This window comes from Sunxiuqinia sp. (assembly GCF_055140945.1).
Map to the genome: position 1 here is coordinate 57672 of NZ_JBSQYS010000012.1, position 57671 is coordinate 115342.

Annotated in this window: 52 protein-coding genes (2 of these 52 cut by a window edge); 27 read left to right on the forward strand and 25 right to left on the reverse strand. The window is 40.8% G+C overall.

What is annotated here, in order from left to right:
* The 4 genes from ACTB00_RS07690 to xseB all read left to right on the forward strand — a co-directional run.
* Nucleotides 1-343, forward strand: partial view of a toxin-antitoxin system YwqK family antitoxin gene (locus tag ACTB00_RS07690; RefSeq protein ID WP_463299330.1) — the 3' portion only. Its footprint begins 464 nt before the window's first position; only the last 343 of its 807 coding nucleotides appear in the window; its start codon lies beyond the left edge, outside the window; it ends in the stop codon at nucleotides 341-343.
* A gap of 97 nt (nucleotides 344-440) precedes the next feature.
* Nucleotides 441-2042, forward strand: a complete 1602-nt coding sequence (locus ACTB00_RS07695; protein ID WP_463299331.1) for a S8 family serine peptidase — start codon at nucleotides 441-443, stop codon at nucleotides 2040-2042.
* A gap of 3 nt (nucleotides 2043-2045) precedes the next feature.
* Nucleotides 2046-3485, forward strand: coding sequence for an exodeoxyribonuclease VII large subunit (gene xseA / locus ACTB00_RS07700; protein WP_463299332.1), 1440 nt, complete (start codon nucleotides 2046-2048; stop codon nucleotides 3483-3485).
* A gap of 5 nt (nucleotides 3486-3490) precedes the next feature.
* Nucleotides 3491-3691 carry an exodeoxyribonuclease VII small subunit gene (gene xseB / locus ACTB00_RS07705; RefSeq protein WP_159517686.1) on the forward strand — a complete coding sequence of 67 codons (201 nt, stop codon included), beginning with the start codon at nucleotides 3491-3493 and terminating at the stop codon, nucleotides 3689-3691.
* A 90-nt stretch (nucleotides 3692-3781) separates the two neighbouring features.
* Here xseB and ACTB00_RS07710 read toward each other — a convergent pair whose 3' ends face one another.
* From ACTB00_RS07710 to ACTB00_RS07720, 3 genes are read right to left on the reverse strand one after another with little or no spacing between them, the layout of a single operon-like run.
* Nucleotides 3782-3949, reverse strand: a complete 168-nt coding sequence (locus tag ACTB00_RS07710; protein ID WP_463299333.1) for a DUF1328 family protein — start codon at nucleotides 3947-3949, stop codon at nucleotides 3782-3784.
* Between the two features lie 21 nt (nucleotides 3950-3970).
* The gene (locus ACTB00_RS07715) at nucleotides 3971-4606 is read right to left on the reverse strand and encodes a porin family protein (protein WP_463299334.1); all 636 of its coding nucleotides are present in this window, start codon (nucleotides 4604-4606) and stop codon (nucleotides 3971-3973) included.
* 28 nt (nucleotides 4607-4634) lie between these two features.
* A complete protein-coding gene (locus ACTB00_RS07720; protein ID WP_463299335.1) occupies nucleotides 4635-5327 on the reverse strand; it encodes an OmpA family protein in 693 nt (230 codons plus the stop codon).
* 326 nt (nucleotides 5328-5653) lie between these two features.
* Between ACTB00_RS07720 and ACTB00_RS07725 the strand changes: the two genes are divergently transcribed.
* The gene (locus ACTB00_RS07725; protein WP_463299336.1) at nucleotides 5654-6148 is read left to right on the forward strand and encodes a hypothetical protein; all 495 of its coding nucleotides are present in this window, start codon (nucleotides 5654-5656) and stop codon (nucleotides 6146-6148) included.
* A gap of 161 nt (nucleotides 6149-6309) precedes the next feature.
* On the opposite strand, the gene ACTB00_RS07730 is transcribed toward ACTB00_RS07725, so the two are convergent.
* Nucleotides 6310-6972 (reverse strand): ATP-binding cassette domain-containing protein, encoded by a 663-nt coding sequence (locus ACTB00_RS07730; RefSeq protein WP_463299337.1) that lies wholly within the window; start codon nucleotides 6970-6972, stop codon nucleotides 6310-6312.
* A 545-nt stretch (nucleotides 6973-7517) separates the two neighbouring features.
* Here ACTB00_RS07730 and dapF point away from each other — a divergent pair.
* The 3 genes from dapF to ACTB00_RS07745 all read left to right on the forward strand — a co-directional run bounded on the left by dapF (nucleotide 7518) and on the right by ACTB00_RS07745 (nucleotide 10489).
* A complete protein-coding gene (dapF, locus tag ACTB00_RS07735) occupies nucleotides 7518-8378 on the forward strand; it encodes a diaminopimelate epimerase (RefSeq protein ID WP_463299338.1) in 861 nt (286 codons plus the stop codon).
* 168 nt (nucleotides 8379-8546) lie between these two features.
* Nucleotides 8547-9809 carry a diaminopimelate decarboxylase family protein gene (locus ACTB00_RS07740; RefSeq protein WP_463299339.1) on the forward strand — a complete coding sequence of 421 codons (1263 nt, stop codon included), beginning with the start codon at nucleotides 8547-8549 and terminating at the stop codon, nucleotides 9807-9809.
* Between the two features lie 116 nt (nucleotides 9810-9925).
* Nucleotides 9926-10489, forward strand: coding sequence for an L-threonylcarbamoyladenylate synthase (locus ACTB00_RS07745; RefSeq protein WP_463299341.1), 564 nt, complete (start codon nucleotides 9926-9928; stop codon nucleotides 10487-10489).
* Between the two features lie 55 nt (nucleotides 10490-10544).
* On the opposite strand, the gene ACTB00_RS07750 is transcribed toward ACTB00_RS07745, so the two are convergent.
* The 6 genes from ACTB00_RS07750 to ACTB00_RS07775 all read right to left on the reverse strand — a co-directional run bounded on the left by ACTB00_RS07750 (nucleotide 10545) and on the right by ACTB00_RS07775 (nucleotide 17215).
* The gene (locus ACTB00_RS07750) at nucleotides 10545-11126 is read right to left on the reverse strand and encodes a YdeI/OmpD-associated family protein (RefSeq protein WP_463299342.1); all 582 of its coding nucleotides are present in this window, start codon (nucleotides 11124-11126) and stop codon (nucleotides 10545-10547) included.
* A 353-nt stretch (nucleotides 11127-11479) separates the two neighbouring features.
* Complete coding sequence (locus ACTB00_RS07755) at nucleotides 11480-11851, reverse strand: hypothetical protein (protein ID WP_463299343.1); 372 nt, start codon at nucleotides 11849-11851, stop codon at nucleotides 11480-11482.
* Nucleotides 11852-12248: 397 nt separating this feature from the next.
* Nucleotides 12249-13640 (reverse strand): dihydrolipoyl dehydrogenase, encoded by a 1392-nt coding sequence (gene lpdA, locus ACTB00_RS07760; protein ID WP_463299344.1) that lies wholly within the window; start codon nucleotides 13638-13640, stop codon nucleotides 12249-12251.
* 158 nt (nucleotides 13641-13798) lie between these two features.
* Nucleotides 13799-14896 (reverse strand): redoxin domain-containing protein, encoded by a 1098-nt coding sequence (locus ACTB00_RS07765; protein ID WP_463299345.1) that lies wholly within the window; start codon nucleotides 14894-14896, stop codon nucleotides 13799-13801.
* Complete coding sequence (gene meaB / locus ACTB00_RS07770; RefSeq protein WP_463299346.1) at nucleotides 14893-16023, reverse strand: methylmalonyl Co-A mutase-associated GTPase MeaB; 1131 nt, start codon at nucleotides 16021-16023, stop codon at nucleotides 14893-14895. Before meaB ends, ACTB00_RS07765 begins: the two co-directional genes overlap by 4 nt.
* Nucleotides 16024-16123: 100 nt before the next feature.
* Complete coding sequence (locus tag ACTB00_RS07775; RefSeq protein WP_463299347.1) at nucleotides 16124-17215, reverse strand: DUF1573 domain-containing protein; 1092 nt, start codon at nucleotides 17213-17215, stop codon at nucleotides 16124-16126.
* A gap of 158 nt (nucleotides 17216-17373) precedes the next feature.
* On the opposite strand from ACTB00_RS07775, the gene ACTB00_RS07780 reads away from it, so the two are divergent.
* Both ACTB00_RS07780 and ACTB00_RS07785 read left to right on the forward strand, forming a co-directional pair.
* Nucleotides 17374-18795 carry a sensor histidine kinase gene (locus ACTB00_RS07780; RefSeq protein ID WP_463299348.1) on the forward strand — a complete coding sequence of 474 codons (1422 nt, stop codon included), beginning with the start codon at nucleotides 17374-17376 and terminating at the stop codon, nucleotides 18793-18795.
* Nucleotides 18796-18799: 4 nt separating this feature from the next.
* Nucleotides 18800-19510 carry a response regulator transcription factor gene (locus tag ACTB00_RS07785; RefSeq protein ID WP_463299349.1) on the forward strand — a complete coding sequence of 237 codons (711 nt, stop codon included), beginning with the start codon at nucleotides 18800-18802 and terminating at the stop codon, nucleotides 19508-19510.
* Nucleotides 19511-19572: 62 nt separating this feature from the next.
* On the opposite strand, the gene ACTB00_RS07790 is transcribed toward ACTB00_RS07785, so the two are convergent.
* From ACTB00_RS07790 to ACTB00_RS07820, 7 genes are all read right to left on the reverse strand, one after another.
* On the reverse strand, nucleotides 19573-19728 hold the full coding sequence (locus ACTB00_RS07790) for a hypothetical protein (protein ID WP_463299350.1): 156 nt from the start codon (nucleotides 19726-19728) through the stop codon (nucleotides 19573-19575).
* Between the two features lie 95 nt (nucleotides 19729-19823).
* Nucleotides 19824-20417 carry a hypothetical protein gene (locus tag ACTB00_RS07795; protein WP_463299351.1) on the reverse strand — a complete coding sequence of 198 codons (594 nt, stop codon included), beginning with the start codon at nucleotides 20415-20417 and terminating at the stop codon, nucleotides 19824-19826.
* A gap of 36 nt (nucleotides 20418-20453) precedes the next feature.
* Nucleotides 20454-22100 (reverse strand): peptidase domain-containing ABC transporter, encoded by a 1647-nt coding sequence (locus ACTB00_RS07800; RefSeq protein ID WP_463299352.1) that lies wholly within the window; start codon nucleotides 22098-22100, stop codon nucleotides 20454-20456.
* A 704-nt stretch (nucleotides 22101-22804) separates the two neighbouring features.
* The gene (locus tag ACTB00_RS07805) at nucleotides 22805-22999 is read right to left on the reverse strand and encodes a hypothetical protein (RefSeq protein WP_463299353.1); all 195 of its coding nucleotides are present in this window, start codon (nucleotides 22997-22999) and stop codon (nucleotides 22805-22807) included.
* 594 nt (nucleotides 23000-23593) lie between these two features.
* A complete protein-coding gene (locus ACTB00_RS07810; protein WP_463299354.1) occupies nucleotides 23594-23782 on the reverse strand; it encodes a hypothetical protein in 189 nt (62 codons plus the stop codon).
* 264 nt (nucleotides 23783-24046) lie between these two features.
* On the reverse strand, nucleotides 24047-24265 hold the full coding sequence (locus ACTB00_RS07815; RefSeq protein WP_463299355.1) for a hypothetical protein: 219 nt from the start codon (nucleotides 24263-24265) through the stop codon (nucleotides 24047-24049).
* Between the two features lie 837 nt (nucleotides 24266-25102).
* Entirely contained in the window at nucleotides 25103-26149 is a 1047-nt protein-coding gene (locus ACTB00_RS07820) for an ATP-dependent 6-phosphofructokinase (protein ID WP_463299356.1), read from the reverse strand.
* Nucleotides 26150-26559: 410 nt separating this feature from the next.
* On the opposite strand from ACTB00_RS07820, the gene ACTB00_RS07825 reads away from it, so the two are divergent.
* The 3 genes from ACTB00_RS07825 to yiaK all read left to right on the forward strand — a co-directional run bounded on the left by ACTB00_RS07825 (nucleotide 26560) and on the right by yiaK (nucleotide 29288).
* The gene (locus tag ACTB00_RS07825) at nucleotides 26560-27354 is read left to right on the forward strand and encodes a 3-keto-disaccharide hydrolase (protein WP_463299357.1); all 795 of its coding nucleotides are present in this window, start codon (nucleotides 26560-26562) and stop codon (nucleotides 27352-27354) included.
* 231 nt (nucleotides 27355-27585) lie between these two features.
* Entirely contained in the window at nucleotides 27586-28272 is a 687-nt protein-coding gene (locus tag ACTB00_RS07830) for an aspartate/glutamate racemase family protein (protein ID WP_463299358.1), read from the forward strand.
* 11 nt (nucleotides 28273-28283) lie between these two features.
* A complete protein-coding gene (gene yiaK, locus ACTB00_RS07835; RefSeq protein ID WP_463299359.1) occupies nucleotides 28284-29288 on the forward strand; it encodes a 3-dehydro-L-gulonate 2-dehydrogenase in 1005 nt (334 codons plus the stop codon).
* A 57-nt stretch (nucleotides 29289-29345) separates the two neighbouring features.
* Here yiaK and ACTB00_RS07840 read toward each other — a convergent pair whose 3' ends face one another.
* The 3 genes from ACTB00_RS07840 to ACTB00_RS07850 are packed head-to-tail and all read right to left on the reverse strand — an operon-like array spanning nucleotide 29346 to nucleotide 35031.
* Nucleotides 29346-30692 (reverse strand): TolC family protein, encoded by a 1347-nt coding sequence (locus ACTB00_RS07840; protein ID WP_463299360.1) that lies wholly within the window; start codon nucleotides 30690-30692, stop codon nucleotides 29346-29348.
* Nucleotides 30685-33879, reverse strand: a complete 3195-nt coding sequence (locus ACTB00_RS07845) for an efflux RND transporter permease subunit (protein WP_463299361.1) — start codon at nucleotides 33877-33879, stop codon at nucleotides 30685-30687. The genes ACTB00_RS07840 and ACTB00_RS07845 overlap by 8 nt, the downstream gene beginning before the upstream one ends.
* Before the next feature lie 3 nt (nucleotides 33880-33882).
* Entirely contained in the window at nucleotides 33883-35031 is a 1149-nt protein-coding gene (locus ACTB00_RS07850) for an efflux RND transporter periplasmic adaptor subunit (protein WP_463299362.1), read from the reverse strand.
* A gap of 372 nt (nucleotides 35032-35403) precedes the next feature.
* Between ACTB00_RS07850 and nadB the strand changes: the two genes are divergently transcribed.
* The 8 genes from nadB (at nucleotide 35404) to ACTB00_RS07890 (ending at nucleotide 45536) form a co-directional block, all read left to right on the forward strand.
* The gene (gene nadB / locus ACTB00_RS07855) at nucleotides 35404-36975 is read left to right on the forward strand and encodes an L-aspartate oxidase (RefSeq protein WP_463299363.1); all 1572 of its coding nucleotides are present in this window, start codon (nucleotides 35404-35406) and stop codon (nucleotides 36973-36975) included.
* Entirely contained in the window at nucleotides 36972-37817 is an 846-nt protein-coding gene (gene nadC / locus ACTB00_RS07860) for a carboxylating nicotinate-nucleotide diphosphorylase (RefSeq protein ID WP_463299364.1), read from the forward strand. Before nadB ends, nadC begins: the two co-directional genes overlap by 4 nt.
* Nucleotides 37814-38548, forward strand: coding sequence for a type III pantothenate kinase (locus ACTB00_RS07865; protein ID WP_463299365.1), 735 nt, complete (start codon nucleotides 37814-37816; stop codon nucleotides 38546-38548). The genes nadC and ACTB00_RS07865 overlap by 4 nt, the downstream gene beginning before the upstream one ends.
* A complete protein-coding gene (locus ACTB00_RS07870; RefSeq protein WP_463299366.1) occupies nucleotides 38532-39812 on the forward strand; it encodes an OmpP1/FadL family transporter in 1281 nt (426 codons plus the stop codon). The genes ACTB00_RS07865 and ACTB00_RS07870 overlap by 17 nt, the downstream gene beginning before the upstream one ends.
* 32 nt (nucleotides 39813-39844) lie before the next feature.
* Nucleotides 39845-41479 carry a tetratricopeptide repeat protein gene (locus tag ACTB00_RS07875; RefSeq protein WP_463299367.1) on the forward strand — a complete coding sequence of 545 codons (1635 nt, stop codon included), beginning with the start codon at nucleotides 39845-39847 and terminating at the stop codon, nucleotides 41477-41479.
* Nucleotides 41469-42050: an LPS export ABC transporter periplasmic protein LptC gene (gene lptC, locus ACTB00_RS07880; RefSeq protein ID WP_463299368.1), complete on the forward strand. Its 582-nt coding sequence runs from the start codon at nucleotides 41469-41471 to the stop codon at nucleotides 42048-42050. The genes ACTB00_RS07875 and lptC overlap by 11 nt, the downstream gene beginning before the upstream one ends.
* 6 nt (nucleotides 42051-42056) lie before the next feature.
* Nucleotides 42057-43328 (forward strand): hemolysin family protein, encoded by a 1272-nt coding sequence (locus ACTB00_RS07885; RefSeq protein WP_463299369.1) that lies wholly within the window; start codon nucleotides 42057-42059, stop codon nucleotides 43326-43328.
* 93 nt (nucleotides 43329-43421) lie between these two features.
* Nucleotides 43422-45536, forward strand: coding sequence for a peptidylprolyl isomerase (locus tag ACTB00_RS07890; RefSeq protein WP_463299370.1), 2115 nt, complete (start codon nucleotides 43422-43424; stop codon nucleotides 45534-45536).
* Nucleotides 45537-45663: 127 nt separating this feature from the next.
* On the opposite strand, the gene ACTB00_RS07895 is transcribed toward ACTB00_RS07890, so the two are convergent.
* Both ACTB00_RS07895 and ACTB00_RS07900 read right to left on the reverse strand, forming a co-directional pair.
* Entirely contained in the window at nucleotides 45664-46095 is a 432-nt protein-coding gene (locus ACTB00_RS07895) for a DUF1801 domain-containing protein (protein WP_463299371.1), read from the reverse strand.
* A gap of 79 nt (nucleotides 46096-46174) precedes the next feature.
* The gene (locus tag ACTB00_RS07900) at nucleotides 46175-46894 is read right to left on the reverse strand and encodes a 3-keto-disaccharide hydrolase (protein WP_159517657.1); all 720 of its coding nucleotides are present in this window, start codon (nucleotides 46892-46894) and stop codon (nucleotides 46175-46177) included.
* A gap of 207 nt (nucleotides 46895-47101) precedes the next feature.
* On the opposite strand from ACTB00_RS07900, the gene ACTB00_RS07905 reads away from it, so the two are divergent.
* Together ACTB00_RS07905 and ACTB00_RS07910 are read left to right on the forward strand one after the other, a co-directional pair.
* Complete coding sequence (locus ACTB00_RS07905) at nucleotides 47102-48106, forward strand: aldo/keto reductase (protein ID WP_463299372.1); 1005 nt, start codon at nucleotides 47102-47104, stop codon at nucleotides 48104-48106.
* 84 nt (nucleotides 48107-48190) lie between these two features.
* Nucleotides 48191-48670, forward strand: a complete 480-nt coding sequence (locus ACTB00_RS07910; RefSeq protein WP_463299373.1) for a putative molybdenum carrier protein — start codon at nucleotides 48191-48193, stop codon at nucleotides 48668-48670.
* A 13-nt stretch (nucleotides 48671-48683) separates the two neighbouring features.
* Here ACTB00_RS07910 and uxuA read toward each other — a convergent pair whose 3' ends face one another.
* The gene (uxuA, locus tag ACTB00_RS07915) at nucleotides 48684-49895 is read right to left on the reverse strand and encodes a mannonate dehydratase (RefSeq protein ID WP_463299374.1); all 1212 of its coding nucleotides are present in this window, start codon (nucleotides 49893-49895) and stop codon (nucleotides 48684-48686) included.
* 20 nt (nucleotides 49896-49915) lie between these two features.
* Complete coding sequence (locus tag ACTB00_RS07920) at nucleotides 49916-50725, reverse strand: SDR family oxidoreductase (protein ID WP_463299375.1); 810 nt, start codon at nucleotides 50723-50725, stop codon at nucleotides 49916-49918.
* A 126-nt stretch (nucleotides 50726-50851) separates the two neighbouring features.
* Here ACTB00_RS07920 and ACTB00_RS07925 point away from each other — a divergent pair, with 126 nt between their 5' ends.
* From ACTB00_RS07925 to ACTB00_RS07940, 4 genes are all read left to right on the forward strand, one after another.
* Nucleotides 50852-51733 (forward strand): AraC family transcriptional regulator, encoded by an 882-nt coding sequence (locus tag ACTB00_RS07925; protein ID WP_463299376.1) that lies wholly within the window; start codon nucleotides 50852-50854, stop codon nucleotides 51731-51733.
* Between the two features lie 136 nt (nucleotides 51734-51869).
* Nucleotides 51870-53414 (forward strand): acyl-CoA dehydrogenase family protein, encoded by a 1545-nt coding sequence (locus ACTB00_RS07930; protein ID WP_463299377.1) that lies wholly within the window; start codon nucleotides 51870-51872, stop codon nucleotides 53412-53414.
* Between the two features lie 174 nt (nucleotides 53415-53588).
* On the forward strand, nucleotides 53589-55751 hold the full coding sequence (gene yccS / locus ACTB00_RS07935; protein WP_463299378.1) for a YccS family putative transporter: 2163 nt from the start codon (nucleotides 53589-53591) through the stop codon (nucleotides 55749-55751).
* An 89-nt stretch (nucleotides 55752-55840) separates the two neighbouring features.
* Complete coding sequence (locus tag ACTB00_RS07940) at nucleotides 55841-57208, forward strand: dipeptidase (RefSeq protein WP_463299379.1); 1368 nt, start codon at nucleotides 55841-55843, stop codon at nucleotides 57206-57208.
* Nucleotides 57209-57438: 230 nt separating this feature from the next.
* On the opposite strand, the gene ACTB00_RS07945 is transcribed toward ACTB00_RS07940, so the two are convergent.
* A protein-coding gene (locus ACTB00_RS07945; RefSeq protein ID WP_463299380.1) for an alpha/beta hydrolase crosses the window boundary here: on the reverse strand, nucleotides 57439-57671 show its 3' portion. Its footprint extends 694 nt past the window's final position; 233 of the gene's 927 nt are visible here — the last part of the coding sequence; its start codon lies beyond the right edge, outside the window — the gene reads right to left on this strand; it ends in the stop codon at nucleotides 57439-57441.

Below are 57671 nucleotides of genomic sequence, written 5' to 3' on the forward strand. Positions count from 1 at the left end.
TGCTTATTTCAAAAATGGCATACCTTACATGGAGTGCATGATGAAAAATGCCAAACGAGACGGCACGTGTAAAATTTATTACCAAAACGGAGAACTTGAACTGGATGCTTTCTATACAAAAGGCTTACGCAACAAAGAGTGGAATTATTATCATCCAAACGGCGATTTTTCGCATACGCTTATTTACGACATGGGAATCCTGATGAATCCAATGGTTTTAGATAGTATTCAGCAATTAAAGTTCAACGAGTTGGAGAAAAATAAAAGTAAATTGGTTGATCCCGAAAAATTCATGAACGATCCAATGCAATACATGCAAAAGAATAATATTCTTCCACGGTAATCGATTGGTGTTACCTGACAACCTCAAATTTGCCTGACTGTAACTAAATTGAAAGACACCGATGTTAAAATCCTGTTTGTTTATTGCTTCCCTAATCATGCTGACAGGAAACCTAGTGGCTCAAAATGAAGTCGAAAACTTCTACTGGGTACAATTTAAAGACAAATTGGGAACAGTTTTTAGCATCAATCAGCCGGAACAATTTTTGTCGCCGCGCGCAATTGAACGTCGCCAAAAACAAAACATCGCGCTTGATGAACGTGATTTGCCGGTGTCGGACAACTACCTCCAACAGCTGCAAGAGCAGGGAGCAGAAATCATTCATACATCGAAATGGCTGAATGGAGCAACCATTCGAGCAACCAAATCCGTTTACGAACAAATCAGGCAGAACCTGAATTTCATTGCCTTTTCAGAACTCACCAAGCCCGGTGTTTTCTTGAAATCAGCTCGCAATAAATTTCAAACCGAGTATCAACTCAATAATATTAATACCACTGACTACGGTTCTTCCTACCACCAACTGCGACTATTTAACGGACAACTGCTGCATGCACTCGGCTATCAGGGCGAAGGCATGCATATTGCTGTTTTAGATGCCGGCTTTTATAAAGTCGATGAGTTGCGAGCGTTCGAGCAACTGTGGTTCGAAAACCGAATACTGGGAACCAAAGATTTTGTCGATCCCGGAGGTGATGTTTTTCTGGCACACACCCATGGTACGAATGTACTTTCAACAATGGGAGGATATGTCAAAAATGAATTAATTGGAACCGCTCCCGAAGCATCTTACTATTTGCTGCGCAGCGAAGATGGAGCGACCGAATACCTGATTGAAGAAAACAATTGGGTAGCAGCTGCAGAATGGGCTGACAGTGCCGGCTGCGACATCATTAATTCTTCGCTGGGTTATACAACCTTTGATGACCCGAATATGAATCACAGCTATGCTGAAATGGACGGAAGCACCACCCGAATTACTAAAGCAGCAAACATTGCGGTAGAAAAAGGCATGCTGGTATTTTCCAGCGCAGGAAACGAAGCTGATAATCCATGGAAATACCTGGTTGCCCCTTCGGATGGAGACTTGATAATTGGTGTTGGGGCAGTTAATAACGATAGCATTTGGGCTCCGTTTAGCTCTTTAGGTCCAAGTGCCGATGGCGACGTAAAACCCAACTTAGCAGCAGTTGGCTGGGGAACCATTCTGCAAAAAACGGATGGAAGTATCGGCCCTTCAAATGGCACTTCTTTCGCATCGCCGGTGCTGGCCGGAATGGCGGCCTGCTTGTGGCAGGCACACCCCGATGCAACCAACCTGGAAATAAAAGAAGCACTTGAAAAAAGTGCCTCTCAATACGCATCTCCCAACGACACGTTGGGCTATGGAATACCTAATTTTCAGTTGGCTAATTTATTTCTTCGTCCAGCCAATCCGCGTGCTAAAATCGACAACTGGACAGCTTTACCAAATCCTTTTCGTGAGGGCGTTTATTTATTCCAGACCACTCCACAACCGACAGGTGAAATCACCATCAGCCTATTTTCGGCTCTTGGTAATTGCCTTTACAAACAAGTTTTTCAATATGCGCCTTCTATTTTTATACCGAATTTGGCTAACTTGCCTGCCGGATTAATTCTACTTAAAATTGAAACAAATACCGACAGTACGGTAATCAAACTGATAAAGGTCAATTAGAGTATGGCGGCTGCACAACTCACTCTTTCGGAACTCAACAACCAAATAAAAGAGCAACTGGACGATGCTTTTCCTAACCTGCTTTGGATAAAAGCTGAGATCAGCGAGCTTAATCAGAATCGTACCGGCCATTGCTATCTGGAATTGGTTGACATTGATGAGGCCACAAAGAATATAGTCGCTCGTTGTCGGGCAACCATTTGGTCGTACACGTTTCGCATGCTGAAACCGTTCTTTGAAACCACAACGGGACAGGCCTTTTCCGAAGGGTTAAAAGTACTCGTTAGTGCCAAGGTGGAGTTTCACCCGCTGTACGGATTGAGCCTGAATATTCGGGATATTGATCCCACCTACACGATGGGCGACATGGCTCGCAAGCGACGTGAAATCCTGCTTCAGCTCGAAGAGGATGGAGTGGTGGATATGAATAAGGAGCTTGAACTTCCGCTGGTGCCTCAGCGAATTGCGATTGTTTCGTCACCAACAGCAGCCGGGCTGCAAGACTTCCGGGATCAGCTGGCCAACAACGCCTACAACATTCATTTTTATACCAAGCTGTTTCCCGCAATCATGCAAGGGAAAGATGCAGCTGCTTCCATCATCATCGCGTTGGAGCAAGTGTTTGAATATGAAGATTTTTTTGATGTGGTGGTCATTATCCGTGGTGGAGGGGCACAAATTGATTTGGCCAGTTTCGATCATTACGAATTAGCCTATCACATCACCCAATTGCCAATCCCTGTGCTAACGGGAATTGGGCACGACAAAGATGAAACAGCCGTTGATTTAGTAGCTCACACGAAGCTGAAAACCCCAACAGCCGTAGCTGAATTTTTGATAAGTGGAGCGGCAGCCTTCGAGCAGATGCTGGACGAAATGAAAGAACGGTTCGTAGAGCAGGTTGAAGATCGGCTTCATACAGAAAAAGAATTTTTGAAAAGCTCGATGCAAAAATTAACTCAGGGAGTGCGCGAATTGGTTAGCGAGGAAAATAATCGATTTAACCTGACGAATTTCAGACTTGAAAAATCGATACCTGCATTTCTCGGAGCAAAAACGCAGCAGCTACAAGATCATAAACATCTGATTGAAAAATTAGGAACCGGTCGCATTAATGAGCAAAACCATCAATTGAGCCGTAAATTGGACAACCTCCAATTTTTCATGCAACGGCAGTTCAGAATTAAACGTAACCAGTTGACCCAATCGCACGAGCTTTTTAAGATTCGTCTTAAGAACACTTTGAAGGAAGAAGAAAACAAACTGACTAACTTTGAAGGAAAAGTTCGTTTGATGGATCCTAAAAGTGTATTGAAACGAGGATACAGTTTAACTTATAGCGGAGGCCATTTAATCAAGTCGACTAAGCAATTATCAGATGGCGATGAGATAGAAACCCAATTATCAGACGGAAAAGTAAAAAGTAAAATCACGAAAAAATAAGAGCTATGGCAGCAAAAAAACCAACCTATCAGGAAGCAGTGAACGAGATAGATGAGATTCTTGAAAAAATTGAAAATGAAGAACTCGATGTGGATGAATTGTCAACCAAAGTAAAAAGAGTATCGACACTCATTAAGCTTTGCAAAGACAAGCTTCACAAAACGGAGACCGAGGTTGAGAATATTCTAAAAGAAATGGAGGACTAATCCCCAATCGTCCATTTCCAGAAAAAACAAAGGCTCTCAATAATTGAGAACCCCTGTTGAGAAAAACACCTATTACTTATTATTGGAGATTTATTTCCACCCCCTGAAACCACCTGCAATTAAGGATAATAACAGAAGGACAATAAAAATGTAAAAGACTATTTTTGCAATTTCAGCTGCTCCGGCCGCAATTCCTCCAAAACCAAACAATGCAGCAACTAATGCAACTAATAAAAAGAGAATAACTAAACGTAACATAAATAATTTTTTAAAGTGATTTTAAAATCTAAGTCCTGCATATACTTGAATGACAGAGTTTTTTGCGTCTCCAAGCACGTCATAAGAGAGTTCATCATCCTTCGCTACTTGCGTTAATCCAAGATTGTAGTTAAACCCAAGTATCAAAGCATCCAGGTTAAATCCCAGTCCAAGGGAAACACCATAATCCAACGATTTGAAGCGATCGCGGTCGATTTCATCTTCAGAATCAATTTCCCAAAAATCAAGAACGTCAGCATCTGTATCAACATTGGCATTTACCAAATAAGCAACATAAGGCCCAAACTGAAATTCAAAATCTTCGGCGAGATTAAAAACCAGCTTTACGGGTAATTCAAGATAGTTGAGATTGAACTTGCTATCGCCATCAGCCAAAGCACTTTCATCATAATTTAGCTTCATGCCTTTTCCTGAATACAGCAACTCGGGCTGAAGAGAAAACGACCTACCAAGAGGTATTTTATTATATACTCCGGCATGAAAACCGACTTTAAGGTTTTTATCATTATTCCCATCAGTAGTTAAACTCGAAAGGTTAATACCACCTTTAAACCCGGCCGTAGACTCTTGTCCTACAGCAACGGTACTTACCAGCAAACAAAAGATGCTGGACAATAAAACATATTTTTTCATCATCTATTCTATTTTTTGATTTGTGTTTATTCTATTCCTCCAGCTCGCCAATATCTCCTCTTTTCGCGGCCCTTTTCAGCTTATCATTAGCGAAAATAGCAACCTCAACACGGCGATTTAATCGACGCCCTTCCTCCGTGGCATTATCTGCAATTGGCTGTGACTCTCCATATCCCACCTGAGTAACTCTGGTATCACTAACTCCAAGACTCAATAGCAAATCTCCAACGGATGCAGCCCGCTGTTCCGACAGCTGCTGATTATATTCCTCGGTTCCACGATCATCAGTATGACCCTCAATTAAAATTTCTGTATCATCATACTTCTTGAGCGTCTCTGCCAACTCCCGAATATTAGCCTTAGATGCTTCAGTCAATTTCGCTGAATCAAAACCGAAAAGAATCCCGGAATCAAAGGTTATTTTAATCCCCTCGCCAATACGTGTTATCGTAGCGCCTTCAAGGTCTTCCTGAAGTTCTTCAGCCTGCTTGTCCATATAATTTCCAACTAATGCACCTGCAGTACCTCCAATAACGGCACCTAATATGGCCCCTTTTGCGGTATTGTCAGATCCGGAACCGATTACTCCTCCAATAGCTCCTCCTGCTCCAGCTCCTATTGCTCCTCCTTTAAGTGTTCTTGAACTATTACACGAAGCAAAAATGATTATGATTGCAAGCATTAATGAAAATGTTGTCTTTTTTCTAACTCCAATTGTTTTCATGGTGTTTACAGTTTTTGATTTGTTGGTTATCTATTATCAAATAATTGTGCCAGCTCAGCCTTCGCCAATACAACAAAACAATAATCAACTGATTTTCTATCACTTACTAATCCAATGATGTATTTTCAATGAATTAGACTTGCTCCCTGAGTTGAATAGTTTCCTACTCAACGTGAGGTTCATTATCTACACATTCAACAATTAGCAGGTTGTGCAAAACCCTTCGACAAACCCCTCATCTTTCTTTACTTCAAGTCATTACACATTTTATAATATCTTAGGTACGTTTTTGGCTAACACCCAAACAGAACTTTAATACATATGTTATGAAAAAAAATATCTTGATAGTCGCACTAATCTTGTTTATGTCCGGATCAGCCATGGCGCAATACGATTTTGCAGTTGGAGTGCGATCAGGAGGAACATCAGGATTGACACTCAAAAAAAATTATGGCCCTTCCGCAATTGAAGGAATAGTTGGATTTTGGCATGACGGATTAAGCCTTACCGCTCTTTGGGAAAAAAATCGGATGGCTTTTAATGAACCCGGTTTGTTTTGGTATTATGGAGTTGGAGGACACGTTTCTATTTATGGCGACGACTTTGACGGGCGCGGTGGCCCAGCCTGGTACAAACACCCTCATGGCGATGATGACGGAGACCTTGGATTAGGAGTTGATGGGATTGTTGGCCTGGAGTATAAAATTCCTCAAGCACCCATTGCATTTAGTCTCGACTTCAAACCTTATCTGGAAGTTGTAACCGACGGTGGTGCCTTTTTTGCCATTGACCCGGGACTTGGAATCAAAGTCGCATTTTAAAAGAAACACAACCCGAATATTACTATTAAAAGCTGAATGAAAGATATTCTACCCGGGTTTATATTTAGGACACCAACGCATGGAACTCGCAAATAACCTTCCTCCTGTTTGAGCAAAATTTTGAACATAGTCGTTTCATCTTCTTCGTTTCTGTCGATTGCTTAAGAAGACCAGTTGAGATATCCTAATCTCTTCAATTCTTCTACCCCATGGGTTAAATAGGTTTTACCATGGCTAATAACATATAAATCATTGCAGATTTCAGTTACATGCTTATATAAATGATCAGTTACAATAAATCCCTTGTGCTTTCTTTCAGATGACATTATCTTTTTTATTGATTCGACATGTACAGGCATGATTTGCGAAAATGGTTCATCGAGCATACAGACTTTCGTTTTTGATTTTAGAATTACGTACACTTCGACTAATCGTTGTTCGCCTCCTGATAACTTCCCAAATCGTGATCGGTAATATTTTTTAAACTCAGGAAAATCAATGATGAAACTGTTAAAGTCGAGATTGAAATCTTTAAAGATTCTTTTGATAGTCAAACTTTTTGGAGTGAACGAAAACTGGGGAAGGTATCTGAAGTCAGCAGGATTCCGATAGCTTTCATAGAGCACTCGTCCGTCCAATCGAATCGATTTATCATTAATGGCAATTTCACCAAAAATTACATTAAGCAAACAGGTTTTACCCGATCCATTTAAACCTAGCAAACCAGTAATTTTTCCGGTTTCGCATTTGATGTAAACATCTTGCAAAACTCTTTTAGACCCAAACTCTAAAATAATACTATCAACTTCAAGTAAATGACTCATCTTAATTTACCAGTTAGAATCATCAGCACAAAGAAAATTATAAAATCCATCGATAACGTCGTAGTCCATAGCACCCGCGCTGAGACTCCTAAATTTTTATAATAGTAGATTTCATCTTTCTTGTAGTTTTTGACTACGTAATAAAAGGCGCCTAATGTAATGATCTTGAACCAAAAAAGCGGGGTAATCGTACCCAAGCCATGCACAAATAATATAGACACACATGCCACGGTTATTAAGAAACTAACAAAGAAGAAAGAACTATAAAAGGTTAGGATTAATCTTAGTGTCCTCATTAATTCGAATTAAATTACGCATTTTCGAAACAGAAAAATAAAATTTGGTCTCATCGAATAAATAAGAAACGTAGTACTTACAATATTATTATCATAACAAATCACTTCGAGCTTCTTATTTATCAACCACTCGTTTCTGAGTAAGTTGTTTCAAACTATACTATTTCTAAATTGAATTTGCCAAATTCTCTTGCCATCATAAAAACAGTTGCTAATTTTGTTGGGACCTCTTTTTTAGCTCGAACAAATATGAAAAACTTCTTTGTGAAATCGCACGGCTTAGGCAACGACTATATCGTGATGAACAGTCAGGATATCACTTTTGATATGAGTGTTCCGAATATAAAAACCGTTTGCGATGTGCACTATGGCATTGGATCGGATGGTATTTTATTGTTGACCAATAGCAATAAAGCTGACTTTGGCTTGCGCATTTTAAACCCGGATGGTTCGGAGGCGGAGAAGAGTGGCAATGGCTTACGTATTTTTGCAAAATATTTGTACGATTACGGACACACCAAAAGTAAGTCGTTTAGCATTGACACGCTCGGAGGAGTGGTTACAGCCGAAGTTATTGAAACCAGACACAACAAAGCCCGCATGATTAAAGTGGATATGGGCAAAGCCATTTTTGAAGCTGATAAAATTCCGGTAATAAGTGATCAAAATGAGTGCATCGACCAGGAATTACAACTGAAAGATAAGACCTATTTAATCAACTGTGTGTCGGTGGGCAATCCGCATTGCGTGATTCTGAAAGATGAACTGTCGGAAGCAGAGATCAAACAATACGGCTCGGAGATTGAAAATCATCCTAAATTCCCGAACCGCATCAACCTTCAATTTGCAAAGGTACTATCGCCCAATGAAGTGGAGATCCGAATCTGGGAGCGGGGTGCCGGATATACGCTGGCCTCAGGAAGTTCATCGAGCGCGGTAGCTGCTATGATGGTGAAAAAAGGCCTGGCCAACCGTAAGATTACCATGAAGATGCCGGGCGGTGAATTGAAACTGGAGATTGCCGAAGACTGGGAGATTCAAATGATCGGTGAAGTGAGGGAAATAGCCAGCGGCTATTTAAGTCAGGAGCTTCTTAATGATCTGATCTAAATGATAGCGGGACGACCTTTGCCTGTTTAACGGTTGTCAATCCAATAAGCTAATCGGCACAATTCTGCATCAACTGTTGGTTAACAATGCAGCCTTGTTAAACAGATTTATTCTAAATAGTCCTGCCAAAATTGTATCTTTGCGCATCGCAAAAAAACAAATAAATTTATGTTGGAGAAGAAATTACCATTTGACAAAGAACAATTAGAACAGATTATCGAAAAACACCCAACCCCCTTTCATATCTATGATGAAAAAGGGATGTTGGATTACGCAGAAAAATTCGTCGATGCCTTTTCGTGGAACGAAGGTTTCAAGGAGTACTACGCAATAAAAGCAGCTCCAAACCCCTTCCTGATGAAGTTACTGCACAAGCAAGGCTTTGGGATCGACTGTAGCTCGATGGCCGAGTTATTGCTGGCTGAAAAAATTGGCATGCGTGGCGAAGAAATCATGTTCACCTCCAACGATACGCCGGCCGAAGAATACCAGAAAGCCATGGAGCTTGGAGCTGTTATCAACCTGGACGATATTAAACACATCGAATTTCTGGAACAACATGCAGGACTTCCCGAGCTGGTTAGCTTCCGTTATAATCCCGGAGCACTGAAAGGTGGAAACATCATCATTGGAAACCCCGAAGATTCGAAATACGGTTTTACCCGCGAGCAATTGCTTGAAGGTTATAAAATACTGAAAGCAAAAGGCGTAAAGCGCTTTGGAATTCACACCATGGTGGCTTCGAACGAGCTGGATGCGGACTATTTTGTTGAAACCGCTGAGATCGTTTTTGACGTGATTGTTGACGTTGCCAAAGAGCTGGATATCAAATTTGAATTTGCCAACCTGGGAGGCGGAATTGGTATTCCATACAAAAACGAACACAAGCCGGTAAACCTAAAAAAGGTGAGCAAAGGCATCAAAAAGTTATACGAAAAAATGATTGTCGGCAATGGTCTTGATCCATTAAAAATTTACTTTGAATCGGGTCGTGCCATTACCGGACCATTCGGATTTTTGGTTTCCAGAGTGTTGCACATTAAAGAAACTTATAAAAAATACGCCGGCTTAGATTCCTGCATGGCAAACCTGATGCGCCCGGCATTGTACGGAGCTCACCACCACATAACGGTTATGGGTAAAGAGAATGCTCCGCACAGCCAGCTTTACGACGTTACCGGCTCGCTTTGCGAAAATAACGACAAGTTTGCGATCAACCGATTGCTCCCTGAAATTAACCCGAATGATCTGGTCGTTATTCACGATACCGGAGCACATGGCCATTCGATGGGATTCAACTACAACGGCAAATTACGTTCGGCTGAATTGTTGCTACGCGAAAACGGCGAGGTGGTCGAAATCCGAAGAGCTGAAACTTACGATGATTTGTACGCGACTGTAGATTTTGACGCGGCCAACAAGTTTGAATAATAAAGAACCCAGATAGCATGAAAAACCGGGAATATTCGTATTTCCGGCTTTTTTATGACTTAAAATTACCACCCGGTTTTGTATTTTTGAGGTGAACACAATTTAAAAACGACATCATGCACAACGACATCAAAAACGCGCTTGAAGTGCTTCACTCCGGCGGAATTATTCTCTACCCAACCGACACCATCTGGGGAATTGGCTGCGATGCCACCAACGAAGAAGCGGTGCAAAAAATTTATCAACTGAAGGAACGCGAAGACTCCAAAAGCATGCTGGTGCTGATGGAAAACATGAATTTTCTGAGTCGTTATGTGGAAGAAGTACCGGAGATCGCCTTAGACTTGATTGAAGTCACCGAAAAGCCCATGACCATCATTTACCCGGGAGCCAAAAATCTGGCTAAAAACCTCATGGCACAGGACGGCAGTATTGGTATTCGTATTACCTCCGAAGAGTTTACCCGACAGCTGATTCAACGCTTTAAGAAGCCCATCGTGTCGACATCAGCCAACATCAGCGGTGAACCCTCTCCTACCTTTTTTGATGAAATTATTCCTGAAATTAAAGACGCAGTTGATTACGTGGTGGAATACCGACAGGACGACATTAGCCCGAAAGAACCATCCAGCATTATTAAGTTGGGAACCAGTGGTGAAATTGAAATTTTGAGAAAATAAGACCAAAGCTTGGGACTACACGCTGCTTAAAGCTCTATTTCTTGTAAGCCGTTTTTTATCTAAACTGATTTGGTCTTATTCCTTGGGCAGCCAATCGTGCTATTTCTGCAATTCTCTTCTTTCTTGTTTCCATTCTTTTAGCAATGACAACCCAATGCAACATTGATTTTTTAATTGATTTTGACTGGCTCTGAAAAAATTCCATTGAACGTTCATTTTGATTCAATGCGATCCTTAAATCCTCCGGAATAATCAATTTTTCGATATCATCCATTAGCGTCCAGGTTCCATTTTCTTTAGCAGTTGCTATGCTGTCAAAACCTGCTTCCGTCATTCGGTTGTTTTGGATGAGTTTGGCAACTTTGTCTTTATTTATTTTTGACCAGGTACTAGTCGATTTTCTTCTGCTGAAATACTGCATGTACCTTTCTTTGTCAATGGTCTTTTTAGTACTATCGATCCACCCAAAGCAAAGTGCTTCATCAACTGCTTCACTCCAACTAATAGAGGCCACTTTTGTTGATGACTTATAATAAACAAGCCAAACAGCCTGTTTTGACTGATGATTTTGCTTTAACCACTTTCGCCAATCGGCTTGGCTTTTAGGATAATATGTTTCTATTTCATTTTTCGGCATTGCTACTCAAATAATACTGACCTTAAATTTTTCAGACCGCTCAGTCGTTATCAACCGTCTTTATGGGTTCAGTTATGTATAAATAAATATGACCCTCTGGAGTGGAAACATTTTACAATGATTAATTAGCACAAATATATACCTGACCAATGACAACCTGATGTCATGAGTCGATAAAAATTATTGGTATTGGCCAAAATACCCCGTCTATTCTGGATTTGTACCAATGATGCCCAAGCCAGCCACTAGCTGTTTTTAAAATATCCCGGAGAGCAGGGTGGTGGGCTACCAGTTAGTCTGATAAAAGTTGACTGTATAACAAGAGCCGTATGAATTGAGAGGTTCAATAAAGTCTATTTAACATGTAAAGGGGTACCTCGGAGGTGCATCAGGGTACTTCGGAAGTGGGGCCCCCCACTTCGAACATGCTCGCTTGCACCCTGGAGATGCACCGGAGCATGAAAAACATTCAAGCGAGCACCCCGGAGATGCAACGCTGCCTGATTTTGATTCAACGGAGCATCTTTTGAGTTCAGCTTTGAATCTTTTTGTTGAAAACTTCCGCGGAAAACATTCAGGCTTGCAGCAATTTGCTTCAAGCTTGCAGCAAATTGAGGAACACTTCCATGAAAAAGATGCAAGCTTGGTGTCCCGAACCACTCGATTGAATAAAAAAGGTGAAAGTTTTCGTTTCCAAACTTCATCGGCTCATCGAAATGTTGCATCGTTTCATCATTTTGCTGACTGGTAAAACCTGGGAGGAGAATCATGAAAGGGAATTCAACAAGCATTGAGCTACTCGCCAGCAGATCCTGAAACGAGTTCAGGAAGACGAGCATTCAAATGGGACAGCCAAATCCTCAACTTCGCCGTTAGGCGAAAAGCCCGGCCTACGATGGTTTTGAACTAGAAAACAAGGAAAGGAAAGTCGCAGTGTACAGTTACAGTATTCAGTAGCAATTCCTCCACTTCACCGCAAGGCGAAAAGCGCAAAGGCCGTCAAAACGCCCGGCCGAGGGTTCAATTGATTCGCTCGAATTCTCAAATACAGGCACAGAAAAAGCCGCTCCGAAAATGAATTCGGAACGGCTCCAATGTTTAACCCTAAAAAGCTATTTTGCGTTAAATGTGTATAACTTCGTCGTAGGCCGCAGCAGCAGCTTCCATAATGGCTTCGCTCATGGTTGGGTGTGGGTGAATTGACTTAATCAGTTCGTGTCCCGTAATTTCCAGTTTTTTGGCTACAACCAATTCTGCAATCATTTCGGTTACATTACCACCAATCAGATGGGCGCCTAGCAGTTCGCCGTATTTCGAATCAAAAATCAGCTTCACAAAACCGTCGGTTTTACCGGCTGCTTTTGCTTTACCACTTGCTGTAAACGGGAACTTACCCACTTTAATATCGTAACCGGCTTCTTTCGCTTTCTTCTCAGTCATTCCAACCGACGATACTTCGGGGCTGGTGTATGTACATCCGGGAATATTTCCATAATCGATCGGTTCAGGACTTTCGCCGGCAATTTTCTCCACACAGCAAATACCTTCAGCCGATGCAACGTGGGCCAGGGCTGGTCCGTGCACAATATCGCCAATGGCATAAACGCCATCAACATTCGTTTTATAATAATCGTCTACTTTAACCTTGCCTTTCTCCATGTCAACACCAAGTTCTTCGAGGCCGATGTTTTCAGTATTTGGAGCAATTCCTACGGCTGAAAGTACAATCTCAGCTTCAATGGTTTCTTCGCCTTTTTTCGTCTTTACGACTACTTTGCAAAGCTTTCCTTTAGTGTCTACCGATTCAACCGATGAACTAGTCATCACCTTCATTTTGTCCTTTTTGAAGGTACGTTCCAATGTTTTGGCTACTTCTTCGTCTTCATTCGGAACCAGGGTTGGCATAAATTCAACCAAAGTAACTTCGGTACCAATGTTATGGTAGAAATTGGCAAACTCGCTACCAATCGCTCCGGAACCAACCACAACCATCGACTTAGGCTGCTTGTCCAAGGTCATTGCTTCGCGATAACCTATAATTTTTTTACCATCTTGTTTTAAGCTTGGCAATTCGCGCGAACGAGCGCCTGTTGCTAAAATAATATGCTTGGCCGAAACTTCTGTTTTCTTTCCTTTTTCGTCTTCAACCTCAACTTTGCCTTTGCCTTTCAGTCGGCCATATCCATTAAGAACCTCTACTTTATTCTTTTTGAACAGAAACTGAATTCCTTTGCTATTGCTGTCGGCAACGTCACGGCTTCGTTTCACCATCGCACTGAAATCGGCTTTTATCTCGCCGCCAATGCTTACGCCATAATCGGCTGCATGCTTCGCGTAGCTTAACGCTTCAGCACTTTTTAATAATGATTTTGTTGGAATACAACCCCAATTCAGGCAGACTCCTCCAATATTTTCCTTTTCAACTACACCAACTTTTAAACCTAACTGAGAGGCTCTTATGGCGGCCACGTAGCCTCCGGGGCCACTTCCTATTACTAGTACATCGTAACTCATAATTCTTGAATTAACTGAATTTGATTTATTCGCTTAAAAAAACAGCTAAACGTGCTAAAAAGTTTTTTAAAATATTGATTCCGGCTAACAAACATGTTTGCCAAAAAACAGGTTCAGAACGAAGCAAAAAAAACCGGCTATAAAAGCCGGTTGAATATCTAATTTAAAAGTTCGCCTAATTTATCATGCAACTCCTGACCTCGCAGGTTCTTCGCAATAATTTTTCCATCCGGATCAAGTAATATTGAATGAGGAATAGAATTTACCCCATACAACTGGGCGACTTCATTTTGCCAATATTTAAGATCTGAAACATGTGTCCAGGTTAAATTGTCTTCGTCGATTGCTTTTAGCCACGCATCTTTATCGCGATCTAACGAAACACCGAGAATTTCAAAATTCTTGTCGTTGAACTTATTGTAGGCATTAACCACATTGGGGTTTTCCTTCCGGCAAGGGCCACACCATGAAGCCCAAAAATCGATCAACAAATATTTCCCTTTGAAAGACGACAGGCTCACCGGATTACCTTCCGTGTCGTTCATTGTAAAACCAGGAGCCTCTGTGCCAATAGCCGTGCGGCCTTTTTCTTCAATAAATTCTTTTAATTGTAGTGTGTAAACCGATGAATCCAATTGGGCCGGAAACAGGTCAACCAACTCTTTCAATTCCTGAAAGTCTAATTGTTGCGACAATTGTGTTAAGGTTATAAATGGAGCAACAATTGAATTACTATGCTCTTTGACAAAATTCTTAGCAAAAACCTGCATATTTTCATTCGAAGCGTCTGCATCTATTTTAATCCGATCCATTTCATCCTGATTTCCGGTGGCAGCGGCAGCAGAATACTCTTGCTGGTATTCTTTCATTTTGTCGCTCATAACCTTCACCTCATCCAAAAACTCATTAAAAGTATCTGTTGCAGGAGAGCCGGTAACCTTTGTACTTTGCAAACTATCTTTGTATGCTTCTACTTTTATATCTGTGTTTTCAAGAAAGAACTGAGCAAAGTAGTCCCGTTCGTTCATTCTTAAATAGTGAAGTTCCGGAATTTCGACCGATCCCTCGAAACTAAATGCTCCATTGACCAGTTGAGTGGTATCGACTGTAACAGCCTGCCCTTTTTCTGCTTTCACGAGGTACACGGCACCTGAATCCTGACCGGCAACAGTGCCGCTCACTTCGTATTTTTTAGAATTGCTTTGGCACGAAGCGATAAAAAGCAACACAAGAACTAACAAGCCTAAATTTCTCATTTGTTATTTTTTTTTGATTGATAATAATTTTCTAATAATTCGCGAGCAGCCACAAAAGAACTCATTTCTTCCCCCAGCACTTTTTTCTCAAATTCGGCAGTCATACCTTTGAGAATGTCATTTTGGTAAAAATCTGATTTCAAACGGTCGTTGATCGTTTCGTACATCCAAAACTTGGATTGCTCGTTTCTTTTGTGCTGAAAATAACTATTTTTTTTAACTAATTCGACATATTTTAATATCGTCATCCAAACTTTGTCAATGCCAACATGTCGAATGGCAGAACAGGTGAGCACTTCAGGTTTCCATCCTGAATCAGTTGGCGGAAATAAATGTAGCGCATTCTTATATTGTACTCTGGCCATTTCAGCTTTATCAATATTGTTCCCATCCGCTTTGTTAATGGTAATAACGTCGGCCATTTCCATGATTCCCCGCTTAATGCCCTGCAGTTCGTCTCCGGCTCCGGCAAGCATCAGCAACAAAAAGAAATCGACCATTGAATGCACCATTGTTTCGCTTTGTCCAACACCTACGGTTTCTATAAAAATCGTGTCGAACCCGGCTGCTTCGCATAGCACAATTATTTCGCGGGTTTTGCGTGCCACCCCGCCCAGCGAACCTGCTGATGGCGAAGGACGGATGTATGCGTTTGGATCGGACGATAACTCTTCCATGCGGGTTTTATCCCCCAAAATACTTCCTTTCGAACGCTCGCTGCTGGGGTCGATTGCCAGCACCGCTAGTTTTCCTCCCCGCTTGGTAATGTATTTACCCATCGACTCGATGAACGTACTCTTACCCACTCCGGGAACTCCCGTAATTCCAATTCGAAGTGAGTTTCCGCTATGCGGTAAACATTTGGTGATAATTTCCTGCGCTATTTCCTGATGTTCCTTTTTGGCGCTCTCCACCAGAGTGACAGCCTGGCTAAGCGTTGTTCTATTTCCTGCCAGAATCCCCTCAACATACTCATCGGGAGTAAGTAATTTCCTGCGTTTATTTTTCAGGAAACGCTGAATCGAATTTTCATTAAATATCTCTGGTCGGTCAATCCCTTTATTCACATTCAAGCTTTTATATCGCTCATTGTTTTCAATATGGTCGTGATCTTTATCTGCACTCATTAAGAAAAAATTTGTACGAAGTTAAAGTTTCGGCTAATAACAAAAAAATAAGCCGCTCCAAAATTAATGAAACGGCTTACAAGTTCTTATTATTTTGTTGTTATCCGGCGGTTTTCACATTTGATGAGACCCGCAAAATTGTTGTCGGATTTTTCGGGTCATTGGTAATCACTGTAATGGACTTATTTTGACGACCACGCTTCCCGCGTGAATTAAACTTCACTTTCAACGGTACACTTTCATTTTTCGAAATAATTTTCTTTTCAGGAGTTACTGCAGTACATCCGCATGATGTTTTTACCCGACGGATAATTAAATCACGCTGTCCACTATTTTTGATTGTAAATGTGTGCTCAACTTCATCTCCCTGATTAATTTCGCCAAAATCAAATGTCTTCTCTTCAAAGTTTACAACCGGTGCATTCGCAAGCTCTTCATCTGTAAGGCTTGAAAAATCTTCCTCAATGGTTGCCGAAATACCAATTGAATTACGGTAGTTCGTATCTCCATTTATAATTAAGTAAATACGGTGCATCATGAAACCATAGGTATTCAGCTTGCCAGCATCGTAAGTCACAATAATTTTACCCTCTTGTTTTGGCTGAATAGTTTCGGGTTCAGCTTTCACGGTCAAGTGTCCCGGAGGAGTTTTAAATTCAATTTTCACCGGTTTGTCGGAGTCGTTTACAACAACCAATTCATCTGTTTTTGTTTCGTTTTCTAAAATTTTAACGAACGATATTTGATTGGTCTTCGCACGCAATGGGCCAATTTCACGAGGATATTTCTCTGCCAATGTTTGCTCACGCTTCTCAACATTTCCTTTAATACGAAGAATTACGGTTGGATTTTCGGCATTTGAACTAACAGTAACTGTTTTGTTAAAAGGCCCTGGCCGGTTACGGGGGTTATAGCTAACTTTTATTAGGCCATCTCTTCCCGGAGCAACCGGGTCTTTTGTCCACTGCGGGGTAGTACATCCGCAAGACGCGCGAACATTGTTTAAAATAAGTGGCGACGCGCCATTGTTCGTAAACTCAAAACTGTAAGTCTGCGATCCATCTTCTTCTTTAAACGTTCCAAAATCATGTTCTAAGGTTTCAAAATCGATTTTGGCTTGAGTCGTTTGCCCAATAACCGTATTGCTAACAGCAAAAGACATTAAGATCAAAACGATGAAAAAATTTTTCATAACTACTGTTTTTGTATAAGGTATTTTAATTCTCTGTCAAAGATAATATTCAATCGTGAATTATCTAAAAAACCGATAGCAAAGCTATAAAAGCTTCACTCCCAAAGGTGTTAATACATCACTAACTTTTGTTAATGAGTTGTTAATGAAATGATGGCATGTCAAAAGAATCAGTAGTTTCGTACTCGTCAATCGAGCAAGAGGGAAAATTAATGGGAAGGAATACAATAAGATACATTATTATACTGGCTACATTCTCTGTACTGGGAATCATTTTGATTCAATTCTTCTTTTTAAAGAATACAGTGGATCTTAATGAGAAAAAGTTTCATGAATCAACAACACAAGCTTTAAATGGTGTTGCCCACAAACTTGCAATTTATAATCAAAAGTTAACCGGGAAGGAAAAAAAGCCCAATCTTACGAATGCGGTCGACCAGATTTCAAACAACTATTATGTTGTGAACGTCAATGAAGATATTCATCCCGACTTATTGGAACACTTTTTATTGGACGAATTTAAAAACCACAACCTGGAAGTTGATTTTGAATATGCCATTTACGATTGTGAGAATGAGAAAATGGTATATGGCAAGTATTTGAATGAAGAGAATGACTCTCTTCAGGAGAAATTGCTTGTAAACCGATCGGTTGATGGATGCGGCGCTGAAGATGTCCTTTTTGAACAGCACTACAATACGAAATCGGCTAAAAAAGAATGTGGTTTACCCACCTGCGAAAAGTACACCTACTACTTTGGTGTTTCGTTTCCCAACCGATCAAAATACTATAGTAATCAAATACATGCCTGGTATGTTGTTAGCGGGTTTATGCTTATCGTTATTCTTTTTTTCGGGTATACGTTATTTGTCATCTTTAAACAGCGACGGTTGAGTGAGATTCAGAAAAACTTTATCAATAACCTGACTCACGAGTTTAGAACGCCCATTGCATCCATCGATCTTTCATCAAAGGTTATTTCGGATCCGAAAATTATTAACCATCCCTTGCGATTAAAGGAGTACACCAATATTATTAGTGAGCAAACCCAACGACTTTCGGCGCAAGTCGATAAAGTACTTCAAATGGCCAGCATCGAAAAGCAAGTGCTTCAACTTGACCTTCAGATCATTGACCTCAATTCCTTTGTCCAAAAAAGCATCGAAGACTTTAAAACCAGTCAAAATGGGAACAAGTACGCGATCAACTTCGAAAGTTCAGTTTCTGACTGGAAAGTAAAAGCAGACCAACTTCACTTTTCAAATGTGATTTTTAATATTTTAGACAATGCCATCAAATATTGTGATGAAGCTCCAAGCATTTGGGTCAGTTTATCTCAGAGCAAAAAACAGATTTACTTAAAATTTGCAGACAATGGAATCGGCATTCCCAAAGAGTTTCGAAAAAAGATATTTGGTCGTTTTTTCCGAATTCCAACAGGTGATATTCACAATGTTAAAGGCTTCGGGTTGGGGTTGGATTACGTGCGAAAAATAATTGCACGGCATGATTGGGAAATAGAAGTCGCTGATAATTCGCCAAAAGGAAGTATATTTACGATAATAATTCCGAAGAAATAGCGACATGGAACTTACAGGAAAAAAGATTCTGCTGGTTGAAGATGATAAAACATTAAATTTCATTATTCGTGATAATCTGGAAGAAGCCGGCTACGATGTAAAGGCCACTGAAAACGGGGAAGAAGCCTGGGACGTTTTTCAAAAAAACCAGTTCGACCTCTGCTTGTTTGATGTTATGCTTCCAAAATTAGATGGCTTTTCGCTCGCCAAAAAAGTACGCGAAAAAGACGTTTCGATTCCGGTTATATTTCTGACAGCAAAGTCAATGACCGAAGATAAGATTAACGGTTTTACACTTGGTGGCGACGACTACATCACCAAGCCATTCAGCATGGAAGAATTGCTTTTACGCATCAAAGTATTTCTTAAACGAAGCCATACCGAAGAAGTTGAAAAAGAAGAACTAAGCAGCTGTAAAGTTGGCCATTTTGATTTTCTGTTTGACAACCTGACCCTTCAACATGGAGATGAAAAAAGGACACTGACTTACAAAGAAGCTGAATTATTGCGTTACTTCTGCGAAAATTCGAATACCGTATTGAGCCGATCGGACATTCTTAAAAATGTATGGGGATCGGATGATTACTATCTAGGACGGAGTCTGGATGTTTTTATTTCCCGTTTGCGAAAATACCTGAAAAGTGATCCGGATATTAAAATTATCAACTTGCACGGTATTGGATTCCGGTTTAATGCATCGGTTGAGAAAAGGTAAAGGTTAAAAGGGAATTAAACCATCTGCATTTCGCCAACGGCAAAGAACTCGAAAGGCCATTTCTATTGCTTACTCTTTTTTAGGTGTAAATGAATGATCAATGCAGCTAATCCGATATACGATGCTCCTAAAATGATCTTATTTGTGATTACATCGAAAAGTGATAATGACAGAATAGCCATTATTACGATCAAAACAATAATAATTAGGGTTTTCATATTTTCTTGTTTGAAGATTCACGATTTACCCGTTTGCGACAGGCCGGATTCTGACAACTACGAAAAACTATCTTTTCCGAGGGTCCGAAAGTACTTTAAGAAAGCGCTTTTTCGTAATACCTAAGGCGGTCGAATGCCATGACCAATTGCATATTAGAAAAGAAACGGTCACAGTAAACTTTTTCAACTTCCCGGTCACAGTCATGAACGAATATATCGATGTTCTCACTTTTTTCAGATAAAACTGATGTGGTATAAATACTCTGCATCCGGCCCGGCGTTGATTTATTGTAACCTGCCGGGGCATCAACCAAAACAACATCCCATTCTCTTTTCCCCACCTGGTCTGGCAGAGTAAGCATTAGTCTATTTGACGGCTTATTAAGTAACTCTTCCCATTCACCCAGTCGAGAGTTGTATTTTATTAAATATCCTTTAATTTTAGGATTTTCTGTCCTAATTTGAGCAAACCATGAGATGGAGTCTTCAAGGAATATAGTTTCTCCTTTACGATTTACATTCATCCATAGATGGCTGTCTTTACCAACACCAAAAACAAGCATTTGACATTTTCTCCTTTTTAAAATAACCTTGGCAAGGTATGCGTATTCACTCTTCGAAAGCTGGTTAGGATTTCCTTTTACTAATTTTTTGATGGAATGTTTTAGTCGCAATGATTTAAGAAACATAGGTCCGGATATTATTCTTGTTCAAAATATAGGATATTAAATCATGGCCATTTCTTCAAAAGCTTCGCGGTATAAGTTGTTGCCTATCATTAAATCCAAATGTGTTCCTGATGCGGAGATTCGTTTATTTTCAATGACATAAATTTGATCAGTCTGTCTCGCTAATTGAATTCGGTGGGTAACCAAAATAATCATCATCTTGCTTTTCAGTTTCTTTAAAAGGGCTAAAACAAATTGCTCTGTCCGTCGATCCATCGCAGCTGTAACTTCGTCCAAAAGAAGTATTTGAGGCTTCCGGTACAGCGCCCGGGCCAATGCAACCAACTGCTGCTGTCCACCCGAAAGATTGGTACTGTTCTCATTGACAATGGTTGCATATCCTTGTTGAAATTCGCTAATAAAAGGCTCCAGCCCAATTTCCTTGCAAAACCCAACCACTTCTTCAACATTAGGATTTTCCTCCAGGGATATATTTTCCAATATGGTTCCGTTAAAAAGTTTAACCTGTTGCGAGACAACCCCAAGCAGGCTCCGCCAAGCAGGAATTGATATTTCCGACCAACTGTGATTATCTGCAAGGATTTGACCCGACTCAATGGGATAGAAACGTTGAAGTACCGAGATTAAGGTACTTTTACCACAACCTATTTCACCAAAAATGGTAATAATTTGTCCTTTCCTAATTTCGATATTGATATCCCTAAGCAACAGGCTTTTGCCTGGAAACCTAAAATCCATGCTTTTAATTTCCAGTTTGTCTATTGGCGAATTAATTTCCTGGTTTGATCCCGTCCAAATATACTCTGGTTTAGTAGCAGAATATTCATACATGCGTTCAAAGGCAACTTTAGCTTCCTGGAATTGGATATTGGCCATTGCTGTTTTAATAACTGACGTTACCAAGGTACCAACAATGGTGACGATAGCCATCATTTGCCCAAGCAACAATGTTTCCTGCAAAACAAGAAACGATGTCCATGCAATCACACCGGAAATAATAAATACACTCCCAAACTGTGCCCAAAAGTTGATTTTATTACCCAAAATACCCAATTCGTAAACTTTTTCCTGAAAGAAATTATAAATGGCCTGAATGGCTTTGGATAAAAGTGATTCTTTATTTCCTGATTTAATCACTTTTATTCCCTGGATCGTGTCAATATATTTGCTTTCCGTGATGGCATAGGCTTGCATCACTTCACGCTGATGATCAACCACTTTTCGACTATATTTAAATGCGAGTAATGCAAAAACAGGAATTGCCAATAAACTTATAAAACCTGTCGAAGTTGACAACATGAAGATATAGACCAATGATGAAATGATGATTAGAACGTCAATCAGGATGTTACTGCTCAAATTGATAACTACGCGTTGGATACGTTGAGAATCATTCAGCCGGCCAATCATATCGCCAGTTGACGTGCTGTCGAAAAAACTTTTGGGAAGAAGCAGGAGTTTTCCGAAAAATGAAGAGACAATCCGGATGTTCATGTCTTTACTTTGCCTGATTAAAAAAATGCCCCTGATATAACCAACGAAAGCTTTGGCAAGTAAAATCAAAACAAAAACACCCAAGCTTTTAAATAAGAGGTTTTGATCACCTGATGGTAAAATTTGGTCAATTAACTTTTGTGTGTAAATAGCCATAGCCAACCCAAGTACTGCCAATATGATACCCATAAAAGCCGCGACTGCCAAAACCGGAATATCTTCTTTTATTAACTCCCTAAACCAAATATATTGACTACGTTACCACATAAAGGCCGGCTCGTTGAAAGATGGGAAGGTTCCAACTTTTTTGGCTGCACCGGCGGGCCATACCCGGCAGGTTTTCCAGACTCGGCAGGGCGATGTAACCCGGTGCGGCCTAATTCACGAAACGGTTTGTGCTAAAGCTTCGAAAGTAGATTACAACATAAATCATTTATCCTCATTCTGTATTAATTGAAAAATACTGATTCCTCTTTACTAAAAAGTAATATACCTGTATGAGAATGAATACAAACACCCATATCGACAAGTATAATACACTAATAGTTAGCGCAAAGGATATAACTGCTAAAATGATTGTCACTAAAACACCTACGATATAAAATATATCTGGCAAATAATGACTGATCTCAATAGTGGTTTCATTAGGATATACACTTATTTGATGAGATGATTTCCACCAATCCATCTTCATGGTAACTGTATAATCTCCTTTGGGCAAATCAAGCTCTTTGCTCTCATTCCCTTTTAATGTTAAGGAATTATCGTTTATGGAAATTTTCAATCGTCTCAAAGGGAGCATCCCAATTCTCATAAGTTTTACCTTCATCATTAGTTTTCTTTATCAATTAATTTACCTGGTTTTAGAAAAGGCATAGCCAATTCATCTCGTTTTAGTACGAAAATGCGCAATAGGCACTAAGGATCCCCATCCCCAGTGCCGTTGGCCCTGCGATCATTAAACCTACGGGGCCGAACATTGATGCAACACCTGCAACAAGCCCTACAGATGAGATAAATCGATTTGCTGAAGTGCTACATCCACCGCCGTTTACTTCTTCCATTTGTTCAAAATTCAATTCTTTCATGATCATTTGATTTAAAAAATTAAAAACTAAATTCACGATTTACCCGTTAGCCTTGAAGTAGTATCGTGTTACCACATACAGGCCGGCCCGTTGAAAGATGGCAAGGTTCCAACTTTTTTGGCCGCACCGGCGGGCCATACCCGGCAGGTTTTCGATACTCGGCAGGGCGATGTAACCCGGTGCGGCCTACTTCACGAATTTATTGATGCTCATTTTTTGTAATTTTCAATTCATCGGGCATTTCAAGTTGTCACAATTTCTTCTTATTTCCACCTTGAAAATTATCAACGACCCAAAACTAAGAAGCGGATAATTAACCTATCTGACTGAATTGATTATCAGCGATTTTCATTCATACCATGGCAGTTTTATATTGATATCATAAAGGATAATTATAGCCCCGACAACGATGCAAAGACAGCCAATAATTATGAACAACAGGCGTCCTTGTGGAAAATTCTTCCGAAGTAAAGGGACGTGCTTTATGTACCAATTAGTTATGGGGGTAACCCTAAAAAAGAAACTAAGCATGAGCAAACAGCCTACAGTGATAAAAACAATCCCTGACAGTTTCATAGGTTAAGTTTTAAGCAATTATGAATTATAATCTATTACGCCGGCAGCGCATCCTGCTCCCATGACACCGACTGCCAGCCATGGGTTCCATGCTGTAGCAATCACAGGCATCAGCCCGCCGCTTACTGCTCCGCTTAAACAGGCAGACCAACTCCAACTAAATCCGCCGTTTACTTCTTCCATTTGTTCAAAATCCAATTCTTTCATGATCATTCGTTTTAAAGAATTAAAAACTAAATTCACGATTTACCCGTTAGCCTTGAAGTAGTATCGTACTGCTACATACAGGCCGGCCCGTTGAAAGATGGCAAGGTTCCAACTTTTTTGGCCGTACCGGCGGGCCATACCCGGCAGGTTTTCGATACTCGGCAGGGCGATGTAACCCGGTGCGGCCTACTTCACGAAGCGGTTTGTGCTAAAGTCAAAGGTCTGTTTCATTTTTATTTCTCCAGATAAAGTTCTTTAAACCATTTAAGATGTGCCCAACCAATGAATACTTTCCAAATTTCGTTCTTCTGTATCAAGCCTTTTTTGATTAACCGCGTGCTGTCTAGAATTGGCCGGTAAATCAGGGCATAGCATAAAAGGCATAAAACAAAGGCCGTGTGGTACTCCCAGACCACAAGAAATAGCATAAGCACGGCAGGAACGATGATTGCCGAGATGTAAAAAAGTAATTAATGATTTCATAGCTGTTGTTGTTTCAAGTTTATATGGTTTCGTCTGTTCTTTGGGTTTCTCTATCTACTTTGTTTGCTTGTCTAAATTCTATTTTAACCGATCAGGTTTTCATGTCGGCTTTTCCAACTGTCATGTACCATCATTAATCTTTCCAGTATCTATTTCAATCTATCATGCACTGTCATTTATCTCTCATGCATTTATTTCAATGTGTCATGTACTCTTATCAATTTGTCATGCATCTATTTCGATATATCATTTATTCTTATCGATGTATCGTGCATTGGCTTTTATGCTTCATGCACGCCTATCGATGTGTCGTGTACTTTTATCGAGGATTGGTGTATTCATTTCAATGTCTCAAGAACCGTTAAAGGGAAGCCGTGTCCTGTTTCCGGCTTCCTTTTATTCCTGATCAATGGGGATTTCTTCGATAAATACTTCTTTCTCTGAGTTGAAATTGTCGGCCACGGTAAGAGCGGCGATTAACATGGGCAGGGCCCTGTAATTGAATTTTTGTGTTATTTTAAGAGTTTTTAGTTGTTATAAAAAATTGCTATTCATCAAGCTGACCACGGCAAATTATTCATTAGCCCAGGCAGGAGTTTGCTCTGCAATCAGCACCTCTTTTTCTCAACGAAACTCTTAAACGCACACAAAAAATTTTAATCGATCGGGGTGGCGGAAGATTAAAATCACTTCTTTATTCCCATTCAGGATAAAAGGTTACCTAGTGAAAATATGCTCTTAAGCATAATCTTCACGTTTTTGCATTATCTTTGATTTTTCCAACAAAAAAATCCCCACCAAACGGCAGAGATTTTTACTGATAATTATCTTTCAGAACTATCCTAATTCCTCGTATTCGTCTCCAAACGAAACTCCCATTTTTCGCGCTTTCAAAATCAATGGATTGTCTGGCTCAACTAAGCTCAACTTGCCACCAACGTCGGCCAGCGGAACTGTTTCCAGATAATTATTCCTTATAGCTACCATCGTACCAAAATTTCCTTCAGCAATGCATTGCGCTGCAAAAGCTCCGTAACGGGTAGCTAATATCCGATCCATCGGAGTCGGACTTCCTCCACGCTGGACATATCCCAAGACGGTTTCACGGGTTTCAATCCCGGTATAAGAAGAAATGGCCTCTCCAATGTGTGCTGCTGCTGAAATTTTCTTCGGATGATTGATCCCTTCAGCAACCACGACAATCGAGTAAGGTTTATTACCCTCGTAACGCTCCTCAATTTTTTTACAAACCGACCGAATATTATAATCCACTTCAGGAATCAAAACAATATCGCCCCCTCCGGCCAACCCGGCGTAAAGTGCAATCCAACCTGCATGGTGGCCCATTACCTCAATAATCATGACCCGCTGGTGCGAGTTTGCCGTGGTGTGGAGTCTATCAATAGCTTCTGTTGCAATTTGCAAGGCCGAGTCGAAACCAAAAGTTACATCGGTTCCCCAAACATCATTATCAATGGTTTTTGGAATCCCAATTACATTAATCCCTTCTGCGGCAAGTCTGTCTGCTGTTTTCATCGTGCCATTGCCTCCGATACAAACCAAGGCATCTAAATTTAAGTCGTGGTAATTTTGCTTAATCAACTCTGGTTTTTCGTCATCACCTTCATTCACAAACTTAAAAGGTTTTACACGCGACGTACCTAATATCGTACCTCCCAGTGTAAGAATCCCTGAAAGATGTGATTCACTCAACTCGACATAGTCTTTTTCAATTAAGCCGGCATAACCTGCTCTAAATCCAATCACCTCCATCCCGTAATCGACGATAGCGGTTTTTCCAACACCTCTAATCGCTGCATTTAAACCGGGACAATCTCCTCCGGCTGTTAAAATTCCTATTCGCTTTGACTTATGAGTACCCATATTATCACAAATTTTATAAATGTCACTCCAATGTGACTAGTTAAAACCAACTATCGAAATTACTAAAAGAAATCCGCTTTTTGATGAAAAGCTGAAAATTCATGCCCCTTTACACCTTGGGGAAAGGGATTTGAGTAGATCAACTTAACTCGAATTCAGGGGAAAAGCGAAATCTTAAATCAGTATGAAACGACCGTGCAAGAATGCTTTACAAACAAGCATAATTAAAATGAGGGAGTTACATCCAATACCTTTAAAAACTTTTAATTTTAATTGGATGAAATTTTTAAAGATTGCTATACAAAGCCATTTCAATTTGTCTACTGTTTGTTCTGTGTTTTTTATTAATTTCGCATCGAATAAAATAAATTCATTAGAATTTATATCAATAACCTAAAAGATTAATAACCATGAGAAGAGAGTTTTTGCTACTACTCACAGCTATTTTTGCAATAGCTACAGCCTGTAATTCGGGCACAAAGAAAAAAGATGAAGCCAACGAGGAAAAGTCGGCTCAAGTTGAAGAAACAGTTCCCGACAACACCTTAACCGACGCAGAAAAACAAGCCGGTTGGGTATTGCTATTTGATGGAAAAACCAGCCAAGGCTGGAGAGGTTACAACAAAGATCATTTCCCAAGTGGATGGCAAATTGTTGATGGAACTTTAATGTGTAAGGGGTCTGGCGAAGGCGAGGCCGGTGCAGAGGATGGTGGTGATATTCTGTACGATGAGAAATTTAAAGATTTTCAGTTGAAATTAGAATGGAAAATTTCAGAAGGCGGAAACTCCGGTATTTTTTACCTCGGAGAAGAAGTTGAAGATTGGCCAATATACAAAACAGCACCTGAAATGCAGATTTTGGATAACGAGCGCCATCCTGACGCGATACTTGGAAAAGATGGAAACCGCAAGGCAGGGTCGTTGTATGATTTAATTCCTGCAGATCCACAAAATACCAAACCCGTTGGAGAATGGAACAGTGTTGAAATTATTTGCTACCAGGGAACGGTTGTGCATAAGCAAAACGGCGAAGTTGTTGTTGAGTATCACCTGTGGACTGATGATTGGAACGCATTGGTTGCTGACAGCAAATTCCCTGGTTTGAATTCGGACTGGGCAGATGTTGCCAAAGAAGGATACATCGCTTTGCAAGATCATGGAAATGATGTTTGGTTTAAAAACATTAAGCTCAAAAAATTATAATTAAAATTGATCTCAATTTTAATTTAAGGGTTGCTGTTGCAACCCTTTTTTGTTTTTCATACTTTCATATCAGGTTTTCAATGACTGAAAAGTTCCATTTGAAATTACGTCGTACATGCTCGTAAAGGGTTCTTGCTCGGGGGAATTGATTGTAGGCAAATTCTATTGAATACCTTTAAAACAGTAGATAAAGTGAGATAAACACCATTGAAAATTTTAAATTAAAAACTCATGAAAACCATTGGTCTTGTAGGAGGAACCGGCTGGGTTTCAACCATGGAATACTATCGATTGATTAACCAGCTAATGAATCAGAAAAAAGGAGGACTGCATGCCGCTCGTATGATGATTTATTCTGTCAATTATGGTGAGATTGATGCGATGAACCAGAAAAATGATCAACTATCAGTTATGCTTACCTTAAAACACACGGCCTTGAAGTTGGAAGCAGCCGGTGCTGATTGCTTGCTACTTGGAGCCAATACTTCACATCAATACGCTGATGACATTCAGCAAGCTCTAAAAATTCCATTAATCCACATTGGTGAAGAAACAGCATCTGTAGTTTCTAATACCGGACTTCAAAGAGTCGGTCTGCTAGGCACAAAATACACCATGGAAATGGACTTCTACAAAGAAAAGCTGAATGAAAAATCGATCGACGTTTTAGTTCCTGAAGAAGATGACCGAAGCTTTATTCACCACTGCATTACCAACGAACTACTGGTCAACCAATTTTTACCTGAAAGCAAACGGCGCTTTTTAACAATTATTGAAAAACTAAGGGTTGTGGGGGCTGAAGGAATTATTCTAGGATGCACCGAAATTCCACTACTCATCAATCAACAAGATTGTACGATTCCTCTTTTCAACACAACTGAAATTCATGCAAAAGCAGCTGTCGAGTTTGCTTATTAACGACTACGAAAATGGTAGCTATTCGCTTTGAGGACATGAAACAGCAATTCATCCGGATCTTAACCAAAATGGATTTCCCGGAAGACAAGGCGCAGACTTGTGCACGCATTTTTGCTGAAAATAGCTTGGATGGCATTTATTCGCACGGAGTAAATCGGTTTCCACGTTTTATTGAATATGTGCAGAAAGGCTATATAAATCCACATGCCAAAGCTGAAAAAGTTGCCAGCATGGGTGGCATCGAACAATGGGATGGCAAATTAGCCCCGGGTCCTACCAATGCACTATTAGCATCGGAACGAGTGATGCAATTGGCTTTGGAAAATGGTATCGGGCTTTTGGCTTTGGGCAATACCAACCACTGGATGCGGGGTGGAACTTATGGCTGGCACTGCGCAAAAAAAAGGTTTGCGTTTATTGGTTGGACCAACACCATTGCCAACCTTCCGGCTTGGGGAGCCAAAGAATGTAAGCTAGGAAATAATCCGCTGGTTTTTGCTATTCCGTATCAAGATGAAGCTATTGTTTTAGATATGGCCATGTCTCAATATTCCTATGGGAAAATGGAAGACTTGCAAAGGAAGAATGAGCAATTGCCTTTGCCTGGTGGATTCAACAAAAAAGATGAGTTAAGTACCTTGCCAGGCGAGATTTTAGAAACTCGCCGCCCTTTACCAATTGGTTACTGGAAAGGAGCAGGACTTTCGTTAATGCTTGACTTGCTCGCCACGATCCTTTCGGCAGGCCTTTCCACCTCCCAAATAACACGACAAAGTCAGGATGAATATGGAATTTCTCAAGTTTTTGTTGCCATCGATTTGAAACAACTGCCCAATTTCCCGGCAATTGAAAAAACGGTGCAAGCGATATTGGACGACTTTCTGGAAGCTGAAAAAACCGATCCGGATGGTTCAATCAGATATCCGGGACAGCATACCTATAAAACACGAATGAAAAACCTTAAAAATGGTATTCCGGTAAGTGAACAGATTTGGAATGAAATTCTTGGGTTTTAATAAAAAGTACCTGGAACAATTATCCCGAGCACGACCCAATTAAATGTCTTTAATCAACTATTCGTATTGCTGAATAATACTTCCTGTTAATCGCAATAGCGAGGTGTGCGTATCAATAAAGTTATAAATCGCCTGAAGCTTTCGCAATGAGGCATTCAGGTATATCAGCTGCACATCTCTAAAATTGAACGAATTGATCGCCCCATTGTCGAATTTTTCCTGCGCAATTTGCAAATTCAGTTTAGCGGCTTCCATATTTTCGTCGGCGACATCCAGCAATTCCTTTCGAACCAGATAGAATTCATACAAATTATCCATCCGATTGAACAGCTCATGTTGCATCTGGTCAAGTTCCACATCACCACTTTCTTGTTGAATTTTAGCAATTTGCAAGGCCCGTTTCCGGTTGCCACCGCTAAACAGATTATAGCTCAGTGTAAAATTACCGTACATATTATCAACTTCATTCCACGAGTAACCGCTGTTTGTGCTTTTCAAATCTATTCCGGTTCGTGTGTGGGTAACTCCGCCCGAAAATGACAAATTCGGGTAGTATGAACTTTTTGCGGCCATCACCGCATTTTCTAAAAGATTCTGGTTGATGTACTGGTTCTTCAAGCTCTTGTTATTAGCAATCATCTGGTCATGCAAATCGGTTAAATTGTACTCAACCGGAATGGCTTCAAATTTATCATCCAACTGAAAGGTATTGTTGGTGTTGTCAGCCATCAGAAAAGCCAGGTCACGCAGGGCATTTTTATAGCCTACCTGCTGTGATAAATAATTTGTTTTATCATCTAAATAGGCATTTTTCGCCTGTAAAACCTCAAAGGTTACAGCCGAACCAAACTCTCTTCGTTGCTCAATTCGTTTAAAACGATCTTCGGAAAGCAGCATGACATCCTTTAAAACTTCCAGTTGCTCTTTCTCTAACAAAACAGCGTAGTAGGCCAGCACCACTGCCTGAATGGTACCTTCAACCATGATCGCTGTATTTTGCTTCGAGAGGTTTTCCAGTTCGGCAAATCGCTGTTTGCTGATGTTTACCGAAAAACCATCAAACAAAGTCCAATTGACCGTTAGTCCACCTGAATAACGACTTTGTTGGAAATCGTCATTCTCGTTGAGGTTGTTCGAAAAATTAGCTCCTGCCGAAACCCCGACATACGGATACCGTCCGGCATTCCCCCAGCTGTTGTTCAACTCGGCGACTTTTAAATCATTCTTCGTTAAGGTGATGTCATAGTTATTCTCAAGAGCCGCTGCAATCGCCTCGTTCAAGCTTAAGCTGGTTTGGGCATTCGTAGTTGCAAATGCAAATAAAAACGCTGGCAACAATATTCCAAATATTGTCATCTTCACCAATTTATCCATAATTGAAAAGGGTTGGTATTTTTTACTCATCTTGACTGTCCTTTTTCTCAATTTTTTCAAGTTTTCTCAAACTATGTATGTAGGCAATTTCAACCTCCTCGGGTTCAAATTTACGGCCGTACCACAACTGACGAACAACTCTGCGGATATCATTCAAAATCATGATCAATGCCGGGAAGAAAAGTAAGATAAACAAGGTTCCGAAAGCGACTCCATAGACCAAAGAAATAGCCATTGGGATTAAAAATTGTGCCTGAAAGCTTTTCTCCAACACAATTGGAAATAAGCCAAATGAAGTGGTTAAGGTGGTCAGAATAATTGGTCGCAAGCGGTTTTTCCCGGCCTCAACAATAGCGTCCCGAACTTTCGTGCCTCGTGTTATTTGCAAATTGTATTTTTCCAGAAATACAACTGCATCGTTTACAATTACCCCGGTAAGAGCAACAATTCCCCAGGCACTCAGAATTGAAACAGGTTTTCCGTGTATTCCATGTCCCCATATCGCACCGAGAACTGCCATTGGAATCATAATCAGGATTAGTAGAGGCTGTTCGAAAGATTTAAAATTGATCATCAGAATAAAAACAATTATCAAAAATGCGAGCGGGAAATACAGCATCATATCATTCATATTCCGCTGGCTCTCTTTTTGTTGCCCTTGATATTCGACCTGAATCCCCGGATACATCACCTTCAATTCCGGCACGACAGTTTCTCCAACTTGCTCCAAAATCTCAGTAACCGAAGCATCCGGATCAACAAGTTCAGCTTCAACACGAATCTCTCGCTTCCCATTAAAACGTTGAATATTAACCGGGCCACGCTCCAAATGATAATCGACCAATTCTGTCAGAGGATATTCTCCCTTTGCGGTTTTGATTTTCATTCGCTCCATTTGTCCTATCGTTTCACGGTCCTCTTTTGGATATCGTACCCAAATTCGCAATTCATCACGCCCATCCTGTATTCGTTGAGCCTGACCGCCATAAAACCCTTGCCGCACCTGGCTTGCTATGGAGGATTCATTGAAACCAAGCATATAAGCCAAGGGCTTCAACTTCAATCGGACTTCCTGCTTTCCAAGTGAATTATTATCAACAACATCTTTTAACTGGGGCATCTCCTCCAACTTTGTGATTAGAAAATCCCTCGCAGCCCTTATCTCTTCAATATTTCGCGACAATAAACTTATGGATACGGGAGCTCCAAAACGACCTCTTGCGCCAATTGTAAACTTTTCTGCTTCATTTACCGGTCCTATTTTTTTCTTTACCCGGTCTATAATTTCATAACTACTGATTCCGGTTTCCTCTGAATTTCGTGGAAAGACATTAATATTTCCTGCATGTGCTCCCGTTTCTTGCCCATCGAAGGCGGTCCCTAAACTCAAGAATGCATTATTGATGATGTCAACAGAGTCATTATAATCTTCTTTCATTTCTTCATTTACTTCCCAAACAACATCTTCAAAATGTTCCAGATAGGCCATTGTTTGTGCTTCACCTTGACCAGGAGTAAATGCAATATTGATGTTAAACGAGTCAAATTCCATTCTTGGGAAGAAGGTCGTCTTGATAATCTGTCCTCCAATTAGTCCAAACGTTATTAAAAACATCGCAACCGGAATGCCGATAACGACATAACGCCATTGTACGATTAATTTCAAAACCCGGTCATAGGCATAATCGCGCAGCCAGGAGAAAAACCGTTCGGTGTATTTTCGCAAACCCTTCGCTTTCGAACTCATCGCGCGTTCGTTTAACACCGAGGGACTGCTAAGGTGAGCCGGTAGAACAAAAAATGCTTCAAAAAATGAGAAGAACAGGCTGGCACATACGATAAATGCCATTTCATACATCATCTCCATCCGACCAGATATAAAAAACAGCGGTGCAAAGGCAATCATTGTTGTTGAAACAGAAGTAACAACAGCTGGTACAACCTCTACAGTTCCGTCAATAGCAGCTTGCATTGGAGTCTTCCCCATTTCAAAGTGCTGAAAAATATTCTCGCCAATAACTATTCCGTCATCTACCAATATTCCAATAACCAAAATCATCCCAAATAAGGAGATCATATTGATTGTTACTCCCATTAAATTTGCAACAATGAACATGGCCAGAAATGAAGAAGGGATCCCCCAGGCAACCCATAAGGAAAGGCGAGTACTCAACATTAATCCCAACACCAGAACCACCATCACCAACCCTTGAAATCCATTTGTATACAACAGGTCTAAACGGCTATATAACAACTCCAGAAATGAAAATGTAATATCAATTTCAACTCCTTGATGTTTGGTATTAAATTCTTCAATATAACCGCGAACATATTGATCAATTTCTTCCAAGTCTTCAACAATCAACTTGGAGACACTTAGGGTAATGACGGGTTTCCCTTTAATTAAGCTCTTTGTTGGTGTCTCTGCAAATTTCTTTTTTACGGTAGCAACATCTCTAATTCGCAATAAACTGCCATCCGTATCGGCACGAAGAACGATATCTCCAATTTTATTGGGGTCAGCACTTCTGGAGCGCAATCGGATGATGAGTTCTTCCTGCATGGAACGAATCTCACCTCCGGAAACATCTTTATTATTTTGGGAAATCGCATTTTGTAAATCTGAAAAAGTCAGCCCATAGCGGAGCAGCGTTTCCTCCGATGCTTCAACCGAAATTTCAAGCTGAGGAAAACCATATATGGATACCTGGCTAACTTTCCCCGATGCCAGTAACTCTTCTTCAACCTGCTGCGCGTAATCTTTTAGTGTCAACAAATCTACATCGCCAGTCATTCTTAAAAACATGGCACGCGAAGTTGTGCGCTGTTTATATACAATTGGTCGTTCTGCCGCAGTTGGGAATGATGATATCCCATCCACTGAGTTTTTCACCTCAATCAGGGTCTCGTCAATATCAATGTCTCCTGTAATCTCAATCTGAACACGAGTTGAATTCTCTGAAGATGTTGATGTAATCTCATAAATACCGGGAATGCCACGCACCGCTTCTTCAATACGCGAAGTAACCCCCTCTTCCATCTCTACAGGGGAGGCTCCGGGGTAGAAAACAGAAATATAGATATTTCGTGAAGGTCGTTCCGGGAAAAACGACTTTTTCATGTTATACATGCTCAACCCACCGACTACAAGAAGAAATACGATGATTAGGTTTGCGTAAAATGGAAATCGAACAAAAATTTCAACTAGCTTTCTCATTTCTTAACTTTCAGTATTTCCAATTGTATTCGCTTCCAATATTTCAACCGGTGTTTTTTCCTTCACGTTAATCAATGATTCCGTCACAACGTATTCGCCTTCCTCCAGCCCATCAAAAATCAATGTTGAAGTATTTACTTTTATAATATGAATCTGCTTCTTTTTCAAAAAACCCTCGTCAACTACAAACACATCATTGGTATTAAAAACAGCACTCCTGGGGATTTCCATAGCCTGCTTGATTGGTAATCCCGGAAAAACGACCGATAGATATTCGCCTGATAATAATGCATCATTGTATTTCGAGTCCACCTTAACAAAAATACTGCGCGACTGCGTGCTCTCATCAACAAAGGCTGCTTTTCGCACTACTTTCCCTGTCAACTCAAGACTTCCCTTATTAACCGTGACTTGATCTCCAATTTTAATCCAACGCGAAAATTCATTTTCAATAGGAACTTCCAACTCCAACAAATCTGTTCGAATCATATTCGCAATTTGTCCTCCCGTATTCACATAAGCGCCAACTTCAGAATTGACCTTGGTAAAAGTACCATCAAATGGAGCATACATTGAATGGCGTTCCAGCTTCTTTTCATCTTGAAGGATGCTGTAATAGCTATTAAGAATACCCTGACTTGCTAAAAAAACTTTCAATTTTTCATCGTTGTAATCGGGCAAATCCGGAAGTGTCCCGTTTAAATCAATTGCATTGAAGAAATTCAAATAACTCTGATAGTGATCTGGAAAATCAATTTTAATATCGGGTAGGATATTGGTTAAGCTATTCAGAAATAGGCTCTTTTTACTTTTCAATGCTAATTCAACCTCATCTTTATATATTGTTGCAAGATGTTGTCCCTTTTTAAACGTGGTTCCCTTTTTTAATCTCACATCGCCAGGTTCAATTTTACCAGGAGCTTCGGCAACCAATAGAACTTCGTTTCCCGACACAACTCGTCCCTGAGCTTCAACCGATGAAATGACCTCTGAATAGTCGACTTGCTCAGCAGATACATAGCGCTTCACTTCAGTTTCGGGTTTTTGAACCGGTTCCGGTTTCATTGAAATAAATAATTTTGACAACACTGCAGATCCGCCCAGCAAAAAAATAAGACCTACAACTACAAACGTAATTTTTCTCCAGTTCATGTTCGATTTATTTGGATTGTAACATACAAGGGTTCAACACCATGTTAGCTTTATTGAGATAATACAAACATCTGAATTGATTTTTTTAGATGTCATTTGAGATAAAAAGTTTAACCGATTGAAAAACAAATTCCTAATTTATTGACTCCTGTCATTTTTACGCATTGGAGATTTTTCAAGATTAAAAGTTCGCAAGATCGAAATATAATTACAAGAATTTCAAATTTATTTGTAAATTTTTCTTAATCCAACTTTTCATAAATTTAACTCTTCCATGGAGTCGAATTCAGAACAAAAACTAAACGTTATAAGCTACTGGTAAATCAGTTTTATATACCTTTGCATCTCTTATTTGATTTGAAGTCAACGTAAATGCAAGTTATAAATTTTGACACCATTGTAATTGGTAGCGGTTTGGCAGGGCTATCAGCTGCCTATCATGCGTCGAAACATGGTACTGTTGCCATTATTACAAAATCACAGTTGGACACCAGTAATTCGTACTATGCACAAGGAGGAATTGCGGGAGCAATAAACGAAGACGACTCTCCGAAGTTACATTATCACGACACAATTGTTGCGGGGCGAGGGCTATGCGAGAAAGAGGCTGTTAAGATTCTGGTAAACGAAGGTCGCGACCGAGTGTTAGAATTGATTGACATGGGAATGAAATTCGACCGAAAAGATGGAGAATATATTTTAGGTCTTGAGGGAGGACACAGCAAGCGAAGAATATTGCATGCCGGCGGAGATGCTACCGGAAAAGAGCTGACCGGCTTTATGCTTGAGAAAGTTCGTAATCAGGAAACTATTACTTCATTTGAATATACGGCGGTCACCCGATTAATTATTGAAGAAGGTCGTTGCACAGGAGCGCAAGCAATTGATTTTGTCTCGGGCGAGAATGTAATTTTCAAAGGCCATGCCAGTATTCTGGCTACCGGAGGTTTATCGCGTATTTTCAGCCGAACAACCAATCCGCATACCGCAACAGGCGATGGTGTTGCATTGGCATATGAAGCCGGTGCGCAATTAGCCGATATGGAGTTTATCCAGTTTCATCCTTCAGCACTCTTTGTGAAAGACAAAGACGCTTTTCTAATTAGCGAAGCGGTACGTGGAGAAGGAGCCTGGCTGCTCAACACCGTCGGAGAGCGTTTCATGAAAGAAGTTCACCCATTGGCAGAGCTTGCTCCACGCGATATTGTTGCATTTTCAATCTATCGGCAAATGCAAAAACACAAAAGCAAGCACATCTACCTATCCATGAAACATCTGGATGCAGAGAAAATAAAAAAACGATTCTCAAACATTTACAGAAAGTTGCAGGAATATGGCTACGATATGACCAAAGACTTGCTCCCGATTGCTCCGGCAGCTCATTATATGGTTGGGGGCATAAAAACCGATCTGGATGGAGAAACGAGCATCCCCAGCCTTTTTGCCTGTGGCGAAGTCGCCTCTACAGGCGTTATGGGAGCCAATCGGCTAGCCAGCAACTCCCTTTTAGAATGCTTAGTTTTTGGCAAGCGTGCTGCCGAAAAAGCTTCATTGCAAAAGCCCAAACCGACAAAGGCTGAAAATTACGAAGCACTAACCAACAAACAAGAAAATGAACAAGCGTTCCTGAACATTAAAAACGAAATCGCTGATTTGATGTCCCAGAATGTTGGGATTGTTAGAGAAGGTCGATTTCTTCAGGAAACCATTGATAAGTTACACGAAATTAACACCCGAATTCCTGAGCAGCTGACAGATTATAATCAACTAAAAACGAGACAAATCGTTGAGATTTGTTTGCTAATTACACAATCGGCACTCTTGCGGGAAGAAAGCCGGGGAGGTCATATTCGTGAAGATTTCCAAAAGGAATCACCAGACTTCAGATTACATATTATTCAGCAAAAATATCAAGAACCTTTTTTTATTCCGATACAAAAATGATGAACGCAAATGAACTTGAAGCCGCCAACACACTAATCAATCTGGCGATAGACGAAGATGTTGCAACAGGAGACATCACAACCGATAATCTAATTCCGGCAGAAACCCGCCGTAAAGCCTATATGATTGCCAAAGCCGATGGAGTAATTGCCGGCTTACCAATTGCTGAAATGGTTTTCCGAAAGTTGGATGAGTCGCTGGTTTGGGAACCTCAAGTTGAAGAAGGAGCAAGTGTTACAAACGGCACCGTTTTGGTTCGTTTCGAAGCTTCGTACCGCGCACTGCTCACTGCCGAACGTACGGCGCTGAACTTCTTTCAACGTTTATCAGGAATTGCAACCATGTCAGCCAACTATGCTGATGCGGTTAAAGACTACAATACAGTGATATTGGATACCCGTAAAACATTGCCAGGCTTTCGCATGCTCGACAAATATGCAGTAAAAACCGGTGGCGCAACAAACCATCGCATCGGACTGTTCGATATGGTCATGATTAAAGATAACCACATTGAAGTAGCGGGAGGAATAACACCGGCAGTAGAACAAATCCGGGTCAAAGTTCCTGCTGATATTAAAATTGAGGTTGAAACAACCACGATGGAACAAGTCGTGGAGGCACTCAATGCAGGTGCCGACATTATCATGTTGGACAATATGGACAACGAAACCATGAGTAAAGCAGTGGAACTAATCGACGGAAGAGCAAAAGTTGAAGCTTCAGGAAATATGACCATTGAGCGACTTAAAGGTGTGGCTGCTACTGGTGTTGATTTCATTTCGATTGGCGCATTGACGCACTCGGTACAAGCAATGGATATTAGCCAGCGGTTGGAAGAATGAATCTGGTTATTGATATAGGAAATAGTCGGATCAAACTCGCTGTGTTCAAGAATAGTGAGATCTTACATCATATCGTTGTGGACGAATTGCATCCGGAGCATATTCAGGATTTACTTAAGAAACATGCTGATCTAAAAAATGTAATCGTCTCATCAGTTCGCGATTATTCGGCAGAATTGAGACATTTTCTACGGCAATCTTTTGACACCTATATTGAGCTGGATGCTGATACGCCTGTCCCAATAACCAATCGCTACAAAACTCCTGAATCACTTGGCAAAGACCGGTTGGCTGCAGCAGTTGGCGCAACGGTACTTTGCCCAAACCAAAATGTGCTGGTAATCGACGCCGGTACAGCGATTACTTACGAGTTCATCAGCTCTAAACACGAATATCTTGGAGGTAACATTTCTCCGGGCTTGACAACCCGCTTTAAAGCACTTCACCAATTTACCGGGAAACTACCCCTATTAACGGAAAACGAGAAAACCCCATTGATAGGAACAGACACTGAATCAGCCATTCAATCTGGAGTACAAATGGGCTTGCTTTTTGAAGTCGAAAAATACATCGAACACTTTAACACTATTTACGAAAAATTACAAATCATTATCACTGGCGGAGATGCGATTCTCTTTGATAAGAAATTTAAAAAAACCATCTTTGTACACTTTAATTTAACCCTCATCGGTTTAAACAGAATTCTGGAACACAATGTTAAAAAGACTTAGCGGAATTTTCACTTGCGGATTGTTCGTTCTAATGGGACTAACTTCATTCGCACAAAATAACAACACATCATCGCCATTTTCTCGTTTCGGTTTGGGAGACCTTCACGGTTACTCCCAAGGACGTTTTGCAGGAATGGGTGGTGCATCGCTCGGAAGTAGGCATCAGGTACAAATCAACTCTTCAAACCCCGCATCCTACGCTGCAATCGACAGTTTGTCATTTATATTCGAATTTGGAGCTGATGGTCGATTATCTGAATACAAGTCTGCATCGAACAGTTTTACAACCAACGATGCCAACTTCAGGTATTTCTCTTTCAGTTTTCCAATTACCCGATGGTCAGCGGCAACAATGGGAATTTCTCCATACGCAGACAAAGGCTATGAGATATATACTGAGGTAGATGATCCGGATATTGGTCGGATAGGATATAGTTACTTTGGAACAGGTACAATTTCGAAAGCCTATTTGGGGGCAGGGTTTAACCTTACAGAATCATTGTCAGTTGGAGCTAACGTTTACTATCTGTTTGGTACCTTAAATCAAAATAATTCGATTTATTTTATTGATGATACCCAACAATACGGTTTTAACGAGATCGAACAAACCAGACTTCGTGATTTTGCGTATTTACTTGGTATTCAATATGACCTGAAGTTGAAAAATGACAATTTTTTAACAATTGGAGCCACCTTGGATAAAAAATCAAAATTCACCGCATTCCATAGTCTGAACCAAGAAAAGATTTTATCTTTCGGCGGAAGTACATTAGCAGACTCTGTGAGCACAATCGTAGATGAGCCCGGGAAAATTCAATTGCCTACCAGTATTGGACTTGGAGTGTCTTATACCATATTAAACAAACTTGAAGTTAACGCAGATTTCCATCATTCAAAGTGGAGTGAAGCCAAATTTTTTGGAAGCCCGGTTGCCGAATTGACTGACCAAACTAAAGTAAGTTTTGGAGCCGAATATATTCCGGAAGCAACTTCGATCCGCAGTTATATAAAACGCATCCGATACCGTGCAGGTATACACTTTGATAAGTCCTACTTAAAAATTAACAACCAACAACTTAACGAATATGGCATGAGTTTTGGTGTAGGTCTTCCTGTTAATCGTTCAAAGTCAACAATCAATTTAGCATTGGAATTTGGACGTAGAGGAACAATTGAGGATAACTTAATTCGTGAAAACTATACCAAAATAAGTTTATATTTGAACTTGTTTGATCGGTGGTTTATTCAACGAAAATTCGATTAACAAAAAAGTGTAACTTAAAAATAAAATTGATCATGAAACCTTTATTTTCTAAAACATTCTTGCTAACAATAGCAATTGTTGCTATAACTGGATTTTCATCCATTGCACAGCGAGTAATTAAAGGCACCGTCTATCGAGATGGAGAGCCAGCCGCAGGGGTAACAGTTGAAGCCCATAAATCAAACGATACATTCATGACCAGCTTTGATGGGAAATATGAAATCGAAGCAGATGAAAAATCGAAATACCTGAGATTTACTTTTATTGACGATTCACGCAAATTTGATATTGAAGGAAACAGTAGTAATAAAATCGACTTTAGTTTTGATGGTGAAATCCCAACAGGAGGAGCCACTGCTGACGAGGAGGGAGATGTAGATCTTCGGACGAGTCAGGAATTAGTTAAAGCTAAAGATCGCGATTTCATGAATAATCTTTCGATGTATGATCAATTTTACAAACAAGATGATTATAAATCGGCTATGAAGCCATGGAGAATAGTTTACAAAAAGTATCCAAAATCAACTCTGAACTTATATATCCATGGATCAAACATGTATGAGTACCTGATCAACAACACGGAAGATTGGGATCAAAAAAATGCATACATCGATTCTTTAATTTCAATTTATGACCGTCGTATTAAATACTTCAATCAAAAAGGTTATGTCCGTGGGCGTCAGGGAACAGACTTGTTAAAATTCAAATTAGCCAATGAAAATCTGGATGACGATCAATTAAAATCGATCCTCAAGACAGGTTACGGTTATTTGGAAGAGTCAATCAATTTACAACAGAAAGAATCAGAGGTAGCTGTTTTAGTTGTGTTTATGCAAGCGACGAAACGACTGTTCATCATGGGGGAGCTTCCAAAGGATCAAGTTGCTGCGAACTATCAAACAGCTTCTGATATTATAAATAATTACCTCAAAGCAGAACCAGAGAGTGAAAAATATTTAACTGCAAAAGATTTGGTTGATCGACTTTTCCAAACCAGTGGTGCTGCTGATTGTGAAGCGTTAATATCGCTCTATGAACCACAGTATGACGAAATCGTTCAGAATGTGGATGATTTGAAGAAAATGCTCAGGATTCTAGATCGTAGAGACTGTACAGAAAGTGAGCTTTTTGCAACAGCTTCTGAAAAACTGTACGATCTGGAACCTTCTGCCGAAGCAGCCTTTAACATGGCTCGTCTGTTTGTAAAACGTGATCAGTTTGACCGTGCGAAGGAATATTACCAAAATGCAATCGAATCGGAAACAGATAAAGAGTTATTGGCCAAGTATTATTACGAATTGGGCTTGTTCATCTTCGCAAAAGAGAATGATTTCCAAAAAGCAAGAGGACTTGCTCGTAAGGCTATTCAAAATAATCCGAACTCAGGTCGTGCATACATTTTATTGGGTGATATCTATGCTCAATACGCCAAGCATTATGGAGAAAGTGATTTTGAACATGCATCATTGTATTGGTTGGCGGTAGATTATTACCAAAAAGCAAAACGTGTGGATCCTGACGTATTTGCAAGTGCAAATGAAAAAATTGCAATCTATAAACGTTATTTCCCTGACAAAGAAACGATGTTCTTTCAAGGATTTGAAGAAGGTCAAAGTTACACTATCGGTAGCTGGATAAATGAAACGACCAAAGCTCGTGTCAAATAGTAAAAAAATAAAATCAAAATATTCAAGCATAAGCATTGCGATTCTCTCTCTGGGAATTGCAGTGCTTTTCTTTTCTTGTGCCAATAAGATCGAGAAAATCAACGAAGTATCGTCGGGAGAAAGGTTATATAGCGCCGAAGCTGAAGACTACGAGATGATCCACTCTGATTCAACAATCATTCGGTTTAAACTAATTACTCCTAAATTGATCAATTTTGATAAAGTTGACGACCCATTCATCGAATTTCCGGAAGGTGTGAAAATTGAAAAATATAACGAACAAATGGAGCAAACAGCTAGTATTACCTCCAACTATGCCCGTTATTTCGAGAAAGAAAAAAGATGGGAAGCCGAAAACAATGTGGTTGCTGTAAACCCTCAGGGCGACACCTTAAAAACAGAACAATTAATTTGGGAAGAAGAGAAAGAAAAAATTTATTCCGAACAATTTGTAAAAATTATTCGTAAAGATCAGGTAATTACCGGTATCGGTTTTGAATCAGATCAGAACCTGGCAAACTGGAAAATAAAAAATCCTAAAGGACCGCTATATATTGAAGTCGAAGAATAGTTGAATATGGAAATCCTAATTGTCATTATTCTTACTACCATTTTATTTTCTGCTTTTTTCTCCGGGATGGAAATCGCTTTTGTGTCAGCCAATAAATTAAGATTGGAACTGGACAAACAGCAAAACTTTATTAGCGGACGTATTCTATCACTTTTCACAAAAAATCCGGGGCAGTATATTGCTACCATGCTAATCGGCAACAATATTGCGCTTGTCATTTATGGTATTGCATTTGCTCAACTTCTAGAGCCCCTGTTTTTCAATTTCATTCCCAACGTCACTTTTGTCTTGCTTTTACAAACAATTACCTCAACGCTAATCATCCTTTTTACTGCTGAGTTTTTGCCAAAAACCTTATTCCGAATAAATCCGAACACATTTCTACGTTTCTTTTCGTTTCCACTACTTATTTTCTACTTCTTATTTTATCCACTATCTAAATTAACCATCGGTATTTCCCGTGTTCTGCTCACAACAATATTTAAATCCTCCTATGGAAAGGATACCAAGAAAAAGGTATTTAACCGAATTGATCTGCATTATTTCGTGAACGAAACAGATGAAGATCAGCAAATGCGTGAACAAGAACTTGAAAACGAAGTGAAGCTTTTCAGAAACGCCCTTGACTTTTCAAAAGTGAAACTTCGAGAGGTCATGGTTCCGCGAACTGAGATTGAGATTATCGATGTCAACTCAGATATGGAAGAGCTTATCCAGAAATTCATTGAAACAGGCTATTCCAGAATCCTTTTCTATCAGGATAATATTGACAATATTATTGGCTATATCCATCACTCTACAATTTTCGCGAATCCCGGATCTATTCGGTCCAATTTGAAAAAGGTACTAATCGTTCCTGAAACCATGCCCGCAAGTAAATTGTTGAGTAAATTTATTCAGCAACACCGAAGCATTGCTATCGTTGTTGATGAATTTGGCGGCACTGCCGGAATGGTGACCAGCGAAGATATTTTAGAAGAAATTTTTGGAGAAATTGAAGATGAACATGATACCATTGATTTTGTAGAACGACAAATTAGCGATCATGAATTTGTTCTTTCGGCACGCATTGAACTGGACGACCTGAATGAGAAATACAACCTGAAATTTCCGGTTAAAGAAAACTTTGAAACACTTGCCGGATTTATACTATTCCACCACGAAAGTATTCCTAAAATCAATACGATCATTGATATAGACAACTACCGCTTTAAAATTCTAAAAGCCTCAAACACGAAGATCGAGCTGGTGAACCTTAAGATATTGGACAACACCTAAAATAAAAAATGAATCCTAAGGTTTAATTCTCAAAATTACTATCTTCGTAGCTCGAAAATTTTAAGTAAATCATAATTCAATAATTATTAGTCAATGGCTACATTACAGAGAATAAGAAATCGTGCCGGCTTACTGGTTGCGATCATTATTGGTCTAGCACTAGTTGCCTTCATTTTAGGCGATATGCTTCGCTCAGGTAGTTCATTATTAAGGCCTCAACAATTAGAAGTTGCCGATATTAATGGAGAATCTGTTCAGTACCCTGATTTCCAAAAACGCATTGAAGAAATGGCGGAAATCTACAAGATGAACACTGGGGCTACACAGCTCGACGACGAAACGTGGGTACAAGTGCGCGAGCAGGCTTGGCAAAATTTAGTTCGCGAGATTGTTATGAGTGAAGTTTATGAGGACCTCGGGTTAACCGTAACGTCTGATGAGCTTTTCGACATGGTTCAGGGAGCTAACCTTCATCCAATCATTCAGCAATTATTCCGCAACCCACAAACAGGGCAGGTTGATAAAACGGCAGTCCTTCAATTCCTAAAATCATTGGAGACCAATGCTACTGCTCAGCAGAGAGCTTATTGGCTTTATATTGAAGATCAGATTAAAGAAGAACGGATTCAAACCAAATACAACAACCTGGTTGCGAAAGGACTGAACACAACAACTGTTGAAGCTAAAAATAGTCTGGAAGCTAAGAATCAAAGCGTAAATGCGCAATACATCCGTTTGCCATTCAGCTACTTGCCTGATAGCGCGGTTTCTGTAACTGAAAGTGAGTTGAGAGATTATTACAACAAGCACCAAGACGACTACAAACAAGAGGAAAGTCGTACCATTGAATATGTAACATTTAATGTTAAAGCTTCTGAAGCAGATGATGCCAACACCTTGAAGTGGATGGAAGATGTAAAACCAGAGTTTGCAAATGTAGCTGACAATGCGCAATATGTAAATGTCAATTCAGACGTTCGTTTTGAAAATATCTACCAAAAAGAAAGTGAACTTCCTGTGAACCTTGCTGAATTTGCATTCAACGGAGAAGAAGGTGATATTTACGGGCCTTACAAGGAAGGTAATACATACAAATTAGTTAAAATTGACGATTTTAAAGACTTGCCCGATTCAGTAGAAGCCCGCCATATTTTGATCAAGCCGGAAACTGTAGGAAGTTATGAAGCCGCGATGGCTTTAGCTGACAGCTTAAAAAGCGAAATTGAAGACGGAGCCAGCTTTGCAAAAATCGCCGAAGAATACTCAGAAGATGCCGGGTCTGCTCGTAAAGGAGGAGATCTGGGGTGGTTCAAAAAAGGCCAAATGGTAAAACCTTTCGAGGAAGCAGCATTCAACGGAGAGGTAAACGAACTCTACACTACTACATCGCAATTTGGTGTTCACCTGATTCAACCAACAAAAAAAGGCAAAGAAGTTAAGCAGGTTCGTTTGGCGACCTTAATCCGTAATGTTGAACCAAGTACGCAAACATACCAAACCGAGTATGCTAAGGCAAGTAAGTTTGTTGCCGAAAATCAGGATTATGATTCATTTAACGAAGCCATTGCAAACGAGAAGTTAACAAAGAAAATTGCAACATTTGGCGAAAATGACCGTGAGGTAAGAGGATTGGAGCAATCTCGCTCACTAATCCGCGCGGCGTACGACGCTGATGTTGAAGACATCCTTCACAACACTGAAGGTTCTGCAATTTTTGAACTAGGAGATAACTTTGTGATTGCAGCTGTTGCAAGTGCAACCGAAGAAGGAATAGCTTCTTTTGAAGAAGTGAAACCTCGTATTGAATTGGCTGTTAAAAAGCAAAACAAAGGGCAAGCAATTGCTCAAAAAATGGCTGAAGCCGTCGATGGAAAAGACTTTGAAGCAGCTGCTTCAGCATTAAATACTGAAGTGAAAGATGCTAATGGCATCACCTTTAACTCAACATCTATTCCATCAATCGGACTGGAGCCGGCAGTGATTGGAACAATGACTAGCTTAAGCCAGGATGAAACATCAAGTCCAGTTGTTGGAAATAGTGGAGTTTATCTGGTAAAAGTTATTTCGAAAACAGAAGGTTCAGATGAAAACGTTCAAGCAGAACAACAGCGTCTGAATCAAGCATTGAGCTATCGTGCAGCTTATCAAGCTTACGAAGCACAAAAAAATGCTGTTGAAATTGAAGACAAGAGAGCAAAATTCTATTAGTAGAAGATTCTCACAAAATATAAAAGCAGGCTCAAAAGGCCTGCTTTTTTTATGTCCCATTTTGAAAAAATGATTGTGGCTAAACCCTAGTTAGAGTCTTACAAATAATGTGATCTCTTCTCGTACGCTATTTAACTTTTATCGTTCCATTTCGATATAAACCCAATGCTTCATCCAATAGCAATTCAATTGTCTGAATCGGGAGATCAACACTCGGATTAATTCTGAGTATCTTCATGCGGGAACGATTTCCTTGTTCTAATTCAGGATGATCGAGATATTTTCCTTCAACAAAAAGAATATACGGCTCATCTGTTTTTTTATCCGTCCATAAATAGCAGAACATCTTTTTCTTATAGCAGAAGCAAGGCATGCCATACTTCCGTGTTTCGGTCACCTCGGTGTCCTGTTCAAGAATAATGCGCCGCAAAGCGAGCAGACAACCTTTATTGGGTTCTTCTTTATTCAAATAGTAGTTGTCAAGATACTGAACCATGCCATCCAAATTTATCTTGTGGAAAGAATTGCGATTAATCACTCCTGCCAAGGCTGTCATCATCCCCCGCTTCATTGTTTGTTGGTGTTGATTGGCTGAACGATCATCATCTTCAACACATAATAATGAAATTCAGTAAAAATTAGAATTCCCTGATATAAATCTCTTTAAACTGGAGGATCAACGCATCTTTCTCACGAATCTCGATTGCGATATGACCACGCATTCCCACATTTAAGCTTTTATGCTTCACATCATTTAGAATTCCGATCCCATTGTAATTCGTCACTTTTATGCCATTTAACCAGGCTTCAATCGAAGCTCCCTCACACCGCACACGCATAACATTCCATTGGTTGGTTTCTTCAGCATAATAAAAAATCACATTCTTCTTTTGCATGGACTCGTTTACACTTGCCTTTCGTGGAAGATTTGGATATACCCATCGCTCATAGCCTTTTGTTTCATCCCAAACCATACCTGTTTGCCACGGAGCTGGTGAGTGAATATCGATTTGAGGCCCATGCATCCAATGTTCTTCATCATCGTATCGAGACCGTACTTGCAAACCGCTATTACCGGAGCTGGTTTTAAATGCCCTGAATTTAAACTTCAACTCAAAATCGCCATATTCCTTTTCGGAATATAACCAAGCAGGATTGTGCTCCGGATTATTCAAAGAATTAGCCATGATTGTTCCGTCGATCACCCGAAAGAAAATGTAATTCCGGTCGCGTGGGGTTTTCTTTTCAACCCAACCATCCAGATTTTCCCCGTTAAAAAGAGAAACAAAATCATCTTGCGCAGAGGCATATAATGAGTATAGGAGAACTAAAATAATTATAATCAGTTTCCGATTCATAAACAAACTTGGTTGTTGTTAGATTTCACTTTTAAATCGCCGTCTAAAGTTCTAACTTTCATTGATGAAATGCAAGTATTTTCTAGTCGGCTGTTCAATTGCAAAAACCACACCAAAATCCCATCAGGCATTTCAGCCAACCATGCTTTGTAATGAACTGAACAAAAGTGAACTTCGCTTTGTCTAACTAATAAAAATCTAAATGATATGACACACAGGCGCGAATTCCTAAAAAATCTGGCAGCCATGACTGCTGCGTTATCTGTTCCTTCCGTACTCAGTGCCCAAAATAACGAAAGCGATAAGCTGGGAGAGTTACTTCCGCTACGCCGGCTGGGCAAAACAAATGAATATGTGACAATGTTGGGCGTTGGCGGATATCATATTGGCTGGACCAGTGAACGCGATGCTCAGGCTGTGATAGAAACAGCAATTGAAGGTGGGGTTCGTTTTTTTGATACTGCGGAACAGTATGGCCCCGCCGTTAGTGAAGAACGCTATGGAAAATACCTGATCCCAAAGTATCGGGATCATATTTTTCTGATGACGAAAACTCAGGCTCGAAATGCCAAAGATGCTCAGCAGCATTTGGAAGATTCGTTAAGACGAATGAAAACCGACCACCTCGACTTGTGGCAAATTCATTCGATCTTCACGCCCGAAGATGTTGAAAACCGCTTAGCTGAAGGAGTTTTAGATGTCGTAAAAAAAGCCAAAGAAAGTGGCAAAGTAAAGTACATTGGGTTCACCGGTCATCAAAATCCGTATGCCCACAAACGGATGTTGGAACTAACTCGCGATGATGATCCGTTTGATACAGTGCAGATGCCTGTTAACGTGTTAGATCAATCCTATTTTAGTTTTGCTGAGAATGTGATGCCCGAATTGCTGGAGCGAAACATTGGTATCCTGGCGATGAAAACGCTGGCTGACGGGCGTTTCTTTGCTAAAAAGGAAAAAGCGAATTGGACAACGGATGATCCACTAATCCCAAACTATATCAGCATTCGCGATGCCCTGTACTATGTATGGTCATTGCCTGTAAGTACGCTCATTACCGGAGCTGAAAAAGCTGAATTTATGCAGGAAAAAATTGACTTGGCTAAATCTTTTGTAAAACTGCAGGAAAGCGAACGCCAGCAACTGGTTGAACGTGTAAGATCTAAAGCAATCAATGGAACCTATGAATATTATAAGCAAAAATCGTCATAAATATCATTCATCAAGCTAAACTGCCGGTCAATAAAACCAATCGAAAAATCATCACTGCTCATTGTTCTTTTCTTATATTTAAGCATGATTTGCAGAAAAATAATTAGTGGTGGACAAACCGGAGTTGACCGGGCTGCATTAGATGCATGTCTTAACGCCAATTTCACCTGTGGAGGCTGGTGTCCTGCAGGCCGAAAGGCGGAAGACGGTGAAATCCCGTTAACCTATCCACTCCAGGAAATTTGGAGCACCAGTTATGATGATCGCACCAGAAAAAACATCAATGAATCAGATGCCACTCTGATCGTTTATGAGGGGAAATTAAGTGGTGGCACCTTGCTAACTTATAATTATGCCTCAGAAAAGAACAAACCGATTTTCCTTTTCAAGGTTTCTCCATTTCTCATTGACGAAACCTTGGAACAGCTCTTTCATTTTCTTAAAATCAATCAGGTCGAAACCTTAAATATTGCTGGGCCACGGGCTAGCATGTGGGATAAAGCCTACGAATTGAGCTACTTGATAACAGCCAAGCTAATTCAGAAAATCAATAGCCCGATCTAACCAATTACCGGTTCTATTTTTCGGCAAGCATCCGTTCTATGCCCAATTCCAATCCGGTCAGTTCGGCCAAACCTTTTAAACGGCCAATTAACGGGTAGCCGGGGTTAGCATCGTTCTCATAGTCAGCCAACATTTTGATACCATGATCCGGGCGAACCGGAATTCGAATATCTTCTCGTCCCCTCTCTTTTCTCGATTGCTGTTCTTCCAACAGCGCTTTCATAATCGGGAAAAGATCGACATCACCTTCAATATGTCCTGATTCGTGAAAGCAGCCATCCGGTAAAAATACATTGTTGCGCAGGTGGGTAAAATGAATGCGCGAACCGAGTTTTTTCACAATCCCGGATAAATCATTTCTTCGATTTACGGATAACGACCCCGTACAAAACGTAAGTCCGTTTGAAATCGAGTCAACCTGATTACAGATCCATTCCAAATCATCTTGCGTACTCACAATCCGTGGAAGCCCCAATACCGAGAATGGCGGGTCATCCGGATGAATGCACAGCTTCACGCCAGCCTCTTCGGCCACCGGAATAACATCCCTTAAAAACAAGGATAGATGTTTCCGAAGTTGGGTGTGATCAATCTCTTTGTAGTGATCAATTAGATCGAGAAAAGCCTGTTTGAAATCCAGAGCCGAGCTATCAACGGCACCATTGATGAAGCCCTGCGTAACGACAATAATATTGTAAGCGAGTTTTTCCTTTTCTTCGTCGCTCATTTGCTGGGCTTTTTGTGCTGCTTTTTTTACAATCTCCGGCGGGTAATCCTTTTCTGCTCCTTCCCGATTCAAGATAAAAGCATCGAAAGCCACAAAAGTTGGAAAGTCGAAAAACATAACTTCGCCACCACTTTTCAATTTGTAATGCAAATCGGTACGAGCCCAATCCAACACGGGCATAAAATTGTAGCAAACCCGATCAATGCCACACTCTCCAAGGTTGCGAATCGATTGCTTGTAATTCTCAATCAGCCGGGGATAATCAGCATTGTGCGTTTTTATTCCTTCAGAAACCGGCAAACTCTCCACCACTGACCAACGCATACCAAAATGCTCAATTTGGTCTTTCACCTTTCGGATCGCCTCAACCGGCCAAACTTCCCCATTCGGGATATGATGCAAAGCGGTCACCACCCCCTCTATACTCATTTGCTTCAGATCAGCAAGGCTCACCCGATCTTTATCTCCAAACCAACGCCACGTTTTTTCAAGCCCCATAACTTAATCCTTTATAATAGCTAAACACCGCTGAACGCACTAAAACCGCCATCAACCGGGATAATTGTTCCGGTAATGAAACTTGCGGCATCGGAGCATAGAAATTGAACAATGCCGTTTAATTCGTTAATGTCACCAAAACGTTTCATGGGGGTACGAGCCAATACTTTTTTGCTTCGTTCGGTGTAGCTGCCATCCGGGTTGATCAATACCGCACGATTCTGATCGCCAATAAAAAAACCGGGAGCAATCGCATTCACACGTAATTTCTCTCCAAACTTAAGAGCCATTTCCATCGCCATCCATTGGGTGAAAATATTGATTCCGGTTTTAGCAACAGAATATCCCATTACCCGTGTAATAGCCGAATAAGTGGCCATTGATGAAACGTTTATGATATTGCCTTTCCCGTTTTTTGCCATCGCTTCTCCGAAAATCAAACTTGGAACTACCGTACCATGCATATTTACATCGGTCACCTTTCGGTAGTCAGTCAACTTCATATCAAAAATGGTTTGCTCCTCGGTTAATGTGGCACCCGGGATATTTCCGCCTGCAGCATTAATCAGGATATCAATCGCCCCCCATTTATCAAGAATCTCATCGCGAACTTCTTTCAGTCGCTCTTCATCCAACACATCACAAGGGAAAGCTTCAATTTCGCCAATAGATTTCAGCGCTTCTATTTTCTTATTCAGCCGTTCTTCATTTCGCCCAAGAATAGCCACTTTTACGCCTGCTTCCAACAAGCTTTGAGCGATACTCCCGCCCAACACACCACCACCTCCGGTAACGATGGCAATTTGTCCTTCAATATTAAAATTATTCATGGTATAGACTTAGAACTTGTTAATGAATAAACGTCGCCTCAAAAATAGAATGAATTACCTCTTCTATCTAGTTGTATTTGTGCATGAATTTACAATATATTTGCAACCCAATCAAATCGCGGATTAATGAAAATCATGCATGAACAGCTGAATATTAAGAATGAAAGCTCCTTAAAAGTAAAGTGGGACGATTTTCCACATTTCACTTTTCCATGGCATTTTCATCCTGAATATGAACTAGTGTATGTAATTGAAAGTTTCGGAACCCGGTTTATTGGTGACAGCGTGGAAAATTTTGAAGCGGGCGATCTGGTTTTGTTGGGTTCAAACGTGCCCCACTTTTGGAAAAATAATGAATTATTTCATCGAAATGATCCGCAGTATAAAGTCAAGGCTGTTGTTATTCATTTTCCTGAAGATTTTTTCAAACAGCAAATTGATCATGATCAAGAATTTCAGGCAATCAGTCACTTATTGAAAAAAGCCGGGCGCGGAATTCATTTCTCAACTTCCGTCGCCAACCGCCTGCAAAAAGACATTTTAAAATTACTGCGTCTGAAAGGTCTTAGGCGAACCTTGCATTTTGTTGATTTGCTGGATCAGTTGGCTACCACTAAAAATCAACGATTGCTGGCTAGCGAATCCTACCAAGCCAACCTGCACGATTTGTCGAGCGATCGGCTCGATAAAGTGATGCATTTTATCAATTCAAATTACAGGCAAGATTTAAAAGTTACAATGATTGCCCAACATGTAAGCATGAACACCAGTGCATTTTGCCGCTATTTCAAAAATAAAACCGGTAAATCAGTTACTGAATTTGTCAATGAAATGCGAATTGGATACGCCTGCAAATTGTTACTTGAAAACAAGCAAAACATCTCTCAAATCTGCTTTGAGAGCGGCTTCAACAACCTTTCAAACTTCAATCACTGTTTCAAACGCATGAAATCATTTTCGCCCAGCCAATACCGAAAATTATACCACCTAAACAGTCAAGTTAGCTAAGTGAATCTTCTTTCAAACTTACGTGCAAGACATAATAAATACCATTCTAAATTCACCCTCGTAAGAACAATCTATCTTTCAAGGTGTTTTGTTCAGTTATGGGGTTGAAATATGCCCATTTTATAAATGTATGAGAATGAATGAGACTATTGAGATGAAAAAAACTTCCTCGGAAAGGAATTCAACTACCCAGGAGCCAATCCAGCAATTTTTAGCAAAGCTTAAAGACAAAATGAAACAAGTCTATCACCAACGAGGTGATATTGACAAATACAGCCAACAACGGGGATTGCCTCCTTTTGTGCTTCGCGAGATCATGGAATGTAATCCGTTGTCGATCGGAATTCCGAAGGAATATGGTGGTCGTGGTGCCATCATGCGCGAAAACATTGCACTGCTTGAAGCAGCGTCGTACGAATCGCTGGCTCTGTCGCTGACTTTTGGAATTAATTCAGCCCTGTTTTTACAGCCCGTTGGAAAGTACGCACAGGAAGAGGCTAAAGCTTCGGTTTTCAAACGCTTTTTGGAACAGCGAAACATGGGTGGACTGATGATTACCGAGCCTGATTACGGCAGCGATGCCCTGAACATGCAAACATCGTGTACCGAAGAAGAAGACTATTTCCAGCTGAGAGGAAAAAAACACTGGGCCGGATTAACCGGATGGGCTGACTATTGGCTACTCACCGCCAGACAAAAAACGGAAAAAGGTGATCTGAAACGCGACATAGACTTCTTTATTTGCGATGTAACCCAACCCAATCAGGGCATTCAGGTTGAAGAGTTTTTTGACAACCTTGGATTGTATCAGATTCCTTACGGACGAAACCATATTGATGTAAAAATTCCAAAAACACATCGCCTTCAACCTCATTCAACAGGGGTTAAAATGATGTTGGACTTACTGCATCGTTCACGCATGCAGTTTCCGGGAATGGCCATGGGTTTTATTCATCGTATTATGGATGAAGCAATCGACCATTGCAAACAACGATTAGTTGGAGGGAAAAGCTTATTAAACTACGATCAGGTTCAGGAGCGTTTATCGAAATTACAAGCCTCATTTACGGTTTGCTCGGCCATGTGCTCAAACAGTGCAAAAAAGGCCGGTGTTGAAAACGACCTGACAGAAATCGGCATTGAAGCAAACGCGGTTAAATCGGTAATTACCGACCTGATGCAAGAAGCAGCTCAATCGCTTACCCAATTGGTGGGCGCAAAAGCATACAAACTAAGTCATCTTGGAGGACGCGGAATTGTTGACAGCCGTCCTTTCCAGATTTTTGAGGGATCGAACGATATTCTTTATGCTCAGATTTCAGAAGGAATTGTAAAGCAAATGCGCAAGCTGAAAGAAACGAACTTGTTCAATTTTCTGAAAGGATATGAATTAACCAGTCGCTCAGCCGACCAATTGAAAGAGCTTTTCAACTTTGACTTGAATCTGCAACTACCTCAACGTAAAATGGTAGAACTGGGGCAAGTTATTGGTCGTGTTATTTCGATGGACATGGTACACAAATTGGCCGACGAAGGATTTCGCAGCGACCTGATTGAAGGTGGAGTAAACATGCTTCAGCAGGAAATTACACAAACCATGAGCAAATTCAAATCAAAAACACTTGACTTGGTTATTGAAGATTATCAGGATGACAGTTCCTGGCTTAAATTTTCAATCTGAAAAACATAGCTATAACACGTTTCACTTTTAGACGAAAGATATCAATCCTCCTGATTGGTATCTTTTTTTTTGAATATCCGTGAGTTTACCTGCGGTCATTCAGTTGCCATGAAATGAGCAATGATTTATTAATTTTGTTTCAATTAAAAGCGACACTAAAAATTGAAGTAAAGCATGAGTGAGAAAAATCAATGGCTCTCGGTCTTCATTAATCCTTTGCGAAAGCAAGCGTGGTTTGAAGCATTCCGACAGGCTTTTTGGAGCAATCCGGATCGGTTGATGGCTGCCAAAGCGACCTTTGCGATTGCCTTGCTGGCTGTTCCTTTTGTCGTTGCCGGGAAATCGGTTATTGGCATTACCCTGGCTTTGGGAGCTTTAGCCGGTGCCCTTTCCGAAACCGACGATCATCCCCGGGGAAGGATCAAATCGCTGGCACTAAAAGTCGTAAGCTTCGGATTCTCCAGTTTTGCTGTCGCCCTATTAAATCCTTACCCAATTATTTTAGGTTTCGGACTTGCGATCTCCACCATTGGTTTTATCCTCATTGGTGGATTGAGTGAGCGATACCGGGGAGTTACTTTTGGTGCGATACTCGTTGGCATTTACACCATGCTGGGTATCGACAATAGTCCCGGTTGGTACTTGCAGCCTATTTTACTTTCGGCCGGAGCCCTGTTCTATGGGTTGCTTTCGCTCGTATTGCTTTTTTATCATCCGTGGCGATTACTGGAAGAACAGTTAGCCAGAGGTTACCTGGCCTTAGCAACTTACCTCGAAGAAAAAGCGAAACTATTTCCAAGTGACAAAACGCGTCAGGGACAATTACGAAATCAGTTGGCACTTCAAAACGTGCAATTAGTTGCCGCGCTCGATCGATGTAAAGACGTACTGAATAGTTATGGCGATGCGGTGAAGGATGAGGAACCATTAAAACCCTACATGCGCTATTTCATGCTTTTGCAAAGCTTGCACGAACGGGCTGCTTCCAGTCACGAGCGCTACGATTTGCTGAGTGACGACCCGGAAAATAAAGAGCTACTGGAAGGGATTGGGCAAACGCTTCTGCAGCTATCATTGGCCATCAAACAATTTGCCAATAGCCTGCTAACCGGAACACCTTATCGGCATCCTATTTCGTTAGCTTGGATGGTAAACGCCTTGAAAGACCAGTTCGAGAAAGCTGAAAATAAAGCGACGCATCCGTTGGCGCCACTCATCAATAACCTGAACCGATCGCATCAATCACTGGCCAATTTAAACGAAGATCAGCAACGAAGCTTAACGCCACGCCTGGCCAAAGATGAACGAAAAATTGGCGAACGACTGAAAGCTCAGCTAAACTGGAACCATCCGCGGCTACGGTATGCCATTCGGCTTAGTTTGTGTTTCCTGATTGGCTTTGCGATTTCCGAGGGATTTCAAATTGCAAGGGGAGAATGGATCATCCTCACCAGTTTATTTGTTTGCCAACCCAGTTACAGCGAAACTCGCCGACGCCTGCTACAACGGGTTTTGGGAACTCTCACCGGAGTTATTGCCGGCGTGCTGATTGTTCAGCTATTCCCGACCAGCGCCGGACAATTGGTGCTCATGCTGGCATCAGCTTTTACCTTTCTGTTTTGGCTGCGTCGGAACTACTCAATCTCTGTTATTTTCATTACCATTTTTGTGCTCAGTGCATTTAGCCTGATTACTGATGAAGGGGTAGCCATCATGGTTCCGCGTTTGGTTGATACCGTAATTGGTTCGGTGTTGGCTATTATTAGTGTGCGATTGCTATGGCCCGACTGGCAATACAAACGTCTGCCCGGTCTCATTAAAGAGGCGCTGAGTAAAAACACGGCCTACTTTCAAGCTATCATCAATGAATATGAACACGAATCGACTGACGATGATTTTGATTACCGGGTAGCACGCCGACAGGCACACCGAGCCGACAACGCCCTGGTGTTAGCCTGGCAAGGCATGCAAATGGAGCCCAAAAACCGACAGCACTTTCGCAAACAAGCCTTTACCCTCACCTACCTCAACCATGCGCTATTATCGTATTTGTCGGCACTTGGAGCACATCGTCAGCAGCAGCAGCTAAGTACGATCGAGCTGCTATCGATTGCTAAAGATGTGCTGGCTGCTTTGCAGGAAGTTACCAATTCAATGCAAGTACAAAACGGCATGGACGACAAACACATTGACAACCTGATGCATGAAATTAAAGAGCATTTAAACAATACCGAACAAGGAGAAGCGCAGCAACAATTTAACTTGCTATTCAACATTGCCGATGTTACAGCCCACATTTTAAAACGGGCAAACGTATTGGCCATTCATCAAAAATAACAAAGGCAAATCCATGAGTTTTCTCGTATTCGATGTAATGGGAATGCCTTATCTTTACTAATCGAGTGCAAACAACAAAATTTACAACAATGAAACATATTGAAACATACATTGAAAATAATAAAGACCGCTTTTTAGATGAACTATTTGGCTTGATTCGAATTCCTTCGGTGAGCTCAATTGAAGCCCACAAACCCGATATGTACAAGGCTGCTGAATATTGGAAAGAACTGCTTCTCAGTTCGGGAGCCGATCAAGCACAGGTTTTTGAAACCAATGGCAACCCGGTTACTTATGCCGAGAAAATCATTGATCCTGCAAAGCCAACCGTATTGGTGTATAGCCACATGGATGTGATGCCTGCTGAGCCCCTGGAACTGTGGAAATCGCCGGCTTTTGAACCGGAAGTGCGCGATGGTAAAATATGGGCGCGGGGTGCCGACGACGACAAAGGCCAGGGCATGATGCACGCCAAAGCTTTTGAGCTGATGGTAAAGACCAACACCCTGCCCTGCAATGTCAAATTTATGATTGAAGGAGAGGAAGAAATTGGCTCTCCGAACTTGGGTAAGTGGTGCGAAGAGAATAAAGAAATGCTGAGTGCTGATGTTATTTTGGTTTCCGACACCACCATGCTGGCTCCCGGTAAGCCTGCCATTACTACCGGCCTGCGCGGACTAGCCTATTGGCAGGTGGAAGTGACCGGTCCCAACCGCGACCTGCATTCAGGATTGTATGGCGGTGCCGTTGCCAACCCCATCAATACATTGGCTAAGCTAATCGCACAAATGACCGACGATAATGGCCACATTACCATTCCCTGTTTTTACGACGATGTATTGGAAGTTTCCACTGAAGAACGGGTCTTACTGGCAAAAACACCTTTTGATCTGGAAAGCTATAAAAAAGCCTTATCGGTTGATGAACTGTCCGGTGAAAAAGGCTATTCCACGATCGAGCGCACCGGCATTCGCCCATCGTTTGATGTATGTGGCATTTGGGGCGGTTACTCGGGCGAAGGAGCCAAAACTGTTTTACCATCAAAAGCCTTTGCTAAAATTAGTACTCGGTTGGTTCCCAATCAGGATCATGAAAAAATTGCCGAGCAGTTTAAAGCCCACTTCGAAAGCATTGCTCCAAAGTCGGTTAAGGTAGACGTAACTTCGCTGCATGGCGGCCAGGGATATGTTTGCCCAATCGATTTACCCGCCTACCAGGCAGCCGAACAAGCTTACATCGACGTATTCGGACAGCGCCCCGTTCCTGTTCGCAGCGGTGGTTCTATTCCAATCATTTCAACCTTTGAACAGGTGCTGGGTATTAAAACAATTTTAATGGGCTTTGGACTGGAATCGGATGCCATTCACTCGCCAAACGAGAATTTTCCACTGGAGCAGTTCTACAAAGGCATTACCACCATCCCATTGTTTTACAAGTATTTTGCCGAGAAAAAATAAGCTTTGTCATTTCCTGCGCTTCCTCTCGGTGCTCTTGTATGAGAGTGTGGTTAAATCAAGCGCACGATCCGTTTAGCGGTTGAAGCCGCTGGACGGTTACTATAATTGCTCAAAAGCTTGATCAATTAAATTTGAAAGGTTGAAGAAGCTTGGCTCGCATACACTCATCTGGAAGCTACTCCCCGCCCTTACTTGCTGGCGAACCAGACTATTCGATCAGACACCGGGATTTAATTATTTGTTTCTAACAATCCAAGGTGTTTCATCCATGCTTCACACAGTTCTGTCCATAAGTTAGTTGATCCGGGATTGTTGCGCAACGCAATTGAATGCTTCCCTTCAGGAAAAACATGTAACGATGCAGAAATAGATGCTTGTTGCAAGGCTTCAAAATAATGAATGCTATTTAACGGATTTACAACGGGGTCGTTTGCTGCACACGTAATAAAAGCAGGAGGTGTTC

Bases quoted from the DNA above. Each gene is read 5' to 3' on its own strand.
- ACTB00_RS07695 (WP_463299331.1), top strand. From the start codon at position 441: ATGCTGACAGGAAACCTAGTGGCTCAAAATGAAGTCGAAAACTTCTAC.
- xseA (WP_463299332.1), top strand. From the start codon at position 2,046: ATGGCGGCTGCACAACTCACTCTTTCGGAACTCAACAACCAAATAAAA.
- xseB (WP_159517686.1), top strand. From the start codon at position 3,491: ATGGCAGCAAAAAAACCAACCTATCAGGAAGCAGTGAACGAGATAGAT.
- ACTB00_RS07710 (WP_463299333.1), bottom strand. From the start codon at position 3,949: ATGTTACGTTTAGTTATTCTCTTTTTATTAGTTGCATTAGTTGCTGCA.
- ACTB00_RS07715 (WP_463299334.1), bottom strand. From the start codon at position 4,606: ATGATGAAAAAATATGTTTTATTGTCCAGCATCTTTTGTTTGCTGGTA.
- ACTB00_RS07720 (WP_463299335.1), bottom strand. From the start codon at position 5,327: ATGAAAACAATTGGAGTTAGAAAAAAGACAACATTTTCATTAATGCTT.
- ACTB00_RS07725 (WP_463299336.1), top strand. From the start codon at position 5,654: ATGAAAAAAAATATCTTGATAGTCGCACTAATCTTGTTTATGTCCGGA.
- ACTB00_RS07730 (WP_463299337.1), bottom strand. From the start codon at position 6,972: ATGAGTCATTTACTTGAAGTTGATAGTATTATTTTAGAGTTTGGGTCT.
- dapF (WP_463299338.1), top strand. From the start codon at position 7,518: ATGAAAAACTTCTTTGTGAAATCGCACGGCTTAGGCAACGACTATATC.
- ACTB00_RS07740 (WP_463299339.1), top strand. From the start codon at position 8,547: ATGTTGGAGAAGAAATTACCATTTGACAAAGAACAATTAGAACAGATT.
- ACTB00_RS07745 (WP_463299341.1), top strand. From the start codon at position 9,926: ATGCACAACGACATCAAAAACGCGCTTGAAGTGCTTCACTCCGGCGGA.
- ACTB00_RS07750 (WP_463299342.1), bottom strand. From the start codon at position 11,126: ATGCCGAAAAATGAAATAGAAACATATTATCCTAAAAGCCAAGCCGAT.
- ACTB00_RS07755 (WP_463299343.1), bottom strand. From the start codon at position 11,851: ATGCAACATTTCGATGAGCCGATGAAGTTTGGAAACGAAAACTTTCAC.
- lpdA (WP_463299344.1), bottom strand. From the start codon at position 13,640: ATGAGTTACGATGTACTAGTAATAGGAAGTGGCCCCGGAGGCTACGTG.
- ACTB00_RS07765 (WP_463299345.1), bottom strand. From the start codon at position 14,896: ATGAGAAATTTAGGCTTGTTAGTTCTTGTGTTGCTTTTTATCGCTTCG.
- meaB (WP_463299346.1), bottom strand. From the start codon at position 16,023: ATGAGTGCAGATAAAGATCACGACCATATTGAAAACAATGAGCGATAT.
- ACTB00_RS07775 (WP_463299347.1), bottom strand. From the start codon at position 17,215: ATGAAAAATTTTTTCATCGTTTTGATCTTAATGTCTTTTGCTGTTAGC.
- ACTB00_RS07780 (WP_463299348.1), top strand. From the start codon at position 17,374: ATGTCAAAAGAATCAGTAGTTTCGTACTCGTCAATCGAGCAAGAGGGA.
- ACTB00_RS07785 (WP_463299349.1), top strand. From the start codon at position 18,800: ATGGAACTTACAGGAAAAAAGATTCTGCTGGTTGAAGATGATAAAACA.
- ACTB00_RS07790 (WP_463299350.1), bottom strand. From the start codon at position 19,728: ATGAAAACCCTAATTATTATTGTTTTGATCGTAATAATGGCTATTCTG.
- ACTB00_RS07795 (WP_463299351.1), bottom strand. From the start codon at position 20,417: ATGTTTCTTAAATCATTGCGACTAAAACATTCCATCAAAAAATTAGTA.
- ACTB00_RS07800 (WP_463299352.1), bottom strand. From the start codon at position 22,100: ATGGGTATCATATTGGCAGTACTTGGGTTGGCTATGGCTATTTACACA.
- ACTB00_RS07805 (WP_463299353.1), bottom strand. From the start codon at position 22,999: ATGAAAGAATTGAATTTTGAACAAATGGAAGAAGTAAACGGCGGTGGA.
- ACTB00_RS07810 (WP_463299354.1), bottom strand. From the start codon at position 23,782: ATGAAAGAATTGGATTTTGAACAAATGGAAGAAGTAAACGGCGGATTT.
- ACTB00_RS07815 (WP_463299355.1), bottom strand. From the start codon at position 24,265: ATGAAATCATTAATTACTTTTTTACATCTCGGCAATCATCGTTCCTGC.
- ACTB00_RS07820 (WP_463299356.1), bottom strand. From the start codon at position 26,149: ATGGGTACTCATAAGTCAAAGCGAATAGGAATTTTAACAGCCGGAGGA.
- ACTB00_RS07825 (WP_463299357.1), top strand. From the start codon at position 26,560: ATGAGAAGAGAGTTTTTGCTACTACTCACAGCTATTTTTGCAATAGCT.
- ACTB00_RS07830 (WP_463299358.1), top strand. From the start codon at position 27,586: ATGAAAACCATTGGTCTTGTAGGAGGAACCGGCTGGGTTTCAACCATG.
- yiaK (WP_463299359.1), top strand. From the start codon at position 28,284: ATGGTAGCTATTCGCTTTGAGGACATGAAACAGCAATTCATCCGGATC.
- ACTB00_RS07840 (WP_463299360.1), bottom strand. From the start codon at position 30,692: ATGAGTAAAAAATACCAACCCTTTTCAATTATGGATAAATTGGTGAAG.
- ACTB00_RS07845 (WP_463299361.1), bottom strand. From the start codon at position 33,879: ATGAGAAAGCTAGTTGAAATTTTTGTTCGATTTCCATTTTACGCAAAC.
- ACTB00_RS07850 (WP_463299362.1), bottom strand. From the start codon at position 35,031: ATGAACTGGAGAAAAATTACGTTTGTAGTTGTAGGTCTTATTTTTTTG.
- nadB (WP_463299363.1), top strand. From the start codon at position 35,404: ATGCAAGTTATAAATTTTGACACCATTGTAATTGGTAGCGGTTTGGCA.
- nadC (WP_463299364.1), top strand. From the start codon at position 36,972: ATGATGAACGCAAATGAACTTGAAGCCGCCAACACACTAATCAATCTG.
- ACTB00_RS07865 (WP_463299365.1), top strand. From the start codon at position 37,814: ATGAATCTGGTTATTGATATAGGAAATAGTCGGATCAAACTCGCTGTG.
- ACTB00_RS07870 (WP_463299366.1), top strand. From the start codon at position 38,532: ATGTTAAAAAGACTTAGCGGAATTTTCACTTGCGGATTGTTCGTTCTA.
- ACTB00_RS07875 (WP_463299367.1), top strand. From the start codon at position 39,845: ATGAAACCTTTATTTTCTAAAACATTCTTGCTAACAATAGCAATTGTT.
- ACTB00_RS07885 (WP_463299369.1), top strand. From the start codon at position 42,057: ATGGAAATCCTAATTGTCATTATTCTTACTACCATTTTATTTTCTGCT.
- ACTB00_RS07890 (WP_463299370.1), top strand. From the start codon at position 43,422: ATGGCTACATTACAGAGAATAAGAAATCGTGCCGGCTTACTGGTTGCG.
- ACTB00_RS07895 (WP_463299371.1), bottom strand. From the start codon at position 46,095: ATGATGACAGCCTTGGCAGGAGTGATTAATCGCAATTCTTTCCACAAG.
- ACTB00_RS07900 (WP_159517657.1), bottom strand. From the start codon at position 46,894: ATGAATCGGAAACTGATTATAATTATTTTAGTTCTCCTATACTCATTA.
- ACTB00_RS07905 (WP_463299372.1), top strand. From the start codon at position 47,102: ATGACACACAGGCGCGAATTCCTAAAAAATCTGGCAGCCATGACTGCT.
- ACTB00_RS07910 (WP_463299373.1), top strand. From the start codon at position 48,191: ATGATTTGCAGAAAAATAATTAGTGGTGGACAAACCGGAGTTGACCGG.
- uxuA (WP_463299374.1), bottom strand. From the start codon at position 49,895: ATGGGGCTTGAAAAAACGTGGCGTTGGTTTGGAGATAAAGATCGGGTG.
- ACTB00_RS07920 (WP_463299375.1), bottom strand. From the start codon at position 50,725: ATGAATAATTTTAATATTGAAGGACAAATTGCCATCGTTACCGGAGGT.
- ACTB00_RS07925 (WP_463299376.1), top strand. From the start codon at position 50,852: ATGAAAATCATGCATGAACAGCTGAATATTAAGAATGAAAGCTCCTTA.
- ACTB00_RS07930 (WP_463299377.1), top strand. From the start codon at position 51,870: ATGAATGAGACTATTGAGATGAAAAAAACTTCCTCGGAAAGGAATTCA.
- yccS (WP_463299378.1), top strand. From the start codon at position 53,589: ATGAGTGAGAAAAATCAATGGCTCTCGGTCTTCATTAATCCTTTGCGA.
- ACTB00_RS07940 (WP_463299379.1), top strand. From the start codon at position 55,841: ATGAAACATATTGAAACATACATTGAAAATAATAAAGACCGCTTTTTA.